Below are 57671 nucleotides of genomic sequence, written 5' to 3' on the forward strand. Positions count from 1 at the left end.
GTAGCAACACCATGTTGACCAGCTCCAGTTTCAGCAATTAAACGTGTTTTCCCCATTCTCTTGGCAATCAAAGCCTGACCAATAACGTTATTAATTTTGTGAGCACCAGTGTGGTTCAAATCTTCACGTTTGAGATAAATCTTAGCCCCACCGAGATCCTTAGTCATTTTATCTGCGTAATATAACAATGATGGACGGTTAGCGTAGTTATTTAATAAATCGTGTAACTCCTTCAAAAAATCTGGATCATCTTTATATTTGTTGTAAGCATTGGCAACATTTTTTAATTCATTCATTAACGTTTCGGGAATATATTGACCTCCGAATTCACCGTAATGACTAACATCTTTAGCTTCTTTTTGCATTTCTTTCATGGGAATTTCCTCCAGTTATAATTGATGTACTAATTTAACAATTTCAAAAATTTTTCGAGCATCCTTTTGACCATTTGTTTCCACCCCGCGAGAAATATCGACAATGTCCGGTTGGCTCAATTGTGTTGCTTGTTCAATATTTTGGATATTTAGAGCTCCGGCAATAATTAATGGCTGTGTGTGTTTAATATTTAAATTCGACCAGTCAATCAATTTACCATTGCCTTGACCGCTGTCTAACATTAAGTAATCAGCTTGCGTTTCTGCTGGAATCCCGGTTGGTTGGAAAACATTGATCACTGGTATATGTAATTTTTGTAAAGCAACCACCGTTTGTTCTGATTCTTGGCCATGTAATTGAATCATTGAAATTGCACCGCTGTTAAAAATAGCTATCATCTCAGCTAATGGTGCATTCACAAAAACACCGACGCTAGGTATTTTAGAATCCAATTCTTGACGTAATTTTAAGGCAGTTATTAAGTCTAATTGATGGCGTCCTTTCGCAAAAATAAAGCCTGCCAAATCTGGTTGAGCTTGATTGACTGCTTGAATATCAGCACTAGTCATCAACCCACATATTTTAATTTGTGTCATAATTTACACACTTTTAAATTTCGTAATTAATTTTTCTTTATCAGGTGCACGCATAAAGGTTTCACCGATTAAAACACCGTTAACTTGTGCGTCTTTCAGTCGTTTAATGTCAGCAACTGTTTTAATGCCGCTTTCAGCAATAAAGGGGATATCCTTAGGAACCAATGATCTCAAGTTGATACTATTATTTAAATCAACCGTGAAATCTTGTAAGTTCCGGTTATTAACACCAATTATTGATGCTCGTACCTTCAGAGCTCGTTGCAATTCATTCGGATTATGAACTTCGACAATTGCTGCTAAACCTAGTTGGTGAGCCAGATTCAAGTATTCATTCAGCTGATCATCACTCAATATGGCAACAATTAATAAAATTAAACTTGCTCCAGCTATCTTGGCCTGATAAATCATATAGGAATCAATTGTAAAATCTTTTCTCAACAATGGCGTTCTCGTCACTTTAGATATTTCTTGAAGATATTGCAAATCACCTTGAAAATAATCTGGTTCAGTCAAAACAGAAATGGCGTCAACTCCAGCTTTTTGATAATCTTCAGCAATCTGAAGATATGGAAAATCCTGTGCTATCAATCCTTTCGACGGTGAGGCTTTCTTGATTTCTCCAATAAAATGTAATTGTGGTTCCAAAAACTTATCAACAATTACTTGTGGATTCTTATTGGGGATTTGTTCAGCTAATTCTTGAAGTTGCTTCAACGGCATAACGGTTCGTTCTATTGTGATTCGTTTTTGCGTGGCAGAGACCAAATCATCTAAAATCAAGCTGCCACACCGTCTTCCGTCAATCTAACAAATTCATCTAATTTATTTAAAGCCGTTCCATCATCAATAACTTTTCGAGCCATTTCTAATGCTCGATTTAAACTAATCGTTGGTCTAGCCGTATGAATAGCTAAAGCTGAATTCAATAAGATAACATCCAGTTTAGCTCCACTAGCTCCATTTAAAATATCCAATGTAATTTGAGCATTTTCTGCAGGTGTTCCTCCAATAACAGCGGTTTTTTCAGCTCGATTGAGTCCAAACTGTTCCGGTGTGATTTCATATTTAGTAAATTTGCCATTGTGAACTTCCATAACGGTTGTTGGTGCGGAAATTGATGCTTCATCGAACCCATCTTGTCCGTGAATGACCATGGCATTTTCAATTCCCAGTTGATCCAAAACTTTTGCCATTGGCTCAACTAATTGTTCATCATAGACACCTAATACTTGGTTCGTTGCGTGAGCTGGATTTGCTAAAGGTCCTAAAATATTAAACAACGTTCTAATACCAAGTTCCTTTCTAACTGGAGCTACATACTTCATGGCTTTGTGATATTCCTGAGCAAATAAGAAACAAATCCCAATTTGATTTAAAATTGCTTCGCTACGTTTTGGATCAAGTTCAATCTTGACGCCTAGTGATTCCAGAACGTCCGCCGCCCCACTTTTGGAACTAGCAGCTCGATTACCATGTTTAGCAACTGGAATTCCCGTAGCAGCAACAACTAAAGCCGAAGTAGTTGAAATATTGAATGAATTAGAATGATCACCACCAGTTCCAACAATTTCCAAAACTGGTTCATTCGTCTTAAATCCTAAAGCGTGATTACGCATTGCATCAGCAGCCCCAGCAATCTCTGCAACAGTTTCTTTCTTAACACTTAAAGCTGTGAGAAAACTGGCAATTTGAACAGCTGACGTTTGACCAGTCATAATTTCATCAATCACTTGATTTGTTTCATCAAAACTTAAATCGTTACCTTCAGTTATTTTTTTAATCGCATTTTCAATCATTTTTAGTTCCTCCAAATTAAATTAATCGTTTGTTTGATTTAATTTGAAGTTTGCCATCGTTTATTTGTCATTGGTGATACCTCCTGAGAATAAAAAAAATCCGCCCATAAACGTATTAACGTTTAAGGACGGATTTACCGCGGTGCCACCTTATTTTAATAGACCGATAGTCTGAGAGTATACCAAAAAACTACTCAAATCCTATCATCCATTACTCTTAGCGAAGGACCAACATCCTCCCGACAACTTACGTATGCCTAACGTTCTCCCGTACTCAAAATTTTTCGGAGAGACCCTCGATGGTCCATTTAACTATCTGCGTTCGATTGCCATTCTCAGCACCGGCAACTCTCTGGGCGTGCACGATAATCTTGACTTCCATCTCATTGGTTTATGGACGAATTAATTTGTTGTTTACGAGATTAATGCTATTTGGAGATTTTGTCAATAGTCAAATGTGATTTATTTTAATTTTATTAGAGGAAGCCGTCTCCGGAGATGATAATATTCACCGACTAATTAATTGGATTTAGATTATTTCAACTACTCAAAAAAAGCAGTCCTGTTTCTAATTCACAGTAACTACTTTCTTTAATTTTACTTATTCAAATATTTCTTAGCCAATTCTTCTGTTGTCGCATCAAAGGCAACAAAGTATACTTTAGCATCTAAATGAAACTCTCTCACTGTATCAATCGCTACAGCAATAGCTTCTTCCAATGGATATCCATAAATACCGGTACTGAGAAATGGGATTGCTAAGGAATTAACTTCTAGCTTTTGGGCAATCTCCATTGAAGACTTATAAGCATCACTTAAAAGCTGTTTTTCTCCATGTTCACCATCGTTATAACGGGGGCCAACTGCATGTATTACATAGTCAGCATTGAGATCATACGCTTTCGTATAAACCGCTGTTCCCGTTGGTGTACCACCAAATTTCAACATGTCCCGTCCCAATTCAGGCCCAGCTTTTCGATTTAATGCTCCATCAACGCCGCCACCAGGGACTAAAGCACTGTTAGCTGCGTTAACTATCGCATCGACGTGAAATGGTAAATAGGAAATATCTCCTCTAATAACGGAAAGTTTCTCCATAATAATTACTTCTTTCATTCCAAAACGTATTTTTCAATGGCTTTGGAAACGCCATTTTGATTATTGCTCTCCGTGATTACCTTAGCACACTTTTTAACCTCGACTGGGGCATTTTGCATTGCAACTCCCAGTCCAGCCAACTTCAACATTGGTACATCATTAAAGTTATCACCTAAAGTCATTGTTTTATCTAATGATAAATTATATGTCTTGGCTAACTCTCGTAGAGCTTTTTCTTTGGAAACGTGACTATTAGTAATTTCTAAGTAATTTGGTTTGGATAAATAAAAGGAACTATCCGTCATATCAGCGTTACGTAAGTACTGTAAAACATCTGCAATTTCTTCTGGCTCACTGACTAGTAAAAGCTTATGGACTGGGACTTGATGTACGTCAATCAAATGATTGATATCCGTTACGATTGGTTGCAATTTGGTGATTTTTGATTCAATTTCAACCCACTTATCTTGTTTTTCAACATACCAATCAGCACCTGAGTATAAATTTATTGAAACATTAGGAAACTTCTGATGAACAATTTCGATAATCTGGCGAACTTCTTTGATTTCCAATTCATGGCTCAATATGCTCGTAAAGTCTTGTTTATCAAGATTTTTAACCACCAAAGCGCCGTTATAGCAGGCAATTGGATTGTCTAAAACATCAAGTTCCTTAGCAATTGGCAACATCCCTTCTGGTGATCGAGCAGAGGCTAAAACAAACGGAATATCTTTTTGACGTAACTTAGCTACAGTTTGTTTTAATCCACTATCAACAACGTTGTCATCATTTAAAATCGTTCCATCAATATCACTTAAAATCAATTTAATATCCATCATGGTTCCTCCTCAATATTTAACATTCGTAGCTGATAAAATTTGTTCAGCTGGTTTAATATCAGTCAATAAATAATCAAAGTCAGTTATATTACCAATTGAATAAGTTGATTCCTTCGTAAATTTGAAATTCTCTGCTAGCAAAACTTTCGTTTTGGCATTTTCCAATATTAATTGCTTTAAATAAGCATCTTCTTGATCTTCAAAACTAACTTTCCCATTTTTAAGTCCAGCAGCTCCAATAAATGCCACATTGAAATTAATGTGTTTCAAAATTTCTACTTCATTTAATGAATAAAAGAAACGATTCTTCGGAAAGAACTGCCCGCCTAATGCATGCAAATCTATTTTTGAATTACCACTCAACATAATGGCATTATCCAATGAATGTGTGTAAATAGTAGCTTTCGTATCGACAATTTGGGCCAGCTTCAAAACAGTTGTCGATACATCGAAGAAGTATGTACCTTGCGTTTGAATAAATTCTTGTGCCAATTCAGCAATATGTTTCTTTGCATCGCTAAACTCATCTAAACGGTCATTAAAAGAGACTATCTCATTGTTAGTTGGTAACTGCATAATTCCACCGTGAACCCGCTTAACTTTACCTGCTTGTGACAATTTGGCAAAATCACGACGAATCGTATCACGCGAAACATGAAAATGTTCAATCATCTGTTCACTGGTCAAAACATCAGCATCCCGCAACATCTTTAAAATTTCTTCTAATCGTTGTTCTTGATACATATTTCCACCTCCAATAAGTATTTTAACATATTTATAAGCTTTTGTAAGCATTAATAAGTAATTATAAGTATTGATAATTATAATCACTTTCAAACTTTCAATTCCAGCAAAATCAGTGACTCACACTCGGTCTAAATACTGCATTATGATAAAATTAATATAATTGTTTCGGGGGAAACACATTTTGTTATACTGAGGTGATTTTATGAATCAATTTTCTCCGTATATGGACATCTTGCAAAAAACTTCAATTTATTTGGGGATTGCAACAATTGTTCTATTCGGAATTTTCTTATTCTTTTGGCTTAGAGAACCTCGCCAACTAATCCATGGAATAACGTTTACAGTCTTCTTCATTGCTTTTCTCGGTGAATTAGCTGCTCTAATATTTACAACTGGTAATCCAGAATTCATTGTTATTATGGGTGTTTTGTTCGTTCTAATTGTTGGTGTCATTTTAGTAGTGATGTTCTTTATGTGGGCATTACTACTTTGGAACGCTATTGTGGTTTGGAAGCGTGAAAGTCATACATTATCGAATATGTTAACTTTATTTTTAGCAATTTTTCTAATTGCGCTTTGGTTTGCCAATTCGTTTATGGTTGGTCACTCCCGCTTTCTGCCAGATTGGTTCAATGTTTTAATCTCCGGTTTACCAGTCATCGGTTTGTACCTATTACTTTGTTCATACAATTATTTAGCTAGTTCTTTTCTATATCAATTCGTCCCTCGACGTTACAAAGCTGACTACTTGATTGTCCTAGGTGCTGGGCTAATTAACGGTGATACAGTTTCTAGACTGCTAGGAAACCGAATTGATGCCGCCATGAAGTTTGGTAACAAGCAGATTAAAAAGGGCCGTCAAGCTCCTAAAATCGTCTTCTCAGGCGGTCAAGGCCCTGATGAAAAGCTATCTGAAGCTCAAGCTATGGCTAACTATGCTATCGATCATGGCTGGGACAAAGATTTAGTTATTCTTGAGGATAAATCTCGCAATACTTTGCAAAATATGCAATTTTCCAATGCTATTATTCAAGAAGACTATGGCTCTGATAGTGCTTATATCAAGTTTTTCAGTAATAATTATCATATTTTTAGAGCTGGTCTCTATGCTAAAATGGCTGGATTGGCGGCTAATGGTGTCGGTGCGCCAACTAAGTTCTACTTCCTACCAAATGCTTTGATCCGTGAATTTGTGGCCGTCTTCTTAATGCACAAGAAGCGTCACTTAATTGTCTTAGGATTGATTGGTATTGGTATCCTAATAATGATGGGAATTACAATTTATACCGATATTATGGCAAAATAAAAAATCTTCGTATGAGAGTTCATCAAAACTTTCAACGAAGATTTTTTTATTTGTTGTGGAAAACTTTTTCCATAATGACCATTGTGTACCCTGGAACAGGAACTTCACGATCCATTGCTACAAAATTATTTTTCAATAGGAATTGTTGGCTCTGAGCATTTCCTTTCGGATAAGCTACTTCAATTCTCTTTAATCCATTTTCAGATAACGCGACACTTAATTCAGTCATTATTCTTGAACCAATTTCTTGTTTCTGAAAACCAGCATCAACCATGAAGAAACCAATCCAGGCGTCCATTTCAGCTGGATAACCGATAATCAAATCAACAATTGCAATTAATTTATTATCTGCATAGTAACCTAAATAATACTTATCAGCTAAAGTTTTATCAGCTGGTACAACTTTCATATCTTCTAAAATACTGTGACGTGTTGGTGCTGGTGGACAAAAATTAAAGAAGCTTGAATTACTTTGAACTAATTGCAAAGCATGGTCGGCATCAGTCGCCGTTAATTTTTTTACTTGATACTTTGTGGATAACTTTTTGATATCTAACATTTTGCGTCCTCTTTTCCCACAACTATCATAACAAAAAAACATCCCTCACACTGAGAGATGTTTTTTGATTCAAAACTGGAAATATAAATATTAACGTTTTGAGAATTGTGAAGCCTTACGAGCTTTCTTAAGACCTGGTTTCTTACGTTCCTTCATACGAGGGTCACGTGTTAGGAAGCCAGCTGACTTGAGTGATGGTCTGAAATCAGGATCAACATCAAGTAGTGCTCTAGCGATACCATGTCTAATTGCTCCAGCTTGTCCTGAGAAGCCTCCACCGTTAACGTTAGCAATAACGTCGTAGCTGTCTGCTGTTTCAGTGACATCTAAAGGTTGTTTCATATCAGCAATCAAATTGTCAAAAGGAATGTAATCTTTGACATCACGTTTGTTGATAGTAATTTTTCCGTTTCCGGGTACTAGGCGTACACGAGCAACTGAGTCCTTGCGACGGCCTGTTCCGGCATATGATACTTGTGCCAAATTCTTTTCCTCCTTAGATTAGTTTGTTGATATCCAACATTTCTGGATTTTGTGCTTGGTGACTGTGATCAGAACCTGCATAAACATGCAACTTCTTGATTTCTTGACGACCAAGAGTGTTCTTAGGTAACATACCACGAATTGAGTCTTCTACGAAGCGTTCTGGCTTAGTAGCTCTCTTTTCGCCGGCACTGATACTCTTCAACCCACCTGGGTGATCTGAGTGAGAATAATAAATCTTATTCTTAGCCTTTTTACCTGTTAATCTAACTTTATCTGCATTGATGACAATAACATTGTCACCTGTATCAACGTTAGGTGTGTAAGTTGGTTTGTTCTTACCTCTAAGAATAGAAGCAACAACTGATGAAAGTCTACCTAAGACAACATCTTCACCGTCAATTACATACCATTTACGTTCAACTTCACTTGCTTTTGCTAATGGTGTTGTACGCACTTTAAATTCCTCCAGTTTCTACGTCTGTTTGACACTCAATAAGTTTCCGGGGCCTATCGTGGGGCAAACAATACCAGTTACAATAATACTGTGATTTTGACTTCAAGTCAATATTTATCCACAGATTAATCGTAAAAAACTTCTTTTAAATATAGCCCACTTGCAGGTGCTGTACCACGTGCCTCTTGTCGATCCTTCACTTCAAACAATCTCAAGAAGTCATGTACATCTCTGCGCCCATTACCAATCTCTAACAGAGTAGCAACTAAAATTCTAACCATATTATATAGGAAGCCATTGCCTGTAAATTCGAAAACTAATTCGTCATTGTTCTTATTATACACACATGACGCAGAATAGATAGTGCGAATTTTATTTTCTATCACACCACCCGACGCTGCAAAACTCGTGAAATCGTGTTCACCTTCAAGATCTTTTAAAGCAATTTGAATCTTATCCACATCTAGCGCATAAGGATAATGGCCTGTGTAAAACCGTTTAAATGGGTTCGTATAATGTTCGCAATCCACACGATATTGATACGTTTTTTTCTTAACTCCAAACCGAGCATGAAAATTCTCATCTACAATCTCAGCGGATTTAACTAAAACATCTAATGGCATCAAAGAATTGATTGCCCGTAGCATATTTTCAGCAGGAATATTACCTGGATAATCAAAATGAATCACTTGACCTAACGCATGAACACCAGCATCAGTTCGACCTGATCCAAATACATCCACATGTTGTCCCTTAGTCATCTTGCTTAATGCTTTTTCCATTACACCTTGAACTGTTCTTAATTCATTTTGGCGTTGGAAACCATGAAACTTTGTCCCATCATAAGCAATGGTTAATTTGTATCTTGTCATAAATTAATAACTCCGTAAAAATAATAAAATAACTGTCACTAAGGCCATAAAGAACAACATGATATTATCACGCTTATCCCAGCTTAAGACCCGATACTTACTCCGGCCCTCACCGTCTTTATACCCACGTGATTCCATCGCAATAGCTAAATCATAGGCAATTGAAAAACTGCTGACAAAGAGTGGAATCAATATTGGCACGAATGATTTGATACGTTTGATCAAACCGCCTTCACCAAAATCAACCCCGCGAGCTCTTTGAGCATCCATGATTTTAGTCGTTTCATCAACCAATAATGGCACGAATCGCAATGCAATCGACAACATTAAAGCAACTTGAGTCACTGGAAAATTAATTTTTTTCAATGGCTTGAGAATGCTCTCGATTGAATCGGAAATTTCGATAGGCGTCGTAGTTAACGTCAATAACGTTGAAATAAAAATAATCAGCACAAATCTAATAAAAATGTACCCAGCTATGACTAAACCTTCTTTTGAAAAGGTGAAGATTCCCCAATGCCACAGTGGATGACTACTTGGCGTAAACAAAAGCTGCAGCGCGACTGTAAACAAAATCAGCCAAAAGACCGGCTTTAATCCCTTAATAAAGAAACCAAAGTTAATCTTTGATAAATACACCGCAAACAAGACGAATGCTAATAAGAACGCATATGACACGACATTATTTGCTAAAAATACAATCCCCACAAAGTAAAACGTTAATAAGAACTTACCACGCGGATCTAACTGATAAATTATCGAGTCCCCAGGCAAGTATCTCCCCAAAATTATTTTATCCATTACTTAATCACCATTTAACTGTTCCTTAATCTCAGTTCCTAATTCATTAATTGTAATCGGTAGTCGATCAAAATGAAAACCTTTTCGTGATAATTCTTTCGCAAAGGCTGCACTCTTAGGTAAAGTTAATAAATCATCTTGCAATAGTTCTTGGTTGTTGAAAACTTCTTGTGGCAATCCTTCAGCAATTAGTTTTCCACGGTGGATAACTGCCATCTCATCTGCATAGTTAGCCACATCATCCATATTATGTGTAATCAAAATGATTGTCTTGCCTTGTTCTTGAAGATTTTTAAAGAGATCCATAATTTCCTGACGGCCAACTGGATCTAGTCCAGCTGTTGGTTCATCTAAAATAATCGTCTCTGGATCACTCGCTAAAACACCGGCAATAGCTACTCGACGCATTTGACCACCAGATAAATCAAACGGTGATTGACTTAGATGTGACTCATCTAAACCTACCATTTTAATCATCTTATGTGCGGCTGCCCTTGCATCTTCTTCACTAGCCCCAAAGTTCATCGGACCAAACATAATATCTTTTTCCACAGTCTCTTCAAATAATTGACTTTCAGGGAATTGGAAAACCATACCGACTTGTTTACGCAGTGGTTTCAAGTTTTTATTGTTTGTTTCCGGAGTAATGACTCGATCACCGACAGTAATCGTACCCGAAGTTGGTTTTAAAAGCGCATTGATATGTCGAACTAAAGTTGATTTACCACTACCAGTTTGCCCAACAATAGCAGTAAACTTCTTATCTTGAATCTTAAACGAAACGTCATCCAAACCAAGATTAACCGTTGGACTATTAGGATCATATGCATGTGTTACATGTTCGAAGATAATTTCCATAATTGTTCCTTTAGCTCCTCTTCATTTAAATAACCGTCAGGCAATTTAATCGTATCCCTTAGTGTTGATACCAATTCACTCGTAAACGGCTCCTCAAGGCCAAATTTTTCCAAATCGGACCCCAAATCATAGATTTCTTCTGGTTTACCATCACGAACAATTTGACCATCATTCAAAACGACGATTCGTTGCGACAATTCAGTCTCTTCAATATCATGGGTGATTGAAATAATAGTTAAATCTTGTTGACTTCGCAATTGTTGAACTAAATTTAAAACAGTTCGACGCCCATCAGGATCCAACATACTAGTGGATTCATCCATAATGACGATTTGTGGTTTAGTAGCTAACACCCCAGCAATCGCTACACGCTGCTTTTGACCACCAGACAACGACTGTGGATCACGTTTCTTAAATTCGGACATCTTAACTAAGGCCAAGGCCTCATCAATTGCCTTAACCATCTCTTCACGAGGCATACCTTGATTTTCCAAACCAAATGCCACGTCATCCTCTACCGTTGCCCCAACAAACTGGTGATCAGGATTTTGAAAGATAATACCGATTTTAGTCCGAGCTTCCCAAATATTTTTCTCATCAATAATTTGACCATCGACTTCAATTGTCCCAGAATCAGCCTCAATCAGACCATCAATCAATTTCGTCAGCGTTGATTTCCCACTACCATTCTTACCAACGATTGATAACCACTCGTTCTTATAAATATCGAGCGAGAGATTCTTGATAGCTGAGCGCTTAGCTTCTGGATAAGTATAATTTAAGTCTTTAATTGAAATGATTTTTTCCAAAAGTGTCTCCCCTGAAGATGTGTTTAATATTCTTTAGTGATGCCGCCTCTGGGAGTAAGAAATACAGGCTGCTGTGGGGACCGGTGCGAGCCAAGGTCTCGCACCTCGATTTTGAGCTTCGCAAAGTACGCGAATCTCAAAACTCGTCCCGTGGTGTAATGGCTAAAGCCATAACGCCACCTTCACTGCTGCCTATATTTCTTACTCCCAGAGACTAGTTAATTAATTGTTTCAAGTTTATCAATAATCAAGTTTATTGTTGATTACTACAAATACCATTTTCAAATAGATGGCAATAATCATTTTTTAACCCTTAATTGTCCAATCTAGTCTCCAAAAATATTATCCCAACATGATTTAATGCTTAAACATTATCATTACTAACACCAAATATGTACAAATAATGAAAGGCCGTATACTGCCCCAAGTAACTTATATTATGATTCCAACCAATAACTAGTCGGAGGAACCGAGAAAACTTAAATGGCTGTGAAAGTGGCGTTAGAGCTTTAGCTCTTACACCACCGGGCGTGTTTGGAGCCTTATCGAACTTTGATAAGGCTTCAAACCGAGATTCGAGACCTTGGCTCGAATCGGTCCGCATAGCCATTTAAGTTTTCTCGGTTCTGGAGACGGCATACTTAACAATAACTATATAATAACAAAATTTGGGTAAAAAAAAATCATTCGATAAATTAGTGTCCCCTTTGACAGAGATCTCAGAGATAGACTTAGTCGAAAACGACCATCATCTTAACACTCACTAATTCATCAGAATGACTGATTTTTTAAAAATTAATAACACATTATTATTAAACTAATTCAATAATAACCATTGGAGCAGCATCTCCACGGCGTGGAGTAGTCTTCAAAATACGTGTGTATCCACCATTACGTTCTTTGTAACGAGGTGCGATATCACTGAATAGTTTTTGAAGAGCTGATTGAACAACAACTGCGTCATCATCTTCTGTAATGTTAGCAACTTCGTTTCTAACATAAGCAGCAGCTTGGCGACGAGCATGCAAATCTCCGCGTTTACCTAAGGTTATCATTTTTTCTGTTGTACGACTGATTTCTTTAGCACGAGTTTCAGTTGTTACAATATGTTCATTAATGATTAAATCAGTAGTTAAATCGCGTAACATTGCTTTTCTTTGTGAACTGGTACGTCCTAATTTGCGGTAGCCCATGTCTATACCTCCTGTTTGAATTTGATATTATTAGTCTTCTTGCTTCAATGATAATCCAAGATCAGCAAGCTTTTCTTTAACCTCAACAAGTGATTTACGTCCTAAGTTACGAACACGCATCATATCTGCTTCGGATTTTTCAGTAAGCTCTTGCACAGTATTAATACCGGCACGCTTCAAACAATTATATGAACGAACTGATAAATCAAGTTCTTCAATAGTCATTTCAAGTTTCTTTTCTTTTTGAGTTTCCTCTTTTTCGATCATCATGTCTGCACTCTTAGCTTCTTCAGTAAGATTTACAAAACTGTTTAGGTGTTCTGTAAGAATCTTAGCTGACAAACTAATAGCTTCGCGTGGTCCAATTGAACCATTTGTCCAGATATCGATTGTTAATTTGTCGAAGTCGTTTCTCTTACCCACACGAGTGTTTTCAACTTGATAGTTAACTTTTTCTACAGGTGTAAAAATTGAGTCAACTGGAAGAACACCAATAGGTGTTTCGTCCGTCTTATTTTGTTCTGCAGGAGTATATCCACGACCATTTTTAATTGTCATTTGCATGTGGAAGTGTCCACCCTCGGCAACAGTACAAATAAATTGTTCTGGGTCAAGGATTTCCAAGTCATCATCAGCCTTGATATCATTAGCTGTAACAGTAGCAGGACCAACAATGTCGATCTCAGCTTTTAAGCTGTCTTCAGCATAAGATTTAAGCTTTAATTTCTTAACGTTAAGCACGATTTGTGTAACGTCTTCAATTACGCCATCAATAGCTGAGAATTCATGCAATACACCATCTATTTGAATATCAGATACCGCTGTCCCTGGCAATGATGCTAATAAAACTCTACGTAATGAATTACCTAAAGTTGTACCATAACCTCTTTCAAGCGGTTCGATAATATATTTACCATAACTACTACTTTCTTCAACAGAAGTAATAGATGGCTTTTCAAATTCGATCATTCGGTTAGTTCCCCTTTCAAAACGAAATGTGTGTAGCGTAGTTCATATGGGTATACAACCATTCTATACACGACGACGCTTTGGAGGACGAGAACCATTATGAGGAACTGGTGTAACATCACGAATAGCAGTAATTTCCAAACCAGTAGCTTGTAATGAACGGATTGCAGCTTCACGACCTGAACCAGGACCCTTAACAGCTACTTCGACTGTTTTCATACCATGTTCCATTGATTCTTTAGCAGCTGCTTCTCCAGCCATTTGTGCGGCAAATGGTGTTGATTTACGACTACCCTTGAATCCAAGTGCACCAGCTGATGACCATGAAACGGCATTACCGTTAACATCAGTGATCATAACAAGTGTGTTATTGAAAGTTGAGTGGATATGTGCAACACCAGCTTCAATATGCTTCTTAGTACGGCGCTTACGACCTTTACTTTGTGCCATGATTAACCTCCTATCTTATTATTACTTCTTCTTACCTGCAATAGTAGTTTTCTTACCCTTGCGAGTTCTTGCATTGTTCTTTGTGTTTTGTCCACGAACGGGCAATCCACGACGATGTCTCATACCACGATATGAGCCAATTTCTTGTAGTCTCTTGATGTTCATGCTTACTTCACGACGTAAGTCACCTTCGACACGTACCTTATCAACTTCTGCACGAATTTTATCTTCTTGATCAGGAGTTAAGTCTCTTGTACGAATGTCTTCAGATACGCCTGCATCTTTAAGCACTTTTTGAGCTGTTGTTTCGCCGATACCGAAAATGTATGTCAAAGCGATAACAATTCTCTTATCACGAGGTAAATCTACACCTGCTATACGAGCCATAAATCACTGCACCTCCTATTTTATTATCCTTGTCTTTGTTTGTGCTTTGGATCTGCAGAGCAAATAACCATGACGCGACCGCGTCTCTTAATTACTTTACAGTGTTCGCACATAGGTTTAACGGATGGTCTTACTTTCATATTGTGGAACCTCCATTCCATTAAAAAACTTATTATCTATATCTATATGTAATTCTTCCCTTGGTTAAATCATAAGGGGATAATTCCACGGTAACCTTGTCACCGGGTAAAATTCTAATGTAGTGCATACGGATTTTACCTGATACATGAGCTAGAACTGTAGCACCATTTTCAAGTTTTACCTTAAACATTGCATTAGGCAATGTTTCTGAAATTGTGCCTTCTACTTCAATGACATCTTCTTTTGCCAAAGATATTAACCTCCATACGGGATGAAATTAATTCTGCATATACTGGCGAATTATACAATAATTTTCCGTACATGTAAACATTCAAAGCAAAAAGTCTTACAAGTTTTGTAAAACTTTCTTGACTTCGTTATAAACTTCATCTATTTCTTGTTCACCATTGATCTTGTGTAACAAGTTCAACTTGTCATAAAAATCAATTAATGGTGTATTCATTTCAATATTAACTTTCAATCTATTCTTAACAGTTTCAGGCTTGTCATCCTCACGTTGATAGAAGTCATGGCCGCCACAAACGTCACATGTGCCTTCTACCTTTGTAGGATTATAAATTTTATGATAAGTTGCTCCACAATTAGAACAAATATATCTTCCAGATAAGCGATCAACTAATGTTTCAGGCTTTACATCGATATAGATGACAGCATCAATCGGTTTGTTTACATTCTTTGCAATTGTCTGTAAAGCATTAGCCTGTTCAAGAGTTCTCGGAAATCCATCTAACATATATCCATCTTTTTGAACATCATCTTCAGCTAAGCGTTCTTCGACGATAGCTTCGGTAACATCATCCGGAACAAGTTCACCTTTATCGATGAACCCTTTAGCCTTTAGACCAACTTCTGTCTTGTTAGCCATGGCTGCTCTAAACATGTCACCAGTTGAAATATGAACAACTTTAAAATCTTCAACAATCTTTTCTGCTTGAGTACCTTTACCTGCACCAGGCAATCCCATCAATACAATATTCATTGTCACATCTCCAATTATCTAATAAATCCAACGTATTCACGTTTCATCAAAAGACCACGTAATTGACGATCCATTTCCAAAGCAACACCAACGATGATCAACAAACTCGTACCACCTAATCCGATAGATTGAGGTAAGTTGAACAAGTTAGCTGCTAACAATGGAAGTAATGAAACTAAACCTAGGAACGCAGCTCCGACAGTTGATAGTTTCATCAATACACCTGACATGAACTTGATTGTTTCATTACCAGGCCAAACGCCAGGGATATAAGCCCCTTGCTTTTGTAGGTTTTCTGCAAGCTTTTCAGGATTTACTTGAACAAATGCATAGAAGAATGTAAATAATACAATCAACAATGTATAAATAATCGAACCTGTTGTAGTTTGCATACTGAATATTTCTGTTAATACTTGATACCATTGATCTCCACTGTGATTTGCTTGGAATGCCATCAAAATAGTTTGAGGCGTAACAATAAATGAACTAGCGAAGATAACAGGAATAACACCAGCAACGTTAACCTTCAATGGTAGAAAACTTTCACTACCGCTACCAGCTGCACGTCTTGTGTATTGAATAGGAATTCGACGACTTGCTTGTTGAACAAAAGTAACAAATTGCACAACAAGCAAGATAATGACCACAAGGCCAACAAGGAATCCAATATTCTTAGCAAGATCAGCAGAACTAGCATTTGTAATATAATCACGGTAAATTTGTTGAAGCCCATTAGGGAATCTAGCAATAATACCAGCGAAGATAATTACGGAAACTCCATTACCCAAACCTTTGTCAGTAATCTGCTCACCAATCCAAGTAAGAAGCATCGTACCACCTGTAAGGATGATACCGATAGTTATGAAAGCTCTCATATTAGGAGATTTAACTAATCCCAAACCACTTAATTGGTTAAAACCGGCAGTAATACCGATTGACTGAACAAAACCTAAAACAATCGTCAAATATCTCGTTACTTGATTTAACTTTCTACGACCAACTTCACCTTGTTTACTCCACTCAACAAATTTAGGAACAATGTCCATTTGTAAAAGTTGAACAACAATTTGGGCCGTAATGAATGGTGAAACACCCATTGAGAAAATAGAATAGTTTGAAAGACCACCACCGGTAACGGTATCCAATAGGGGAACCAATCCAGTAGAACCAACTTTATCCATAGCCGCAGCATTAACTCCGGGTACGGTAATTTGAGATCCCAAACGGTATATAACAAGTAACATCAAGGTAAATAGGATCTTCTTACGAATTTCCTTTACCTTTAGAGCATCTCTGATAGTTCCAAGCATTAGATCACCTCTACAGTGCCACCAGCGGCTTCAATTGCTTTAGTAGCTGCGGCTGAACTCTTAGCAACTTTAACAGTTAACTTAGCACTAACCTCACCGTTAGCAAGCAACTTAACACCATTATATTGTTTCTTAATGATTCCGGCTTCTTTTAATGTTTCTACATTAACTTCAGCACCGTCATTAAACTTACTTAATTCACTTAGGTTTACAATAGCATATTCCTTGCGGTTGATGTTATTGAATCCACGTTTTGGCATACGACGGAACAAAGGCATTTGTCCACCTTCAAAACCAATACGTGTCTTACCACCTGATCTAGCCAATTGACCTTTTTGACCACGACCAGAAGTTTTACCTGTACCACTTGAAGTACCACGACCTAGACGCTTTCTTGAGTGTCTTGAGCCTGCACTTGGCTTAAGTTCGTTTAGTTCCATTATTGCACCTCCTAATCTTTTAAAATTTATTAATCTTTAACTTCTTCAACGCTTACTAAGTGAGCGATTTTACGTACAGCACCACGAATTGCAGCATCATCCGGCTTAACAACAGAACTTGAAACTCTTGCGAGTCCTAGTTCCTTAACTGTTTTACGTTGAGCAGGAAGGCGGTGAGCTGCACTTCTAATTAGAGTAATTTTAAGTTTAGCCATTATTACACACCTTTCTTCTAGTTAAGCAATTCTTGGGCTGAGATTCCGCGCATTTCAGAAACGCTTTCGGCAGTCTTAAGTTGTTTTAATCCTTCGATTGTTGCACGAATTACGTTAATTGGAGTGTTTCTTCCAAGTGATTTACTTGTAACATCACCAACACCTGATAATTCGATAACGGCACGAACAGCACCACCAGCAGCAATACCAGAACCTTCTTCAGCAGGCTTCAACATGATTCTACCGGCACCGAATGTACCAATAACTTCATGAGGAATTGTTGAACCAACCATAGGAACACTAATAAGGTTCTTCTTAGCATCTTCAACAGCTTTACGAATAGCTTCAGGAACTTCTTGAGCTTTACCAGTACCGAAACCTACGTGACCATTCTTGTCACCAACGATTACGATAGCAGCGAAACGTAGACGGCGTCCACCTTTAACAACCTTAGTAACACGGTTGATTGAGACAACGCGATCTTCTAATTCTAATTGAGATGGATCGATATATGTCATAAATTTGGTTTCCTCCTTCTAGAATTTTAGCCCATTTTCACGAGCTGCTTCAGCAAGACTTTGGATACGTCCGTGATATAAGTAACCACCACGATCAAAGATAACATTGCTAATTTTAGCTTCTTGTGCTCTTTGTGCAACTAATGCACCAACAGCTTCAGCTTGTTCAACTTTTGAACCGTCTTTAACTTCTTTATCAAGAGTTGAGGCACTTGCTAGCGTTACACCCTTTACGTCATCAATAATTTGAGCGTAAATGTTTTTATTCGAACGGAATACGTTTAAGCGTGGGCGCTCAGCAGTACCAGAGATTTTGGCACGGATACGCTTTTGACGTTTTTGACGTGCTTTGTTTTTGTCTGGTTTTGTAATCACAATTTTCACCTCATAGATTTATTTACTATTTACCAGTTTTACCTTCTTTACGACGTACATATTCGCCAACATAACGAATACCTTTACCTTTATAAGGTTCTGGAGAACGTACATCGCGGATTTCAGCAGCAAATTGACCAACCTTTTGCTTTGAAATACCTAGAATGTTAATTTCTGTATTTGAAGGAGATTCGATCTTGATACCTTTTGGTGCATCCATGACAACTGGATGTGAGTAACCAACTGAAAGTGTTAGTACGTCACCTTTAACTTGTGCACGGTAACCAACACCTCGTAGTTCAAGTTTCTTCTCGTAACCTTCTGTAACACCAATAATCATGTTGTTAAGGTTTGAACGCATTGTTCCGTGAAGAGCTTTATCATTATCGCTTTCACGTGTGAACTTAGCTTCTGTACCTTCGATAGTCAACTTGATCTTTGGACTGAATGCTCTTGTTAATTCACCCTTAGGGCCTTTAACAGTGATGTTTTCATCTTTTTGAGTAACTGTAACTCCTGCAGGAATTTCAATTACTTTATAACCGATACGACTCAAATTAGTGCACCTCCTTACTTTATAAGTATATTACCAAATATAAGCGATTACTTCTCCACCAACGTGTTGAGCGCGGGCTTCTTTGTCAGTAATAACACCTTTTGAAGTTGAAAGAATAGCGATACCTAATCCATTAAGAACCTTTGGCACGTTATCTGAATCAACATAACTACGTAGACCTGGTCTTGAAATACGTTTCAAGCCTGAAATAACGCGTTGTTGATCTTTACCATATTTTAAGAAAATACGAAGTACGTTTTGTTTGTTATCTTCGATAACTTCGTAATCCTTGATAAATCCTTCATTCTTAAGAATCTCTGTCATACTCTTCTTGATGTTTGAAGCAGGAATGTCTAGAGATTCATGTTTAACCATGTTTGCATTACGAATACGTGTTAGGTAATCTGCAATAGGATCTGTCATGACCATTTGATTTGCCTCCTTTTTATATTAAAAATCTTACCAGCTAGCTTTTTTCATACCAGGGATTTGACCTTCATGAGCCAATTGACGAAGGCAAAGTCGGCAAAGCTTAAATTTACGATATACGGAATGTGGACGTCCACAACGTTCGCAACGTGTATAAGCTTGTGATGAGAACTTTGCGGGTCTGTGATTACGTACGATTTGTGATTTCTTAGCCAATGAATTTACCTCCTATTATTTTGTAAATGGCATACCGATTTGAGTTAATAGTTCACGTGATTCTTCATCGGTGTTAGCAGTTGTAACAATAACGATGTCCAATCCACGAATCTTGTTAACCTTATCGTAGTCAATTTCTGGGAAAACCAATTGTTCTTTAACACCTAGTGTGTAGTTACCACGACCATCAAATGAGCGTGTTGATACACCACGGAAGTCACGAACACGTGGTAAAGCAATGTTGATTAGTTTGTCAAGGAAGTCATACATGCGGTCGCCACGAAGTGTAACCTTAGCACCGATTGACATACCTTCACGAAGTCTGAAACCAGCGATTGATTTCTTAGCTTTTGTGATCAAAGGTTTTTGACCTGAAATCAAACCTAATTCTTCAACAGCTTCGTCAAGATTCTTTGAGTTAGCAATTGCGTCACCAACACCCATGTTCAAAACGATCTTTTCAACTTTAGGTGTTTCCATGATTGATGAGTAGTTGAACTTCTTCATCATTGATGGTGTGATTTCGCTAACGTACTTTTCTTTTAATGCGTTAACCATTTAGTTTTCTCCTTTCTTATTTATCTTCTTTATCAGTTGTTTTACTTACAACTTTAACGTTAGTTACGCTAATAGGTCTTTCAACGTCAACAATTCCACCTTGGGGTTGAGCGCTGGTTGCCTTTGAATGTTTCTTTACAACGTTAACGCCTTCGACGATAACTTTGTTAGCAGCAGGGATAGCTTTTTTAACTACGCCTGTCTTGCCTTTAGCGTCACCAGCAATAACTTTGACATTGTCTCCAGTTTTTACAAACACTGTTCAGCACCTCCTGAATTTAATTGTTCTTTTTATAGCACTTCTGGTGCTAGGGATACGATCTTCATAAAATCGTTATCACGTAGTTCACGAGCAACGGGTCCGAAGATACGTGTTCCTCTAGGTGTTTTATCAGCATTAATAATAACTGCGGCGTTTTCGTCAAATCTGATGTAAGAACCATCTGTACGGTGAGCACCTGATACAGTTCTTACGATAACAGCTTTAACAACGTCACCCTTTTTAACAACGCCACCTGGTGTTGCTTGTTTAACAGTAGCAACGATAATATCACCGATATTAGCTGTCTTGCGGTTTGAACCACCAAGAACTTTAATTGTTAGAATTTCACGAGCTCCAGAATTATCTGCAACTTTTAGACGACTTTCTTGTTGAATCACGTTTTGGCCCTCCTCTCATCAGTTATAGTCTAGATTGTGACTGCTTTTTCGACGATTTCTAATAAACGGAAGCGCTTTGTCTTTGACAAAGGTCGAGTTTCCATGATACGTACAACATCGCCAACTTTTGCTTCATTGTTATCGTCTTGAACGTAATACTTCTTAGAATATCTTACACGCTTGCCATAAACTGGATGTTGTTTAGTAGTTTCAACAACTACAACGATTGTTTGATCCATCTTATCTGAAACAACACGTCCTTGATATACTTTACGACGGTTACGAGTTTCTTGTGTTTCGCTCAACTTGATGTCCCCTTCCTGTTTATTATTTTTCGTTATTCTTTTGGTTTTGAGCTGTTCTTAATCTTGCAATGTTCTTTCTTACAGCCTTTAAACGAGCTGTGTTTTCCAATTGGCCTGTGGCTTGTTGGAAACGCAAGTTGAATAGTTCTTCTTTATATTCTTTAACCTTGTCTTGCAATTGAGCAGCAGTTAGCTCTTTGATTTCATTAGCCTTCATCAGCGCCACCTACTTCCTCACGTTTTACAAACTTAGTTCTTACAGGTAGTTTGTGTGATGCAAGTCTCAAAGCTTCACGAGCAACTTCTTCAGAAACGCCACCGATTTCAAACAAAATCTTTTCGCGTTTAACTGGAGCTACCCATCCAGCTGGAGCACCTTTACCATTACCCATACGAACACCTACACCCTTAGCAGTGTATGATTTATGAGGGAAGATTTTAATCCAAACCTTACCACCACGCTTCATGTAACGAGTCATAGCAACACGAGATGCTTCGATTTGTCTGTTTGTGATCCAGCTTGAGTCAAGTGCTCTCAAACCATATTCACCAAATGTAACTTCTTTTCCACCTTTAGCTTCTCCGCGCATCTTTCCACGGAATTCACGACGGTGTTTTACACGTTTTGGTACTAGCATAGATTATTCTCCTTTCCCTTCATTTTTTGTTTCGTTGTTGTGTTGTGGTTTAGCAGGAAGAACTTCACCACGATAGATCCAAGTCTTAACACCTAGATTACCGTAAGTTGTCTTTGCTTCAACCCAAGCATAATCGATATCAGCACGCAATGTGTGCAAAGGAACAGTTCCTTCTGTATGCCATTCACGACGAGCCATATCGGCACCGTTTAAACGACCAGAAATTTGTACCTTGATACCTTTAGCACCGGCACGTCTTGTACGTTGAACTGCTTGACGTTGTGCACGTCTGAAAGCAATACGAGCTTCAAGTTGACGGGCGATACTTTCACCAACAAGTTTTGCATCTAGATCAGGTTTCTTGATTTCGATGATGTTGATGTGAATGTTTCTATTAGTTAGACTGTTTAGTTCGTTACGTAGTTTTTCAACTTCAGAACCACCCTTACCAATAACCATACCTGGTTTAGCAGTGTGAATTGAAACAGTAACGTTCTTAGCAGTACGTTCGATTTCGATTCTTGAGACAGAAGCATTTGAAAGTTTGTCTTCAATATACTTACGAATCTTAAGATCTTCATGTAAAAATGTTGAAAAGTCTTTGTTGTTTGCATACCATTTGGCATCCCAGTCACGGATTACACCGACACGGAATCCGACTGGATTAATCTTTTGACCCACTAAAGTTACCTCCTATACTATTCTTTCTCACTTACAACTACTGTAATGTGACTTGTTCTCTTGTTAATTGGTGATGCTGAACCTTTGGCTCTTGGACGGAAACGTTTTAGAGTTGGTCCTTCGTCTACGAAAGCTTCGCTAACGTAAAGGTTTTGTGCATCTAAATCAAAGTTATGTTCTGCGTTTGCAATTGCTGACTTAAGAGCTTTAGCAATAATTGGAGAGCCTGCTCTAGGTGTGAATTGCAAAATTGCAAGTGCTTCAGCAGCTTGTTTGCCTCTGATTAGATCAATAACAAGGCGAGCCTTACGAGGTGCGATACGCACGTTAGTAACTTTAGCTGTTGCAGATGTAATTTCTTGTTCTGCCATCATTTAAGTCTCCCTTCTTATTTCTTTACTGTCTTCTTGTCATCTGTTGCGTGACCATGGAATGTACGTGTAGGTACGAATTCACCTAATTTGTGTCCAACCATATCTTCTTGGATATAAACTGGAACATGCTTACGTCCATCATGAACTGCGATTGTGTATCCTACGAAACTAGGAAAAATTGTTGAACGTCTTGACCATGTTTTGATAACTGACTTCTTGTCAGAATCTGCTTGTGCTTCGATCTTCTTTAGAAGGTGTGCATCAGCGAATGGTCCTTTTTTTAAACTACGACTCATCTTATGTCCTCCTTATATTATTCTAATGAATAGTCTACTTACCTTTTCTATGACGAACGATAAGCTTTTCAGATTTGGCATGAGTTGAACGAGTTTTCTTACCAAGAGTCTTCTTACCCCATGGTGACATAGGAGATGGATGACCGATAGGAGCTTTACCTTCACCACCACCGTGTGGGTGATCGTTAGGGTTCATTACTGATCCACGAACTGTAGGTCTCATACCTAACCAGCGCTTACGACCAGCTTTACCAATCTTAATAAGTTCATGTTGTTCGTTACCAATTGAACCAATTGATGCACGGCAAGTTGAAAGAACCAAACGAACTTCACCAGAAGGCAAACGTAAGATTGAATACTTTCCATCTCTACCAAGCAATTGGATTGAAGTACCAGCTGAACGGCCGATTTGACCACCCTTACCAGGTTTCAATTCAACGTTGTGGATTGTTGTACCAACAGGAATATCTGAAAGAACTAGTGCGTTACCTGGTTTGATATCAGCATCTTTACCAGATTGAATAACTTGTCCTACTTCAAGACCCTTTGGAGCTAAGATGTATGATTTAACACCATCTGAATAGTGAATAAGTGCAATATTAGCAGTACGGTTAGGATCATATTCAATTGACTTAACTGTAGCCTTTACACCGTCTTTGATACGTTTAAAATCAATAACACGGTATTTTTGTTTGTGTCCACCACCACGGTGACGAACTGTAATATGACCGTATGAGTTACGACCAGCTGTATGGCTTTGTGATTCTAGAAGTGTCTTTTCAGGAGTTGTCTTAGTGATTTCTGAAAAGTCAGAACCTGTCATATTACGACGACCGTTTGTGGTTGGTTTATACTTGATAATCGCCATTATTGGACCTCCTTATTTATTCTTCGTCAAAAATCTTAATTTCATCTGAATCTGCTGTAAGAGTAACAATAGCCTTACGACGTTTTGCTGTAAAACCAACATAACGACCTTGGCGCTTCTTCTTACCAGAAACATTCATGATATTTACTTGTTTAACTTTAACACCGAAAACTTCTTCAACGGCTTGTCTAACTAGAACCTTGTTAGCATCTAGGGCAACATCGAAAGTATATTTCTTGTCGCTCATAGCATCCATTGAGCTTTCAGTTACAACGGGGCGAATAATTACGTCTCTTGCGCTCATTATCCAAGCACCTCCTCAATCTTAGAAAGTGCTGCTTGTGTAACAACTAACTTGTTAGCATTAATAACATCAAGTACGTTAACACCTTCTGGTGCAACAACTTTAACGTTGTTAATGTTTCTTGCTGATAGGGCAACGTTGTTGTTACCATCTTCAACAACTACAAGAGCTTTATTGTCAGCACCTACTGTATTTAGTAATTGTGCGAAAGCTTTTGTACTTGGTTTGTCGTATGAAATTGAGTCAATAACGATTACGTTACTGTCAGCAGCCTTTTGTGAAAGTACAGACTTCAATGCCAAACGGCTAACCTTCTTAGGAAGGTGATATGCATAAGATCTTGGTGTAGGGCCGAATACGACACCACCACCTACCCATTGAGGTGATCTAATTGAACCTTGACGAGCACGTCCTGTACCCTTTTGACGCCATGGTTTTCTACCACCACCACGTACTTCGGAACGGTTCTTAACATCATGAGTACCTTGTCTCATTGATGCACGTTGCATGATGACTGCATCTGTAACAACACTATCATTTGGTTCGATACCAAAGATTGCATCTTTTACTTCAACAGCACCGTTCTCAGCACCGTTATCTTTGTAAGCTGTGATTTTTGTCATAACTCATTTCCTCCTTCCTATTTTTGATTAGCTTTAACAGCTGTTTGAATTTTAACTAATGATTTGTTAGCACCGGGAACATTTCCCTTGATCATAATTGCATTACGTTCTGTATCAACTTTAACGATTTCAAGGTTTTGTGTAGTAACACGGTTGTTACCCATGACACCAGGAAGCATCTTACCCTTGAATACACGGTTAATGATGGCACCCATTGAACCAGCAACACGGTGATATCTAGAACCGTGAGTTTCTGGACCTCTAGCTTGACCAAAACGCTTGATGTTACCTTGCATTCCGTGTCCCTTTGTTGTACCTGTAACGTCGACAATATCACCAGAATTAAATGTATCAACTGTAACGTTGGCACCTAATTCGTAGTCTCCCATTTCAACATCGCGGAATTCGCGAATGTAATGTTTAGGAGTTGTATTTGCCTTTTCTGCATGACCTTTGGCAGGTTTGTTTGATAAGACTTCGCGTCTATCTTCAAAACCTAGTTGAACGGCCTCATAACCATCATTTTCAACTGTCTTAAGTTGCATAACAACGTTTGGTGTTGCTTCAACAACTGTTACGGGAACAAGTTCACCGTTGTCAGTGAAAATTTGAGTCATTCCGACTTTTTTACCAAGAATTCCTTTTCTGGCCATGTTTGCACCTCCAATAATTTATTTTTAATAATTATAATTTGATTTCAATGTCAACACCAGATGGTAGATCCAACTTCATAAGTGAATCAACCGTCTTCTTTGTTGGGTTAACAACGTCGATAAGTCTTTTATGTGTACGCATTTCGAATTGCTCTCTAGAATCCTTGTGCTTATGTGGTGAAGCTAACACTGTATATAGTGAACGTTCTGTAGGCAATGGAATTGGACCTGAAATTTGAGCTCCAGTTCTCTTTGCTGTTTCCACAATTTTGTCAGCTGATTGATCTAGAATACGATGTTCATAAGCCTTCAAACGAATGCGAATCTTTTGACTTGCCATGGGGTTACCTCCTTTTTATCTCTTTCAAGATGACCGGCTCCGTGAAAATATCCGCCAGCCCTGCCGTGGCAAAGCGGCCGGGTGTGTCGCAACCTCTCACTTCTAAACCGTCGATATTATTTTAATATCACTTTGGTACATACTTCTATATGAAATAAGCACTCTTATAATACTACACGATGAACTCCACATTTTCAAGGTAAAATCAAGCATTTTTTTAAATGTCAGTCGCTTTCTTAAAAAACGATTTTCATCTATACTCTAAAAGAAACCATGGAGGTGTGAATTGAATAATAATCTCGAATTTAGTTATAATAACAGGTTTCCAACAAATAATAAAGACAATTTTTATTTTATTTTGTTCAAGGTCCAGGTAATCCTGAATGCATTGTTTATTTTCAGCTACAGCGCTGTGACCAAGAATCTATATTTGTTTGGTCCTATCATCCTTAATTTGTTAGCTTTGTATATCAAACCTAACCCCGATAAAATTCTTGATCGGATGAATTTCATTTTTCAATTATTCTTCCAGGTTTTTATCATTGCGGAATCATACTATTATTTGATCAATGTTACGACACATTTATATAATTGGAACTTACCTAGTTCAATTGGACTGTTGCTCGTTTCAATGCTCGTTATGTACATTCCATATATGATTGTCTTCTATGGAAGGATTAGAAACAAACTACTGCAGTTAATCACGATTTTCTTTACTTTTGAAGTAATTGCTATGGGTGCATCAAGTCTAGTAACTTATGGAACAATTATTTACTTCAATCCATTTATGGGCCTATTAACTAACTCTGCATTTCTGGGTGCTTTAATGTTTCTCGTATTAACTTTAGTTATCATGCGTCGTTGGAATTACGATTGGCCTAAAATGCGTCTTTCTAAAGCAGCTAGTCTCAAAGTAATGATTCCTATATTACTTATTAGCATTTGGTTTATTATGTGGAATGCTTTTGGCGGTGGTAATAGTCTATTCAAATCATTCTTTACTTTTAATTTCTCAGGTATTGCCTTCAAACCTCAATTCGTGCTCAGTGGTCTGGAAGCTGGGATTGCAGAAGAGTTATTATTTCGATATGCTTTCCTAACCATTCTATTAGTTGCTTTTCAAAACACTCGTTACCAAATTTTCTACGTCGCTGGTATTAGTAGTCTCTGTTTTGGTTTAATTCACTTAGGTAACGTTTCAGCTGGTCAGAGCCTAGCCAATACGGTCAATCAAGCCATCTTTGCTTTTGGTATGGGATTATTAATGTGTGGGATTTATTTATACACCGATCTCTTCTATGTACCTGTTATCTTCCACACCCTACTTGATGCATTAGTCTTTAGTGTCTCAGGTGAATTAATGTCTGGTAAGGTAACTATTGCAGATAGTATTTTAACAGTGTTAGAGACAGGATTATTCGTCCTGGTTGCCATTCTTTTACTAGTTGCCGTTTATAATAGAAGAAACACGTCATTTAATTTTAAAAGTAATAGCATTAAATTCTAAAAAGCTCGCTGTCTAGATAATATTTATTAAGGGAAGCTTTCCAAAATAACTAACAAATTGAGAATAGACTCTTAATTACAAAAAAATTAGGAAGTTACGTCTATGATAAAGTATCAAGTAAATAACAAAATAAGCAAAAACGATTTGGAACAACTGTATTCCAGTGTTGGATGGTTTGCATATACTAATGAAATGACTAATTTAACGAAAGCTATTGATAATTCCTTATTAGTGATCACTGCCTGGCAGGACGAGAAATTAGTTGGTTTGATTAGAACAGTTGGCGACGGCTATACAATATTATATATTCAAGATATTTTAGTCCACCCTGATTTTCAAAATCAAAAGATAGGAACTACTCTTATGACTATGGTTCTGGCTAAGTATCCTCACATTAGGCAAAAAGTATTATTAACCGAGGACGCCCCAAACGTCAGATATTTTTATGAAAAATTCGGTTTTATCTCTTGCGATAAGGGTAATACAGTTGCTTTTTATAAAGAATCTGAAGGTTGAAAGTTAAATATGCTGTGGAGATGGTACTGTTTGGGTTGATTTTTTTTCGTCAATAATGATTAGAATATAAAGACTTAAAGTATGTTTTGCTTCTTTCAACCTTTAGTAAAGAATTTAATTAAGACTACTAAAAAAATGTACAAAAAAAAGAGAAGATCAAATGATCTTCTCTTTTTGATTGGTTTCACTCTAAAGACTAAGCTTCAGGGTTACCACCGTTCTTCTTAATAATTTCAGCTTGAATTGACTTAGGAACCTTTTCGTAGTGATCCATTGTCATTGTAAATGTACCACGACCTTGAGTTGCTGAACGAAGTGTTGTAGCGTAACCAAACATTTCTGCAAGCGGAACGAAAGCATTGATAAGTTGTGCATTACCACGTGCTTCCATACCTTCAACACGTCCACGACGAGCAGTAACTTGTCCCATAACATCTCCAAGGTATTCTTCTGGTGTAACAATTTCAACCTTCATAATAGGTTCAAGAATTACGGCACCAGCGGCCTTAGAAGCATTACGTAGTGCCATTGAAGCGGCAATCTTGAAGGCAGCTTCTGATGAATCGACTTCGTGATATGAACCATCATATAACTTAGCCTTAACATCGATCAATGGATATCCGGCAAGAACACCATTTTCCATTGATTCCTTCAAACCCTGTTCAACTGATGGAATGTATTCACGTGGAACAACACCACCGACGATAGCGTCTTCGAATTCGAAGCCTTTACCCTCTTCATTAGGTGTAAATTCAACCCATACATCACCATATTGACCTTTACCACCAGATTGACGAACGAACTTACCTTGAGCACTAGCTTGTTGAGTAAATGTTTCACGGTAAGCAACTTGAGGTTCACCAACCTTACATGCAACGTTAAATTCACGTTTCATACGGTCGACCATGATATCCAAGTGCAATTCACCCATTCCGGCGATAAGAGTTTCACCAGTTTCAGGATTTGTTTCAGCTTGGAAAGTAGGATCTTCTTCAGAAAGTTTTTGGATAGCAATATCCATCTTATCTCTATCTTCCTTTGAGTTAGGTTCGATAGAAACTTGAATAACTGGATCTGGAATATCCAATGATTCAAGAACCAATGGATCTGATGCATCAGTCAATGAATCACCAGTAGTAGTATTCTTCAAACCGATAACAGCAGCGATATCACCTGAGAATACTTCTGGAATTTCTTTACGGTGGTTAGAGTGCATTTGTAGCAAACGACCAACACGTTCACGTTTGTCTTTTGTTGAGTTCAAGACATAAGAACCTGATTCTAGTGAACCTCTATATACACGAATGTATGTTAGACGTCCAACGAATGGGTCAGTAGCAATCTTAAATGCTAGACCAGCAAATGGTTTGCTGTCGTCAGCCATAAGTTCAACTTCTGAATCATCCTTAGGGTTTGTAGCTTTATAAGGACGTACATCAAGTGGTGATGGTAGGTAATCAACAACCGCATCCATCAACATTTGAACACCCTTGTTCTTGAAGGCAGAACCTGCAAGAACTGGGAAGAATTTCAAATTGATTGTAGCCTTACGGATAGCTGCACGAATTTCATCGTTGCTGATTTCTTCACCTTCAAGGTACTTGTCCATGATATCATCATCAACATCGGCAACAGCTTCGATTAATTCAGAACGCTTCTTTTCTGCTTCAGCACGGTATTCGTCAGGAACATCCACTGTATCCCACTTTGTACCTAATTCATCTTCATCATAAAGGTCGGCTTTCATTTCGATCAAGTCGATAACACCTTCGAATTTGTCTTCGGCACCAATAGGCATTTGAACAGCATGCGCATTAGCTTGAAGTCTTTCGTGAAGTGTGTCAACTGAGTAATCGAAGTTAGCACCGATTTTATCCATTTTGTTAACAAAAACAATACGTGGAACACCGTATGTTGAAGCTTGACGCCAAACATTTTCAGTTTGTGGTTCAACACCAGATTGAGCATCAAGAACTGTAATAGCACCATCTAGCACACGTAGAGAACGTTCAACTTCGATTGTGAAGTCAACGTGTCCGGGAGTATCGATAATGTTGATACGGTTACCTTTCCATTCAGCAGTTGTAGCAGCTGATGTAATAGTAATACCACGTTCTTGTTCTTGAGCCATCCAGTCCATTTGTGAAGCACCATCATGTGTTTCACCAATTTTGTGGATTTTACCAGTATAGTACAAGATACGTTCAGTAGTTGTAGTTTTACCGGCATCAATATGGGCCATGATACCAATATTTCTGGTTTCTTCTAGTGGAAATTCACGTTTATTAGCCATGAAAAATTGTTTCTCCTCTCAAATTAACTAGTTTAAAAACTAGATCCTACCAGCGATAGTGAGCGAATGCACGGTTAGCATCGGCCATCTTATGTGTATCTTCACGTTTCTTAACAGCAGCACCAGTATTGTTAGCTGCATCCATAATTTCATTTGCAAGACGTTGGTCCATTGTATGTTCACCACGTAGACGAGCATAACTTGTAATCCAACGAAGACCTAAAGTAGTACGTCTGTCTGGACGAACTTCGATAGGAATTTGATAGTTAGAACCACCGATACGGCGAGCCTTAACTTCAAGAACAGGCATAACATTGTTCATTGCTTCTTCAAACACGTCCAATGGTTCGTTGCCTGTCTTTTCCTTAATAATATCGAATGAACGATATAGAATTGATGAAGCTGTACCTCTTTTACCATCATACATTAAGTGGTTAATCAAACGAGTTACTAGCTTTGAGTTGTACATTGGATCTGGCAAAACATCACGTTTTGGAGCTCTACCTTTACGCATAAAAAATTCCTCCGTTATTACATTATTTCTTTAATTGAATTGATGTTATTTCTTAGGTCTCTTAGCACCATATTTTGAACGACTTTGCATACGTCCATCAACACCGGCTGTATCTAAGGCACCACGAACAACGTGATAACGAACACCAGGTAAATCCTTTACACGTCCACCACGGACAAGGACAACACTATGCTCTTGTAGGTTGTGACCAATACCAGGGATATATGCTGTTACTTCAATAAGGTTTGATAATCTAACACGGGCATACTTACGTAGGGCAGAGTTAGGTTTCTTAGGTGTCATTGTTCCGACACGAGTTGCAACACCACGTTTTTGTGGGGCTGGGTTCTTTGTGGCAACTTTCTTCATACTATTGTAGCCGTAGTTCAATGCAGGTGCATCGGACTTAGAAGTTTGTGACTTACGGCCTTTGCGAACTAATTGATTAATTGTAGGCATTCAAAGTTCCTCCTAAAAATTTAAGTACACACATCCAGGTGGTTCATAATTTTGTAAAATAATAAACCACATGAGTGGCGTACGTTTTGAGCTTTATATTTAATAAACAAACTAATATTGCTGCCAATAAAAGCACGTCTACTAGAATACCATCTAAAAAATGCCCTGTCAATGCAACATTTCTAAAAAGTTATCCACAATTCCTCGTAATCTTTATCGAGGTGATTAAATTGAAATACTTTCTATACTTTACTATTTTCATACTAGGAGCTTGCATTATCTCCTTTCTAAAAGTCATTGCACATGATTATCCACAGATCAACGTCTTGCGCCGATCACATTGTGATTACTGCGGTAGGATCTTACGATGGTTCGAAATTATCCCCATTGCAGGTTATTTCATAACTAATGGTAATTGCTCAAGCTGTAAAAATCAAATCAATTTTTGGCATCCCTTATTAGAATTTATCGGTGGTCTGACGTTCTTACTTCTCATCTATTTAGGAGACTATGCTTATCTACCATTATTCTGCGGATTAGTTCTCTTAGGATTTACTGATGCTTACTACGGCTACGTTTATCCAGCAACATATATCATAATATTTCCAACTTTATTTCTAACACCCTTGCACATCTCAAACGCAATTCTAACTTACCTGATTCTTCTATTAATAAGTCGAAAATACACATTTGGTTTGGGCGACATTGAGGTTTTAGCAATACTCAGTCTTATATTAGGTTTAATGACAACTTTGTGGATTTTAACATTGGCTTGCCTATTGTGCATCATGACTTATTTATTCAATAGAAAAAGATCATTTAGATTTATCCCCTACCTTGTCATGGCTACGGGTATCGTCTATCTGATCTTGTCATTAAATAATTAATCTTATTGCTTTGGTAAAATCTTTTGAAGTTTAAGCCAGTTCAAGCACAGTTCCCACCATTTCGTATCGTACTCGTTCAAGTTGTCCGCATTGCCCGGATTTTGTGTTACATAAGTTCCTAATGACAACCCATGGGCTCCTGAACCAAACAAGTGCATTTCATAAGGAATATTCAGCATGTCCATCTTTTGTGCATAAATGATTGAGTTCATCACTGGTACCGTTGCGTCAGTCACTGTTTGCCAAATGAAAGTTGGTTTACCATGTTCAGTTAAATGTTCTTGTGCTTGCCAATAGTAAATGTCAGGAGCAATCTTCATTGCCCAATCTTCTTCTTTTGGCCAACCAATTGTCATATCAATTACTGGATAACAAAGGACATTAGCTACTGGTTCAACTAACAAGTCATCCGCGAAAACTTTGGTTCTCTGTTCAGGGTCCAACATAATTGAATTAAAGTTGGCCACCACGTGACTTCCAGCTGAAAATCCAACTAAGACAACTTTGCTCAAATCAATATTATGGACATCACTTTGTGTTTTTAGCCAATTTAAAGTCGTAGCCAATTCTTGTAATGCCAACGGATAAACCGTATGTTCATCATCAATTAACTGATAGTCCAAAACTAAAGCATGCATGCCTAGTGCGTTAAATTTGAAGGCTATCGGTTGTGCCTCTCTGTCTGTCAGAAACTTGAAAGCTCCGCCTGGGCAAATAATTGCCAACGGACGTTGTGTTGGTTCTCCAAAATCAGCAATTGGATCAACCCAATATGTATCCAAGTTGAATTTGGTATCTTGATAAGCTAACTCTTGTTTTTGCAAAATCTTAACCCCCAAATTATTTTTCTTAACTTACAGTAATGATTGTTTACTATTCCATATTATACAAAAAAAGACGACCCGAGGGTCGTCTTTTAATTATGATTAATGCTTTTCTTCTTTAGCAGCATCTTCAGCTTTCATTTGAGCTTCGATGTCAGAAATTGTGTAGGCACCATTCAATGAGTTATCTGCCATAGGACCAACTTTCTTAGGTTCCATGTGGTTGTACTTAGCCATACCTGTACCAGCAGGGATAAGTTTACCAATAATAACATTTTCCTTAAGTCCAAGAAGTGGATCATTCTTACCACGAATTGAAGCGTCAGTAAGAACTCTTGTTGTTTCCTGGAAGGAAGCGGCTGACAAGAAACTGTTTGTTTCAAGAGAAGCCTTAGTGATACCAAGAAGTACTGGGCGACCAGTAGCTGGAATACCACCATTGAACAATGTTTCACGGTTATGGTCAGTAAATTGAGCAATATCCATCAATTGACCAGGTAATACATCTGTATCACCAGGATCAAGAATACGGATCTTTCTGAGCATTTGTCTAACCATAACCTCAAAGTGCTTATCAGAAATATCAACACCCTGCATACGGTAAACTTTTTGAACTTCAGCAAGCAAGTAGTTTTCTGTATGTAGAACGTTTGTAACTTTAATCAATTCCTTAGGATCAATTGAACCTTGTGTTAACTTACCACCACGTTTAACGTGATCACCTTCGGCAACCGCAACACTTGATGTATAAGGAACACTATAAGATCTAGAATCAATGTCACCTTCGACAGTAATTTCCTTAGTGTGTTCTGCTTGATTTTCATCGATTGAAGTAACAGTACCCTCAACTTCAGAAATAATAGCAAGACCTTTAGGGTTTCTAGCTTCAACGATTTCTTGAACACGAGGAAGTCCTTGTGTAATATCGTCACCACCAGCAACACCACCGGTATGGAAGTTTCTCATTGTCAATTGTGTACCTGGTTCACCGATTGATTGAGCAGCAACAGTACCAACTGCTTCACCAATTTCAACTTCTTCACCAGTAGCAAGGTTACGACCGTAACACTTCTTACATACACCATGCTTTGTATCACATGTGAATGCTGAACGAATTGTAACGTGTGTAACACCAGCATCAACAACCTTTTGAGCAATTGTTTCATCCATCAAGACACCACGAGGTACGATTACGTCGCCAGTCTTAGGATCTTTAATAGTCTTTTGTGTATAACGACCAACAAGTCTGTCATACAATGGTTCGATCATATCTGTACCTTCCATGATTGAACTTACAACAAGTCCACGGTCAGTACCACAATCTTCTTCACGAACAATAACATCTTGCGCAACATCAACCAAACGACGAGTCAAGTAACCTGAGTTAGCTGTCTTCAAGGCTGTATCGGTCATACCTTTACGGGCACCGTGGGTTGACATGAACATTTCCATGACAGATAGGCCTTCACGGAAGTTAGAAATAACAGGGATTTCCATCATACCACCATTAGGGGCAGCCATAAGTCCACGCATACCGGCTAGTTGCGTAAAGTTTGAGATGTTACCACGGGCACCGGAATCAGACATCATTGAGATAGGGTTAGTAGGATCAAATGAATCGATCAACAATTGTTGAATTTCATCCTTTGTATCGTTCCAAACACTAATAACACGATCATGTCGTTCAGCATCTGTGATAAGTCCACGACGGAATTGCTTAGAAATTGAAGCAACTTGTTTGTGGGCTTTTTCGATGATTTCAGGTTTTTGAGTTAAGTTAGGAACATCAGTAACACCGACTGTTAAACCAGAAAGTGTACAAATTGTGTAACCTAATTCCTTCATATCATCAAGCAATGAAGATGTTCTTTGAACACGGTAAATCTTAAATACTTGAGCAATGATATCTGATAAGTAACTACTCTTCAATGGGTCGATAAGATCCATTTCATCAAGACGTTTGTTAATATCTTCACCTTTGCCAAGGAAGTATTTATCAGGAACACCGTGCATCAAGTTATCATCAGTTGGTTCATTCAAGTATGGGAAATCTTCAGGAAGAATTTCGTTAAAGATTACTTTACCAACAGAAGTAATCATGATCTTATCTCTTTGATTATCCTTGAATGGTTTGTTAGGCATTGAGTTAACAGCGATACCAATTCTTGTGTGATAGTGAATATCACCATTCAATAGGGCTGTTTGAACTTCATTAGAATCCTTGAAGATCTTACCTTCACCAGTCATATGTCTTGTTTCAATTGTTAGATAGTAGTTACCTAAAACAACATCCTGTGAAGGAGTAACGATAGGCTTACCATCTTTAGGAGCAAGAATATGGTGAGCAGCAAGCATCAACATACGAGCTTCAGCTTGAGCTTCGTCTGATAGAGGAACGTGGATAGCCATCTGATCCCCGTCAAAATCGGCATTGTAAGCTTCACAAGCAAGTGGGTGCAAACGCATTGACTTACCATCAACCAAAACAGGTTCAAAGGCTTGAATACCAAGTCTGTGAAGTGTAGGGGCACGGTTAAGTAATACTGGACGTTCTTTGATAACGTCTTCTAGTACATCCCAAATGTCATCATCTTGACGATCGATCTTTCTTCTAGCATTTTTAACGTTAGAAGCAATTTCACGTTTAACAAGTTCATGCATAACGAAAGGTTTGAACAATTCCAAAGCCATTTCACGTGGAAGTCCACATTGATAGAACTTCAATGTAGGTCCAACATCAATAACTGAACGTCCAGAATAATCAACACGTTTACCAAGTAAGTTTTGACGGAAACGTCCTTGCTTACCTTTAAGCATGTGAGAAAGTGACTTCAATGGACGGTTACCAGGTCCTGTAACAGGACGGCCACGACGACCATTATCGATCAAGGCATCAACAGCCTCTTGCAACATTCTCTTTTCGTTTTGAACGATGATGTTAGGAGCATGTAGATCCAACAATCTCTTCAAACGGTTATTACGGTTAATTACACGACGGTACAAATCGTTCAAATCAGAAGTGGCGAAACGGCCACCTTCTAGTTGAACCATTGGACGTAAATCAGGTGGGATAACAGGAATTGCTTCCATTACCATCCAAGCAGGTTTGTTACCTGATTTTTGGAAGGCACTTAAGATATCCAAACGTCTGATAGCACGTGTACGTTTTTGACCTTGAGCACTCTTCAAGGCTTCACGTAATTCTTTAACTTCTGAATCCATATCAACTTGGTTAAGTAAATCACGGATACCTTCGGCACCCATCTTAGCAACGAACTTGTTACCAAATTCTTCACGTTTCTTACGGTATTCTGTTTCAGTTAAAAGTTGTTTCTTTTCTAGATCTGTTTCACCTGGGTCGATAACTACGTATGATGCAAAGTAGATTACTTCTTCCAAGTTTCTTGGACTCATGTCCAAAACAAGTCCCATACGTGATGGGATACCCTTGAAGTACCAGATATGTGATACTGGGGCAGCCAATTCGATATGAGCCATACGTTCACGACGAACTTTTGAACGAGTAACTTCAACACCACAGCGGTCACAGACAATACCCTTATAACGGATACGTTTGTACTTACCACAGGCACATTCCCAGTCTTTAGTTGGTCCGAAAATTCTTTCATCGAATAGACCATCTTTTTCTGGTTTCAAAGTACGGTAGTTGATAGTTTCTGGTTTCTTAACTTCTCCATAAGACCAACTACGAATCTTGTCCGGAGATGCTAAACCAATTTGCATACTTTCGAATTTATTAACGTCTATCAAAAGGTAACCTCCCTAAAGTTTTGACTAGTTTTCTGATTTTGTACTAGTTGATTCAGCTGAATCTTTTGAGGCTTCAAGCTTTTTAGCTTCCTCTTCAGCACGTTTTTGTTCTTGTTGTTTAGCAAACTTAGATAGAGCGTCGATACTTACGGTATCTTCATCATCATCCATATCTCTAAGTTCGATTTCCTTCTTGTGTGAATCGAGAACTTTCATGTCTAGTCCAAGAGCTTGTAATTCTTTGACAAGAACACGGAATGATTCAGGAACACCAGGCTTAGGAATACTTTCACCCTTAACAATGGCTTCATATGTCTTAACACGTCCAACAACATCATCAGACTTGTATGTCAAGATTTCTTGAAGTGTATAAGCGGCACCATAAGCTTCAAGAGCCCAAACTTCCATTTCACCAAATCTCTGTCCACCAAATTGTGCTTTACCACCAAGTGGTTGTTGAGTAACTAGTGAGTAAGGTCCGATTGAACGAGCATGAATCTTATCATCAACCATGTGAGCTAGTTTCAAGTAGTACATGACACCAACAGCAACACGGTTCTTAAATGGTTCACCTGTACGGCCATCATAAAGGATTGACTTACCATCAGTATCCATATCGGCTTCTTTAACAATGTCCCATAATTCGTCATCTTGTACACCATCGAAAACAGGTGTTGAAACGTGGATGCCAAGTTTTCTAGCAGCCATACCCAAGTGAAGATCAAGAACTTGTCCGATATTCATACGTGATGGAACACCCATTGGGTTCAAGAGAATATCTACTGGAGTACCATCTGGCATGTAAGGCATGTCTTCTTCTGGTACAACGATTGAAACAGTACCCTTGTTACCATGACGACCAGACATCTTGTCACCAACTTGAATCTTACGTTTTTGCGCAATGTAAACACGAACTAACATGTTAACACCAGGATCAAGTTCGTCACCGGCTTCACGAGTGAAGACCTTAACGTCTTGGACAATACCGCCACCACCATGTGGTACACGAAGTGAAGTATCACGAACTTCACGAGCTTTTTCACCAAAGATAGCATGTAGCAATCTTTCTTCGGCTGATAATTCAGTAACACCCTTAGGTGTAACTTTACCAACTAAGATGTCGCCATCACGAACTTCAGCACCAATACGGATAATTCCGAATTCGTCAAGATCCTTCAATGAATCTTCACCAACGTTAGGAATTTCACGTGTGATTTCTTCAGGTCCAAGTTTTGTATCACGTGCTTCTGATTCGTATTCTTCAATATGAATTGAAGTATAAGCATCTTCACGCACTAATTTTTCTGAAAGTACAATCGCATCTTCATAGTTGTACATGTTCCATGTCATAAAGGCAATCAATGGGTTTTGACCAAGAGCTAATTCACCATTTTCCATTGCTGGACCATCGGCGATAATATCACCCTTCTTGATCTTTTCATCCTTACGAACGATAGGTCTTTGGTTGTAACTCTTACCATTATTTGAACGACGGAACTTAGTAACTTTATATTCATCAGTTGTGCCATCTTCGTCACGTTTGATAGTAACTTTCTTAGCATCAACAAATTCAACAACACCATCATGTTCAGCTAACAATGCAGCACCAGAATCGTGGGCAGCAATGTATTCCATACCAGTACCAACTAATGGAGCATGTGGATTGATCAATGGAACAGCTTGACGTTGCATGTTGGCACCCATCAAGGCACGGTTTGAATCATCATTTTCCAAGAAAGGAATACATGCAGTAGCTACAGAAACTACTTGTTTAGGAGAAACGTCCATGTAATCGACTTTTTCTGGAGTTGTTTCAATATTGTCATCCTTGTGACGAGCCAAAATACTGCTGTCTCTAAATGCACCATCGTCTTCCAAAGGTGTATTAGCTTGAGCAACAACATAGTTATCTTCTTCATCAGCAGTTAAGTAATCGATCTTGTCAGTTACTTTATGTGTATCCCATGAAACACGACGATATGGTGTTTCGATGAAACCATATTTGTTGATGATGGCATATGAAGCCAAGTTATTGATAAGTCCGATATTAGGACCTTCAGGAGTTTCGATAGGACACATACGACCGTAGTGAGTATAGTGAACATCACGAACTTCATATCCGGCACGATCACGAGTCAAACCACCAGGTCCAAGGGCTGATAGACGACGCTTGTGTTCTAGTTCTCCAAGTGGGTTTGTTTGATCCATGAATTGTGACAATTGTGATGAACCAAAGAATTCCTTAATTGAAGCAACAACAGGTCTAATATTGATCAATTGTTGAGGTGTAACAGTAGCTGAGTCTTGAATTGACATTCTTTCACGTACAACACGTTCCATACGTGATAGACCAATACGGAATTGGTTTTGTAGCAATTCACCGACAGAACGAATACGACGGTTACCCAAGTGATCAATATCATCAGTGTTACCAATACCTTCTTTAAGGTTCAAGAAGTAATTGATACCAGCTAAGATATCGGCAGGTGTGATTGTACGGTTTGTTTCTGGAATATGACCGTTACCAATCATGTTAACAACTTTTTCGTTATCATTTTCTGAGTAAACTTTGATAATTTGAACAGTGATAGGGTCTGTTAAGACACCTTCATCAGAAGGTTCTAATGTAACAGTCTTAAAGTCATCACGGTCAAGATATGGTGTCAAAGTCTTCATTGCATCACGATCAAGCAATGTATCCTTAGCTAAAACAACTTCACCAGTATCTGGATCAGCAAGTGTTTCAGCCAAAGTCTTATTCATAAGTCTTGTCTTAAGGTTTAACTTCTTATTGATCTTGTAACGACCAACGGGAGCCAAATCGTAACGACGTGGGTCAAAGAATCTAGCATATAGTAATGAACGAGAACTATCTGCAGTCTTTGGTTCGCCGGGACGGAGTCGTTCATAGATATCCTTCAAGGCTTCTTCAACACGTGAATCACTTGTATCTTTGTGAACATCTTTTTCAAGTGTTAGGTTCAAAGTATCGTTATCACCGAAAATATCAAGAATCTCTGAATCTTCACCAAATCCTAATGATCTAACAAGTTCAGAAATAGGTAATTTTCTAGTTCTATCGATTCTTACATAGCCTAGGCCTTTAGCATCTGTTTCATATTCCAACCAAGCACCACGGTTAGGGATAACAGTTGTACCAAAGTTAACACGACCATTTTTATCAGTATCTTGATTGTAATAAATACCAGGTGAACGTACTAATTGAGAAACAATAACACGTTCAGCACCGTTGATGATGAAAGTTCCTTCATCAGTCATGATAGGGAAATCACCGAAGAAAACATCTTGGGTCTTGATTTCACCAGTTTCATGATTAGTCAATTTCAAAGTTACATGAAGTGGTGCTGAGAAGTTAGCATCGTGTGCTCGAGCTTCTTCAACAGTATATTTTGGTTCTAGTAACTTGTAATCGACGTATTCCAAAGAAAGATTTCCCGCAAAATCATCAATTGGCATAATATCGTCAAACATATCCTTAAGTCCTTCATCTAAGAACCATTTATAAGAATTTGTTTGGATGTCAATCAAATTTGGCAGTGGAAGTACTTCCTTGATCTTTGCATAACTACGACGAACACGGTGTGCACCATAATTAACGTTATGATAAGTCAAATTTTTCACCTCAACATTTAATTTGTTCAAATCACAATCAAATCTCAATGTTACAATTTGATTACATTTTGCATGAAAACGGTTTTTCAACCTAATTTTAGGCAAAAAAAAACCAAAAATAGAATCAAATATCTATTTTTGTGTTTTTTATTTAGCATAACCACGGACAATAGATCGTGATATGCGATTTGAACTTTGAATCTCAAAAAAGATAATACACTTAACCACTATTCATGTCAATAGTCAAGCTCTTACTTTTGATGAGTTAGTGTTTTCTTTGCTTCAGGTTTATCAACTGTCACAGTCAACTTACCTTTCTTCGAACCAACCTTGATTGAATCGCCAGCTTTAACATTGCCCATTAAGAGTTGTTCACTGACTGGATCTTCAATCTCTCTTTGAATGGTTCTTCTCATTGGACGAGCACCATACTCTGGATTGTAGCCATCTTTAACTAGGTCATTGTAAGCTGTTGGTGAGATAACCAATTTGATTTCTCTTTCAGCAAGGCGTTTTCTCAAGTTGTTGCTCATAATCTTAGCAATTGACTTGAGTTGTTCTTTGTTCAAAGCCTTGAAGACGATTGTTTCGTCAACACGGTTCAAAAATTCAGGACGGAAGAATTTCTTCAATTCAGTATTGATTCGTTCTTGCATCTCTTTGTAATCGTCGTGAACATCACGAGCACCGAAGCCGACTGACTTATCTTCTTCAAGTGCACGAGCACCCAAGTTAGAAGTCATAATGATGATTGTATTTCTAAAATCAACTTTACGTCCCTTGGCATCAGTTAAAATACCATCATCCAATACTTGCAACAATAAGTTAAAGACATCTGGATGAGCTTTTTCAACTTCATCGAGTAAGACAACTGAATATGGTTCGTTTCTAACTTTTTCAGTTAGTTGACCACCTTCATCAAAACCGACGTAACCAGGAGCTGAACCAATCAATTTCGAAGTACTGTATTGTTCCATGTATTCAGACATATCGACACGAATCATATTGTCTTCAGAACCAAACATAACTTCCGCGATCGACTTAGCCAACTCGGTCTTACCTACACCAGTAGGTCCCAAGAACATAAACGAGCCAATTGGACGTTCTGGATCCTTCATACCACTTCTGGCACGACGGATAGCACGTGATACAGCACTGATAGCATTATCTTGTCCAATAACACGCTTGTGAAGTTCTTTTTCGAGGTTAAGTAGCTTTTCACTCTCTTTACGAGTAATTTGCTTAACTGGAACCCCTGTCCATTGAGCGATAACTTCCGCAATATCATCAGCTGTAACAACTGGTTTCTTATTAGAAGCAGTCTTCTTATCCTTTAGTTGGCTAAGTTGTTCTTGAACGTCTTGTTCTTGTTCACGAATTTGGGCAGCTTTTTCGAAATCTTGATCAAGAATGGCATTGTTTTTATCGCTCAACAATTTCATTGATTGGTCGGTCAATTCTTCCAGCTTGTTATTTTTCGAAACATTATGGATACGAACTTTAGCAGAAGCCTCATCCATCAAGTCAATTGCCTTATCTGGCAAGAAACGGTTTGTTAAATAACGTGTTGAGAAACGAACAGCAGCTTCAACAGCTTCGTCAGAAATCGTCAAACCATGGTGTTGTTCATATCTTGGACGAAGTCCTTCCAAAATCTTGATAGAATCATCAGCACTGGGTTCTTCAACATGAACCTTGGCAAAACGACGTTCAAGCGCTGTATCTTTTTCAATGTACTTTTGATATTCATTTGAGGTTGTGGCACCAATCAATTGCAATTCACCACGAGCCAAGGCTGGTTTCAAAATGTTAGAAGCATCAATAGCCCCTTCAGCTCCACCAGCACCAATCAAAGTATGTAATTCATCAATAAATAAGATGACATGCTTGTCTTGATAAATTTCTTCAATAATTTTCTTTAAACGGTCTTCAAACTCACCACGATACTTAGTTCCGGCAACTAATGAGCCCATATCAAGCATCATGATACGTTTGTTTTGCATATCGATTGGAACTTCCTTCTTCACGATAGCAATAGCTAGGCCTTCAGCGATGGCGGTTTTACCAACACCAGGTTCACCAACTAAAACAGGATTGTTCTTTGTCCGACGACTTAAAATTTGGATAGTTCTCTCAACTTCAGACTTACGGCCAATAACTGGGTCAATCTGATTGTCTTGAGCCATCTTTGTTAAGTCACGTGCTAATGAATCAAGGGTTGGTGTACCACCGTTACCTTGAGCTTGTTGTTTCTTTTGTTTAGAAGCTAAGTTGGAAGCAAAACCACGGCGGGCAGCCTTGTTAGAAATACCCATCTTGCTTAAGAGCAATGACTTAGTTTTTGCTAAACTTAATCCTAAATTAACTAAAATACGATTTGCTAAATTATCAGTGTCATCAAGAATGGCTAATAAAATATGTTCAGTACCGATACGAGTGGCTTTATATAGGTTAGAAGTCTCCTCTGCATCGCTTAAAATTAGTTGTCCCTTAGGGGAATAAGGTAGATAAATTCCCTTAGCAGTATTAGATGAGACATCGCCGTAACCAGTAAGATGTTCAATCTCCTCTTCAACATCTTGATCACTTACAGCTAGATCCCTCAAAGTAATACCGGCGATACCATCATTCTCCATAACCAAACCAAGCAAAATGTGCTCAGTTCCAACAGCATTATGATGAAATGTTTTAGCTTGCTCTTGGGCTAAAACAAGTGCATTCTTGGCGCTTTCGGTAAATACTTTGTCCATTAATGTTACCTCTACTTTTTAAGTGTCTGTTTAGAAAGTATAATTGTGTTTTCTAAAAAAGCAATTAATTTATCTTATTAGCTGAATTTATTAAATAATTGCTCTCAATTAGAATCCTAACACATTCCGGGAATTAATATACTTAATACAGATATACAAATGTGACTGTTTTTTTTAATATGCCGTCTCCAGAACCGAGAAATAGTCACTGGCTGTGCGGACCGCCTTTTGGCTCGAATCGGTCCCCATAGCGACCTAAATTTCTTGTTCCTGGAGGCGGCCCCTCACAAATTATTTTTAGAAAACGAAAAGGGCAATTAATTCTAAATTAGAATTAATTACCCTTTTCATTTATCAAATTCTCTAAAGCGGAAGACGGGATTCGAACCCGCGACCCCCACCATGGCAAGGTGATGTTCTACCACTGAACTACTTCCGCATTATGACGATGCCGACTAGAGGATTCGAACCTCCGACCCCCTGTTTACAAGACAGGTGCTCTGCCAACTGAGCTAAGTCGGCATTATGTCAACAACAATTAACATAATACATAATAATTAATCTTTTTGCAAGGTTAATTATTAATACGGGTGAAAGGACTTGAACCTTCATGTCCACTGGACACTAGAACCTAAATCTAGCGCGTCTGCCAATTCCGCCACACCCGCAAAAAACCTAATTGAATCCATTAAGCATTTTGCTTAATGGAGGATACAGGGATCGAACCTGTGACCTCCTGCTTGTAAGGCAGATGCTCTCCCAGCTGAGCTAATCCTCCATATGTTCTTGTAACAAACAACTATATTATTATACCCAAAACAAACAAAAAAAGTCAACGATAATTCGTCAACTTTTTTTTAAATAAGTCTCATTTGATTAATTAGTGCATCTATTGCCGACATAGGTTACTAAATTTTTCATCTACCTACGTTTAGAAACGATTAGTAGTACCTCATACTAACTAAATTAGCATTCCTTGGATTAGATCCATCCATTTTTTCAAGACAATCAATAATATGTCAATTAAGATATAAAAATTGTCAATCTTTATATCTTTTACCATCAATTTTAATATCTCTAAGGAGCTCAAAAGTAGGCTTAAGCTGAAAATCTAATGGTTGTGCACGTAAATGCATGTATCCGGGGGGCAGTAACCCAAGAAGAATTGTAGACTACAAAACACCAATCTTCAAAATTATTTTTCGTAAAGTCAAGTGACCATGGAGGCCAATAGAATTTATATTTGGTTCCATTACGCTTAATTAATACTGTCCATTCATATAAATATTTTAATTTTTCTTCGTTAATTTCTCGTATATTTCAAACAATTTTGAAACGGCATCGCTTTCTGTAGTCGTTTTAACATTCATTCCATATGCTGCCATGGTTGCTCTGTCGTTGTCCTGATGGGCTTTTAACAGTTCCTTTGGCATTGTTAATGGATCATAGAGATCAGCAAGTGAGCTATCTGGATACAATGCACGTGCATCAAGGATTGCTTGAGCTGTTTTTTCAATCATTTTCTTCTTCTCTTCCGTTGATGATGGCCATGGGAAGTTATTGTAGACGATTTTTGCAGAATAGCGATAATCACTCTTTAATCTACCTGCAATAGTTCTCATCCAGGCCATATGTACATTAGATTCCATAATTCCAAATTCATATAGAGTAGCATGAGGTATGAGTTGTACTGCATCAGATGCAATGACACCGGCTTTTTCAAACCCTATAGGAATATATTTTCTACTCTGAGAAGACACTCTTGGTAAAATCAAAAAATCTTCTCCTTCGGGCTGTGTCATTTGAGCAAAGCAATTAGGTACCTTGGCATATCCTCGGGTAGTCTTCGCTTTTGAATCTTCTCTAAATTCTTTCACCGCTGCTACTTTTGAATACAATATTTTACTTTTCTTAATATCACTTGGTGTTGCATGTTTTAACCATAGACACCATCTGGGTTTATTATGTAAAAATTCAACAGCACCTACGTATTTAAACAACCATTTTTTTAAATTAGGTTCTTTTTTTAATATCTCTTGATACTCATTGACATCAATTACAAATTTACCTCCATCTCTTGGTTGATTACCAAATACCATATTAGGAACATTACATATTGGATTATTCACCTTAGTAACAAGGATGTTTTCGGCATCAATTAAATATGGATTTATATTATTTACTTTCTTATAACTATCAGAACTATAAATTCTTTTTTCCTTACTATCAGAAGTAGAAAATCCTATTATCACACAGTGGACATGAGCTTTATCCTTAGCCTCACTATTCCATATAAAAGTTCTATAAGCAAAATTAATATGCAGATTATATTCATTGATCAGTACAAACCATAGGACGGGAACTTGCTGCCCTTGCGTAATAGAATTAGTCGAAACAAAGGCGACGGATATGTTGGTACCTTGGATAAATTTAGCTGCTAATTTATACCAACAAGTAACATAATCTAATACTTGTACTTCGTTTTTCTTCAATTCAGGAAACGTTTCTTGTACTTCTTTCTTTTGTTCACTATCCTGAGCCATTATTGAAGCTCCTACAAAAGGAGGATTCCCCATTACATAGTGACAAGCATTATTAGGAATAACCTCATTCCAATCCATTCTTAGAGCATTGCCTTCATGAATATGAGTATATGTTTTCAATGGCAAGAAATTCCAGTTAGCATAAACAATTTCCTTGGTTGCTTCCAGCATTTGACTTTCGGCAATCCAAAGTGCAGTCTTGGCAACACTAACAGCAAAATCGTTAATCTCAATACCATAAAAGTTCTGAATGGTAACTTTTACAACATCTACCATCTGGCCAACATCTAATTGAACTTGGTCACCATATATAAGCTTGATAACTTCATTTTCAAGCTTTCTTAAGCTCAAATATGTTTCAGTTAAGAAATTTCCAGAACCACAGGCCGGGTCAAAGAAAGTAAGATTTGCAAGCTTATCTTGGTATTCTTGTGCTCTCTTCTTAATTGTTGCTGGCTGCTTTAATTGTTTAATCTCATTTAATTCGTCTTTTAAATCATTTAAAAATAAAGGATCAATGACTTTATGGATATTTTCAACGCTGGTATAGTGCATGCCGCTTTGTCTACGAGTATCAGGGTTTAAAGTAGATTCAAAAACAGCACCAAAAATAGTTGGTGAGATTTGAGACCAGTCAAAATCATCAGAAGCATTGATTAACAATAAATCTCGTAATTCATCAGTAAATGGCGGTATTTCAATATTTTCAACCGAAAACATGCCACCATTAACATAAGGAAATTCCGAAAGTTTAGGAAAATCATCGGCCAAGTATAGGTCTCTATCCCCTACTTTGGTATCTAATACCTTGAAAAGTCTGATCAAAGCTTGACGCATGCCTCTAGCATCGAATTGTGCCAAGTAATCATGAAACATATTCTTTCGCCCAAAAATACCAGCATCTTCTGCATAAAGACAGAAAACAAGCCGCACAGAAAGTTGATTAATACTCTTTTGAGCATGGTCAGAATCTTGATTCTTATATTGACCATAGAGTTCCTTGTAAATCTTCCCTACTAATTCACCAGCTTCCAAAGATACACGCTTTTCACGCTCGATATGCTGGTTGCTCTTATCAACTAAGAATTCCAATTGATAGTAGTTAGTAGCCAAATTTTTCAACTTAATTACAGTAGGTTCAGAATTTGGATGTTCCATATCATAAATGCGGAACTCACGAAAGTTACAAGTAACAATCCAACGCGGACGCTCAGAATACGGCAAACTAGCTGAATATCTTTGTGCCTGCTGAAATGGGTTCAATAGACTGCCATCAGATTGTTTGATGGCCTTGTTTAAATCATGATTACTTCCCTTTTGCTCAATCATGGTCTTGGTTTGGTCAATATAACCATCAATAAAAGACTCATGTGACAATTGAACAGCCTTCTCAAATCTGATGAATTCAGTTGGCTGTTCAATCCCCAAAACATTTTCAAGTAGATCTATCCAAAAGCTCTGACTATTTTGCTTTTCACGCCCTCTGTCATTCGTCTCCCATCTTTTAATAAATTCCTTTGCATTTTTCCTCTGCGTTGCTATATCCATTCAAAAGCCGCCTTTAAGTATTTTGATATATTAATTTTAACACCAAAAAAAGTCGCATAACCATATCAAAAACATGATTATGCGACTTGAATTTTGTTAACTTTTTAAAATAAATCTTATTTGATCAATTGGTATTTCTATTGCCAACTACAGTTACTAAATAATACTAATCCCATCATACATACCATCTAAATTAGCATTCCATACTAACTAGCCGGAGGGCAAAAGTTATAAGACAGCTGTGACAGTTCTGTAGGGCGGATGCTCATTGTCCATACAGAACAGGACGATTTTTGAAGTTTGCAATTTCTTCAGAGTTCAAAATCGAGACTTCAGACCTTGAGTGAAGTCGGTCCCACAGCATACTTATCATCTTTTGACCGTAATCATCCTTATTCTTCGTTATTTGCGTTATCTTCTGGTCTCATTGTTGGGAACAAAATAACATCACGGATTGAAGGTGCATCAGTAAGTAACATAACCAAACGGTCAATACCGATTCCTAGTCCACCTGTTGGTGGCATACCATATTCCATGGCTTCTACGTAATCGTCATCAATATGTTCAGCTTCGTCATTACCCTTTTCACGTTCAGCAGCTTGAGCCTCAAAACGTTCCTTTTGATCGATTGGGTCGTTCAATTCAGTAAAGGCATTACCAAATTCATGGCCTAAAATGTAAACTTCAAAACGATCAGTAAAGTTAGGGTTATCCTTGCTCTTCTTAGCTAATGGTGAAACTTCAAGTGGGTATTCATAAACGAATGTTGGTTGTTTCAAAGTATCTTCAACAAATTCTTCAAAGAATTCAGCGATGATGTGACCAACACCCCAGAACTCTTCATAGTGAACACCCTTTTCATCAGCTATCTTACGAGCTTGTTCAAGATCCATATCTTGACTAAAGTCGATACCTGTTTGTTCCTTAATAGCATCAACCATCTTAATACGTTTGAAAGGCTTGCTCAAATCGACTTCTTCGCCTTGATAACTAACAATTTGTGAACCGTTAGCTTTATCAGCGGCATGTCTGAACATTCCTTCAACTTCCTTCATAACATCTGTCATATCCCAATAAGCGGCATATGTTTCCAATGATGTGTATTCAGGGTTATGTTGTGGATCCATACCTTCGTTACGGAAAGCACGACCAATTTCATAGACACGTTCAAAACCACCAACGATTAATCTCTTCAAAGGTAGCTCCAAAGCGATACGAAGATACATTGTCATATCCATCGCATTGTGATGTGTAATAAATGGACGAGCACTGGCACCACCAGCTTGAGTATTTAAGACAGGAGTTTCAACAGACATGAAACCTTCTCCATCCAAATATTCACGAACGGCTGAGATAATCTTTGTACGCTTCTTGAAACGATCAAAACTATCTTGGTTAGCAATTAAGTCCAAATATCTTTGACGATAAATTTGTTCAACATTTGTTAAACCGTGGAACTTGTCAGGTAGTGGACGGAGTGATTTAGAAAGCATTGTAATATGAGTAGCTTTAACAGTTAGTTCACCCATATCTGTCTTCATAATTTCACCGTGGATACCTAGGTGATCACCAATATCTGAACGCTTGAAAATGTGATAATTTTCTTCACCAACAACGTCTTTACGAACGTAAATTTGGATCTTACCACTTCTATCGCGGATATCAGCAAAACCAACTTTACCCTTACCACGTTTTGTCATCATACGACCAGCAATAACAACAGGTAAATCTTGTTCTTCAAGGGTTTCCTTGTCTTCATCACCGTACTTGTCGTGAATGTCTTGGGCCAAGGCTGTTCTTTCAAATCTTGAACCAAATGGATCAACGCCTTCATCATAAAGTTCTTGAAGTTTTTCACGTCTAACCCGTAGTTGGTCATTCATGACTCTTGTCTTCTTTATATCTTCTTTAGTTGGTTGCTTTTTCTTATTTTCGTTACTCAAAATTTTTCCCCCTGTCTACGAAATTTTTGATGATCTCGCTTCTCGTTGTTCGTAACTTTCAACAAATTGATCTAGTGCATCAAAAACTCCCTGCATTGAATCTTCATTCACTACTTTAGCACGAGTTCTGACTGCGTGGGGAATCCCCTTTAGATAATATGCTGCCTGTTGACGAAATTCTGGAACACCAACATGCTCACCTTTTAAGTCTACCAGACGTTGGAGTTGAAGTTTAGCTATATTAATTTTTTCTCCAACAGTTGGTTCAGGAAGCAGTTCGCCAGTTTCCAAATAATGGTTCATTTCATTCAAACGCCAAAGATTTCCGAGGACTGCTCGGCCAACCATCACAGCGTCTGCGCCAACTTCATCAATCATTGTTTTAGCATCTTGAGGCGTCACAACATCACCATTACCAATAAACGGAATCGTTAAATGTTGTGCCACTTCATGTAGAAGTTCCCAGTCGGAATGACCAGTATACATCTGTGTTTTAGTTCGACCATGCATCGCCACTGCCGCAGCACCAGCCTCTTGAGCAGCCAAAGCATTTTCGAATGCCAAAATGTGATCATTATCCCAGCCAGTACGCATTTTAACCGTAATTGGTTTATCAACTGATTCACTGACAGTTTTCACCATTTGATACAGTTTATCAGGATCACGTAACCAACTAGAACCAGCTCCAATTTTAGTAACCTTTTTCACCGGGCAACCCATATTAATATCAATAATATCGGCACCAGTATTCTCAGCTACATATTGAGCAGCATTGACCAATGACTCAGTTGTTCCACCAAAAATTTGGATACTGACCGGATGTTCTTTTGGATCAACAAACATCATACCCAAAGTTTTCAGATTACGGTATTTAATACCTTGATCACTAATCATCTCACAGACAACTAATCCCGCTCCAAATTCCTTAGCAGTAACTCGAAACGACGAATTAGTAATACCCGCCATAGGTGCAACGACAATCTGATTAGGGATTGTAACGTTACCTATTTTCCATTCCATGCTTTTTACCTCTTAATTTTTGCGCTTGAGTATGTCGCCGTTGGCCGTATACAAAAAATTCTGTAGCCAAACTCACTAATATGTGACATCTCAATAATAATGGCAATTTCATATTATTATATCAAAATCCATAATCATAACACGAGCCTCCGGGTGCGAGAAATATAGGCAGCAGTGCAGGTGGCGTTGGGGCTTTAGCCCTTACGCCACGGGACGACTTTTGAGATTTGCGTACTTTGCAAAGCTTAAAAGCGAGCTCGGAGACCTTGGCTCCGGGCGGTCCCCACAGCAGCCTATATTTCTCGCACCCGGAGGCGGCAACATTTAAATCTTACAACTCGTTATAATAACAAAGATGTTATTCACATGGCAAATATGATTAATCTTTTTGAGCAATAATTTCTTTTAACTCTGCTTCATCAAATTGATACTTATTGCCACAGAACTTGCAGACTGCTTCAGCACCATGATTTTCTTTAATCATTGCTTGAAGTTCTGCACGTGACAATGTGGCTAAAGCTTTGGAGAATCGTTCTTTAGAACAGTCACATTGGAATTGAACTGGCATATCTTGAAGGTACTTCATTTCAATGCCGTTCATAACTTTTTCCATAACTTCTTGATTACTTAAACCTTCGTTAAGTAATGTTGATAAGTTGGGGATAACTTTCAAATTAGCTTCAATCTTAGCAATATCAGCGTCAGTGGCACCAGGTAATGTTTGGATCAAGAAACCACCGGCGGCACCAACTGTTTCATTCGGGTTAACAAACACAGAAACACCGATTGCTGAAGGAATTTGTTCTGACTTAGCCATGTAATAGGCAAAATCCATTCCAATTTCACCTGATACTAATGGAACTGAACCAGTAAATGGTTCCTTCAAATGTAAATCCTTAGTAATACTCAAAGTACCTTCAGTACCAACAGCAGCTTTCACATCAATATGTCCATCTTCACGAGCTTTCAAAGCAACATGTGGATTTGAAATGTATCCTTTAACATCACCATTAGCATTAGCATCAACGACGATTGCGCCAACTGGACCATTGCCTTGAACTCTAGTTGTTAAAACTTCGTCTTCTTTTAAGGTTGAAGTAGCAACTAAAATTGAACCAATCATCGTTCTACCTAAAGCTGCACTCGAATTTCTCCAAGTATCATGGCGTTTTTGAGCTTCTTGAATTGTTTCAGTAGCATTAACAACATATGCTCTAAACTTACCGTCCTTTGAAACGGCTTTTGTTAATGTATCGGTCATATTTGTTTCCTCCGTTCAAAAAAGCGACTCTCACGAGTCGCTTTTTCTGATTGATTATCATTATTGATTATCATTATTGTTATTGTTGCTGTTTGGATCATCAGAATTATTGTCGTCAGATTTATCAGTATCAGATTTAGGTTCATCAGCTGGTTTATCTTCGTGTTCTGAAGGATATGTTGTCTCATCAACATTAGTCTCATCGGCGTTTGTTGAATCATCCTTAGTTGATTCTTCTGATTTTTGCTTAGCAGCATCTTTGGCTTCAGCAGCCTTCTTAGCTTGTTCAAATGTTGCAGCACTTTCACTTGGGAATTGTTGGTTTGCATCATTGGCAGGCATTGCACCTGTGTTATACAAGCTCAAGATTTCCTTTTCATCAAGTGTTTCGTACTTCAATAGAGCTTCAGCAATAATCTTGTGTTGTTCACGGTGTGACTCAAGAATTTCTCGAGCACGTTCGTGATCTTCATCGATAATGCGCTTAACTTCTTGATCAATAGCCTTGGCAGTATCTTGTGAATATGTAGGTTCAGCACGATAATTACCACCACTAAATGGTTGGCCATTCTTTTCAAGTTGAACAGTACCAAGACGGTCTGTCATACCATATTCAGTAACCATTGTCCGAGCAATTTGAGTTGCTTGTTCAAAGTCATTTGAGGCACCTGATGAAGGTTGACCGACGATAATTTCTTCGGCTGTACGACCACCAAGTAATCCAGTAATTTGTTCGTTCAATTCCTTCTTAGTAGCAAGGTTTTGATCATCCTTAGGAAGCATGATAGCGTAACCGCCGGCACGTCCACGAGGTACGATAGTAACCTTTCTAACAACACGAGAATCACTTAGTACCAAACCAATCAAAGCATGTCCTGCTTCGTGGTAGGCAACTGTATGACGTTCTTGTTCAGGAATAACACGGTTCTTCTTAGCTGGTCCCGCGATAACACGGTCTTCAGCTTCATCAAGGTCAGTTGGATCAATCTTTTGCTTACCACGTCTTGCAGCAACAAGTGCAGCTTCGTTAAGCAAGTTTTCAAGATCAGCACCAGCAAAACCTGGAGTTTGTTGAGCAATTGCTTTCAAATCAACATCATCTGTAAATGGTTTATTCTTAGCGTGAACTTTAAGAATAGCTTCACGACCTTTAACATCAGGACGGCCAACAAGAATCTTTCTGTCAAAACGACCTGGACGTAACAAGGCAGGATCAAGGACATCAGAACGGTTAGTAGCAGCCATAACGATGACACCTTCATTACCTGTAAATCCATCCATCTCAATCAATAATTGGTTAAGAGTTTGTTCACGTTCATCATTACCACCACCGGTACCAGAACCACGTTGACGACCAACAGCATCAATTTCATCAATAAAGATGATCGATGGAGCGTCTTTCTTGGCGTTTTCGAACAAGTCACGAACACGTGATGCACCAACACCAACAAACATTTCAACGAAGTCTGAACCAGAGATTGAATAGAAAGGAACTTTAGCTTCACCAGCAACAGCCTTAGCTAGTAAAGTTTTACCAGTCCCGGGAGGACCCTCTAGAAGAACACCAGATGGTATTCTAGCGCCCAATGAAACGAATTTTCTTGGATCTTTTAGAAATTCAACAACTTCAACAAGTTCTTGTTTTTCTTCTTCAGCACCGGCAACATCAGAAAATCTAACTTTATTTTTCTTTGGATCTTCTGGCTTAACCTTAGATTTACCAAAGTTCATGACACGGTTAGCGCCACCACCTTGGCCTCCTCGGCCCATCATTGCAAAGATTATAAAGAAGAATAATGCAAACGGAACGACGACAGTTAGAATCAATGAAATCCATTGTCCGGACTGTGACTTAGGAGCAGCAGTAGTCTTGACATCCTTAGCCATAGCGGCGTTATTAATGGTCTTTAACGTATCGTTGTTAGGCAAAACAGTTGAACTAAATGAAGTTACTTCACTAGAAGTCGTAGCTTGGTTACGGCTGAATAATGACACAGAACGTGTAGTTTCAGCCTTTTGAGCTTTCTTGTATTCACCAGTTACTTGATAAGCTCCTCCAATAGGTTCTAGTTTGAAACTCTTCACTTTGCCTTGCTTCAATTGTGTGATGAATTGGTCTTGGCTTAGTGTTTTTGATTGGTCAGAGGATTGACCACCAGCAAACCAACTTGCTGCAAGAACCAAAACAACAAAGAGCAAGATGTAAAACAGGCTATTATTAATTAACCTATTTCGATTATTTTTCATACATTTCCTCCTAATTACTTAGACGTTACATATTGTAACATTGGTGAACAGTAACACAATAATAATTGTAACTCTAACTAAATTATTTTGTACTATAGACCTCTCGTTTTAGCACCCCAACATAAGGTAGATTACGATAATGTTCATTATAATCCATTCCGTAACCAACAACGAACTCATCAGGAATTTGGACACCAACATAATCTACATCAACATGTTTGATGCGACGAGCTGGTTTATCTAAAAAGGAAACAATCTTAATGGACTTAGCATGACGAGCATCAAAAAGCTCTTTTAAGCGGTCCAAGGTATAGCCTGTATCAATAATATCTTCAACAATGACCACATCACGATCACGAATTGATGTATCTAGATCCTTGATAATTCTTACATCACCAGTTGTAACAGTATTTTCGCCACCATAACTAGAAACATCCATGAAATCATATTCCATTTCAATATCAAGTTCTTTTACAAGGTCCATCATGAACATTGCCGCTCCACGTAAAATACAGACGAACAATGGATTCTTACCACGGTATTCTTCAGTCAATTGTTTACCAAGGCGTTGGTTGGCCTGGTCAATCTCCTCTTTGGAAACTAAAACCTTTTCGATATCTGAATTCATTCTTTTACCTCAATCAAGTTAATTTTGTAGTGTTTATTCCCTTTTTTTAAATAATCACTCATCTGGTAAATTTTTTCAACCCAAACTATCTGATTATCAAATAATAAAACTAAATAATTATCACGTTCATATGCTGGTACTTTTTCATTTATAAATCGTTTACTTAATTTTTGGTGCTTGCCATCTGCTAAAAGTAGCTTATCGCCGTCACGACGGGTTCGTAATCGGATGGTTGTCGGCAATTTGTCTACAGACAAGTTAAAACTAGTATCATCTTCCGTAATCGTTAACTTTTTCGAACCAAATGTCACCGTTTGATTTAGTGGCACATTTACTTCCGTTAAATTCTGATTTTGGAATTTTTTAACGACAAATTTATCATACGTCCGGATAAACTGCCATGAATCTTCTAAATCAATTGAAGCATTTGCCTCTTCGGACTGAATAATTTCAATGATTTGATTGATTTGGCGATTGCTGATGGATATATCTAACTTCCGTTTTGTAAAAAAGTTTCCCCAAAACAATGTTTGTTGCTCAGAATCCAGTTTTAATATCGGTTTGATAAAACCGATAATTTGTTTGTCCACTTCTTCTAACTTCATAGCATGTTCAATTTCTTCAAATTGTTGCTTAGCCAAACTTACTAAAGCAGTTATTTGTTGATCAAAAAAACGAAAGTGAGCTAATAATTGACCATTTTCCTTTTGCAATTCTGGGAAAATGTTATTTCTCAATCGATTGCGTAAAGTTATGTTATCAAAATTAGTTTCATCTTGAACATGCTTTATATCATGGATATCTGAATATTCTGCCAATTCTCGTTTTGAAAAGTCCAATAAGGGACGCAAAATTTGACCTGTTGCGAATGGTCGTTGTTCTTTCAAACTAACAACTTCATAAGCATTACCTGAACGAATAAGTTTCATCAAAATATTTTCGGCCAAATCATTTCCATGATGGGCTGTTAATAATGTATCAAATTTTCCAGCAAGCATTGTCTCCTTAAAAAAGCCATAACGAAACTTGCGGGCTGCTGCTTCCATACCAATATCGGCCGCTGGTTGATTCTCCCACTTAGTTGTGAAAAATTGATAGTCATTTTTTAAACAATAGTTTTGCACAAAGTCTACTTCAGCACGACTCTCTGGTCGCAAATTATGATCTACGTTGACCACGGCAAATTGATTCTTAGGTAATACTTGAGCAACAACATTCAATAAAACCATCGAATCCACACCGCCAGAGACAGCAATCAGAACTTTTTGAGCCTGATAACGTTTCAAAACTTTCTTAACTGTACTTATAATCTTGTTATCTAGTTCCATTAGCCCTCTCCTTGAATTAAAAAAGGCTGAGACATCGTCCCAACCCCAATACAAATTTATTAGCTACGGCGTCCGCCACGGCCACCACGTTTGCCTTCAGTATTCTTTTTAATAACGCTGAGTCTCTCTTCACTTTCCTTCATGAAGCCAGACATCATATCATCGAAACTTTCTGGTTTATGTTGTTGTGGTTTTCTATCATTACGATCGTGTGAACGGTGTGAATGATACTTTGGCTTAGGCTTATCTGACGCTTGCTTAATTGAAAGTGCAATTTTATGATCTTTCTCACTAAGAACTAAAACTTTAACAGTATCGCCAATGCTTAGCACATCATGAATATCCTTAACATAACCATCAGCAACTTCACTGATGTGCACCATTCCGCTTTGTCCTTCTCCGAGGTCTACGAAAGCCCCAAAATTTGTAATTCCCGTTACTTTACCTTCTGTTTTAGCTCCTACTTCAACTGTCATCTAATTAAAAAAAATTCCTTTCCCTATTTTTGAATCGTAGTGGTCTGCACATCATCAGGTAAATTGTAGATTTGTTCACCCGGTTTGCTATACATATACTTTTCACGGATATATTTTTCAATATAGTTCGTGTCATGAAGTTGACTGACTTCAAGCTTCAAATCACGCTGCGTCGATTTTTGCTTAGTTAGCTTCTGATTGCTAATTTCTATTTGTTCCATCGTATTGGCATAAGTTCTGTGAGCATTGAAAATTTGAACGCCAAATACAACCAAGATCAGTGCGAAAATAATTCCTATCATAGCTATCCGTCTGCGATGAACCTTCTTTGCATGATCATGATGGCCAGGATTAGGAGTTGGCACTTTTTTTGGTTGTAATACAGAAACGTTAGAATTTAGTTTACGTATTTCCATACCACTACTCCCCTAGAAATGATTACTTTGAGTATAACAAGTTTAAGCCATTATTTGAATGATTAAATCGCTTATTTTAATCTATTTCTAATTTTTAATTTTCGGTTGAGAATTTTTTTTGGTTCACTGCCGTCTCCGGGTGCGAATGAATGTTGACCTGCTGTGGGGACCGATTGGAGCCAAGGTCTCCAATCTCGATTTTGAGCCTTGCACAAATCGCAAGTCTCAAAACTCGTCCCGTGGTGTAAGAGCTAAAGCTCTAACGCCACCTTCACTGCTGGTCAACATTCATTCGCACCCTCCGACTAGATTATTGCTTAGTTTCCATAGTTCATAAAAGAAAATAGAAAATAACGTTTATTCAATTTAAGTTACCTTCTTGTTAAAGAATAAAAATCAATTTAAACCAAGCTCAATAACAACTGGCTTGAATTAGCTTAATACTCCACAACACTCGATAACAGAAAACCAAACACCATCCCATTACACTAGCCGGAAGGTGCGAGCGATGAAGCCAGCAGTGGCGGTGGTGTTAGGACGGCAGGTTTTGCCGTTCTTACAGCACAGGACGAATTTTGAAATTCGCGGTTTTTGCGAAGTTCAAAATCGAGCCTGGAGACCTTGGCTCCAGGCGGTCCTCACAGCAGGCTTCATCGACTCGCACCTGGAGGCGGAACTTTTAGTTAAACCTCTTCATACATATCAACTGAATCGGTCTTCTTAGTTGTTTCCTTGATATTGAGAACACGAATTTTCATCGTCTTCTCCCCAAAGTGTAATTCTAATACATCACCGACTGAAACTTCACTAGACGATTTGGCTACTCGATCATTGATTGAGGCACGGCCATTGTCTGCGAACTCCTTAGCGACGGTTCTTCTCTTGATAATACGACTTACTTTTAAATACTTGTCTAATCTCATAATTAATCCTCTATTTTCATAAACTTCGTAATATGTTTGCCCATTGGCAATATTTCCCATTCAGCTTTCGTTAACATATGCCATTT

The 57671-nt window shown here is 38.0% G+C and carries 65 protein-coding genes and 4 tRNA genes (2 of these 69 cut by a window edge); 4 read left to right on the plus strand and 65 right to left on the minus strand.

Annotation, left to right across the window (positions count from 1 at the left end; all coding sequences use genetic code 11):
• The 7 genes from trpB to FD31_RS02625 form a co-directional block, all read right to left on the minus strand.
• A protein-coding gene (gene trpB / locus FD31_RS02595) for a tryptophan synthase subunit beta (RefSeq protein WP_057891217.1) crosses the window boundary here: on the minus strand, positions 1-374 show its 5' end (the start). Its footprint begins 835 nt before the window's first position; only the first 374 of its 1209 coding nucleotides appear in the window; its start codon is at positions 372-374; the stop codon falls past the left edge of the window.
• Between the two features lie 15 nt (positions 375-389).
• On the minus strand, positions 390-971 hold the full coding sequence (locus FD31_RS02600) for a phosphoribosylanthranilate isomerase (RefSeq protein WP_057891218.1): 582 nt from the start codon (positions 969-971) through the stop codon (positions 390-392).
• A gap of 3 nt (positions 972-974) precedes the next feature.
• Entirely contained in the window at positions 975-1754 is a 780-nt protein-coding gene (gene trpC / locus FD31_RS02605; protein WP_057891219.1) for an indole-3-glycerol phosphate synthase TrpC, read from the minus strand.
• Positions 1751-2770: an anthranilate phosphoribosyltransferase gene (gene trpD / locus FD31_RS02610; protein WP_057891220.1), complete on the minus strand. Its 1020-nt coding sequence runs from the start codon at positions 2768-2770 to the stop codon at positions 1751-1753. Before trpD ends, trpC begins: the two co-directional genes overlap by 4 nt.
• A gap of 597 nt (positions 2771-3367) precedes the next feature.
• Positions 3368-3868: a macro domain-containing protein gene (locus tag FD31_RS02615; RefSeq protein WP_057891221.1), complete on the minus strand. Its 501-nt coding sequence runs from the start codon at positions 3866-3868 to the stop codon at positions 3368-3370.
• A gap of 14 nt (positions 3869-3882) precedes the next feature.
• Positions 3883-4707 (minus strand): Cof-type HAD-IIB family hydrolase, encoded by an 825-nt coding sequence (locus FD31_RS02620; protein WP_057891222.1) that lies wholly within the window; start codon positions 4705-4707, stop codon positions 3883-3885.
• Between the two features lie 9 nt (positions 4708-4716).
• Positions 4717-5451: a DeoR/GlpR family DNA-binding transcription regulator gene (locus tag FD31_RS02625; protein WP_057891223.1), complete on the minus strand. Its 735-nt coding sequence runs from the start codon at positions 5449-5451 to the stop codon at positions 4717-4719.
• Positions 5452-5656: 205 nt separating this feature from the next.
• On the opposite strand from FD31_RS02625, the gene FD31_RS02630 reads away from it, so the two are divergent.
• Positions 5657-6760 carry a YdcF family protein gene (locus FD31_RS02630; protein ID WP_057891224.1) on the plus strand — a complete coding sequence of 368 codons (1104 nt, stop codon included), beginning with the start codon at positions 5657-5659 and terminating at the stop codon, positions 6758-6760.
• Positions 6761-6806: 46 nt separating this feature from the next.
• On the opposite strand, the gene FD31_RS02635 is transcribed toward FD31_RS02630, so the two are convergent.
• The 36 genes from FD31_RS02635 to rpsJ form a co-directional block, all read right to left on the minus strand.
• Positions 6807-7319: a GNAT family N-acetyltransferase gene (locus tag FD31_RS02635; protein WP_057891225.1), complete on the minus strand. Its 513-nt coding sequence runs from the start codon at positions 7317-7319 to the stop codon at positions 6807-6809.
• A 90-nt stretch (positions 7320-7409) separates the two neighbouring features.
• Entirely contained in the window at positions 7410-7802 is a 393-nt protein-coding gene (rpsI, locus tag FD31_RS02640; RefSeq protein ID WP_010018559.1) for a 30S ribosomal protein S9, read from the minus strand.
• Between the two features lie 13 nt (positions 7803-7815).
• Positions 7816-8259, minus strand: a complete 444-nt coding sequence (gene rplM / locus FD31_RS02645) for a 50S ribosomal protein L13 (protein WP_057891226.1) — start codon at positions 8257-8259, stop codon at positions 7816-7818.
• Between the two features lie 125 nt (positions 8260-8384).
• Positions 8385-9131 (minus strand): tRNA pseudouridine(38-40) synthase TruA, encoded by a 747-nt coding sequence (gene truA / locus FD31_RS02650; protein WP_057891227.1) that lies wholly within the window; start codon positions 9129-9131, stop codon positions 8385-8387.
• A gap of 3 nt (positions 9132-9134) precedes the next feature.
• Positions 9135-9932 carry an energy-coupling factor transporter transmembrane component T family protein gene (locus FD31_RS02655; protein WP_057891228.1) on the minus strand — a complete coding sequence of 266 codons (798 nt, stop codon included), beginning with the start codon at positions 9930-9932 and terminating at the stop codon, positions 9135-9137.
• A 3-nt stretch (positions 9933-9935) separates the two neighbouring features.
• Positions 9936-10790, minus strand: coding sequence for an energy-coupling factor ABC transporter ATP-binding protein (locus FD31_RS02660; RefSeq protein WP_057891229.1), 855 nt, complete (start codon positions 10788-10790; stop codon positions 9936-9938).
• Positions 10766-11599: an energy-coupling factor ABC transporter ATP-binding protein gene (locus FD31_RS02665; protein WP_057891230.1), complete on the minus strand. Its 834-nt coding sequence runs from the start codon at positions 11597-11599 to the stop codon at positions 10766-10768. Before FD31_RS02665 ends, FD31_RS02660 begins: the two co-directional genes overlap by 25 nt.
• Positions 11600-12411: 812 nt before the next feature.
• Complete coding sequence (gene rplQ, locus FD31_RS02675) at positions 12412-12792, minus strand: 50S ribosomal protein L17 (protein WP_057891232.1); 381 nt, start codon at positions 12790-12792, stop codon at positions 12412-12414.
• 30 nt (positions 12793-12822) lie between these two features.
• Positions 12823-13761, minus strand: coding sequence for a DNA-directed RNA polymerase subunit alpha (locus FD31_RS02680; protein ID WP_057891233.1), 939 nt, complete (start codon positions 13759-13761; stop codon positions 12823-12825).
• A gap of 63 nt (positions 13762-13824) precedes the next feature.
• Positions 13825-14211 carry a 30S ribosomal protein S11 gene (gene rpsK / locus FD31_RS02685; protein WP_041501351.1) on the minus strand — a complete coding sequence of 129 codons (387 nt, stop codon included), beginning with the start codon at positions 14209-14211 and terminating at the stop codon, positions 13825-13827.
• A 21-nt stretch (positions 14212-14232) separates the two neighbouring features.
• A complete protein-coding gene (gene rpsM / locus FD31_RS02690) occupies positions 14233-14598 on the minus strand; it encodes a 30S ribosomal protein S13 (RefSeq protein ID WP_057891234.1) in 366 nt (121 codons plus the stop codon).
• A 23-nt stretch (positions 14599-14621) separates the two neighbouring features.
• Positions 14622-14738, minus strand: a complete 117-nt coding sequence (gene rpmJ, locus FD31_RS02695) for a 50S ribosomal protein L36 (RefSeq protein ID WP_010018546.1) — start codon at positions 14736-14738, stop codon at positions 14622-14624.
• A gap of 32 nt (positions 14739-14770) precedes the next feature.
• Complete coding sequence (gene infA / locus FD31_RS02700) at positions 14771-14989, minus strand: translation initiation factor IF-1 (RefSeq protein WP_010018544.1); 219 nt, start codon at positions 14987-14989, stop codon at positions 14771-14773.
• Positions 14990-15085: 96 nt separating this feature from the next.
• Entirely contained in the window at positions 15086-15739 is a 654-nt protein-coding gene (locus FD31_RS02705) for an adenylate kinase (protein ID WP_057891235.1), read from the minus strand.
• A gap of 14 nt (positions 15740-15753) precedes the next feature.
• Positions 15754-17049: a preprotein translocase subunit SecY gene (secY, locus tag FD31_RS02710; RefSeq protein WP_057891236.1), complete on the minus strand. Its 1296-nt coding sequence runs from the start codon at positions 17047-17049 to the stop codon at positions 15754-15756.
• Positions 17049-17489, minus strand: coding sequence for a 50S ribosomal protein L15 (rplO, locus tag FD31_RS02715; RefSeq protein ID WP_057891237.1), 441 nt, complete (start codon positions 17487-17489; stop codon positions 17049-17051). The genes secY and rplO overlap by 1 nt, the downstream gene beginning before the upstream one ends.
• Before the next feature lie 29 nt (positions 17490-17518).
• Entirely contained in the window at positions 17519-17704 is a 186-nt protein-coding gene (gene rpmD / locus FD31_RS02720; protein WP_057891238.1) for a 50S ribosomal protein L30, read from the minus strand.
• 17 nt (positions 17705-17721) lie between these two features.
• Positions 17722-18222 carry a 30S ribosomal protein S5 gene (rpsE, locus tag FD31_RS02725; RefSeq protein ID WP_057891239.1) on the minus strand — a complete coding sequence of 167 codons (501 nt, stop codon included), beginning with the start codon at positions 18220-18222 and terminating at the stop codon, positions 17722-17724.
• An 18-nt stretch (positions 18223-18240) separates the two neighbouring features.
• Positions 18241-18606, minus strand: coding sequence for a 50S ribosomal protein L18 (gene rplR, locus FD31_RS02730; RefSeq protein ID WP_057891240.1), 366 nt, complete (start codon positions 18604-18606; stop codon positions 18241-18243).
• Positions 18607-18622: 16 nt separating this feature from the next.
• On the minus strand, positions 18623-19153 hold the full coding sequence (rplF, locus tag FD31_RS02735) for a 50S ribosomal protein L6 (protein WP_057891241.1): 531 nt from the start codon (positions 19151-19153) through the stop codon (positions 18623-18625).
• Positions 19154-19183: 30 nt separating this feature from the next.
• Positions 19184-19582: a 30S ribosomal protein S8 gene (rpsH, locus tag FD31_RS02740; RefSeq protein ID WP_057866672.1), complete on the minus strand. Its 399-nt coding sequence runs from the start codon at positions 19580-19582 to the stop codon at positions 19184-19186.
• Positions 19583-19612: 30 nt separating this feature from the next.
• Positions 19613-19798, minus strand: a complete 186-nt coding sequence (locus FD31_RS02745) for a type Z 30S ribosomal protein S14 (RefSeq protein ID WP_010018530.1) — start codon at positions 19796-19798, stop codon at positions 19613-19615.
• A gap of 15 nt (positions 19799-19813) precedes the next feature.
• On the minus strand, positions 19814-20356 hold the full coding sequence (gene rplE / locus FD31_RS02750; RefSeq protein WP_057891242.1) for a 50S ribosomal protein L5: 543 nt from the start codon (positions 20354-20356) through the stop codon (positions 19814-19816).
• A gap of 16 nt (positions 20357-20372) precedes the next feature.
• A complete protein-coding gene (gene rplX, locus FD31_RS02755) occupies positions 20373-20615 on the minus strand; it encodes a 50S ribosomal protein L24 (RefSeq protein ID WP_057891243.1) in 243 nt (80 codons plus the stop codon).
• Positions 20616-20647: 32 nt separating this feature from the next.
• Complete coding sequence (rplN, locus tag FD31_RS02760; RefSeq protein WP_025084417.1) at positions 20648-21016, minus strand: 50S ribosomal protein L14; 369 nt, start codon at positions 21014-21016, stop codon at positions 20648-20650.
• A 29-nt stretch (positions 21017-21045) separates the two neighbouring features.
• Entirely contained in the window at positions 21046-21321 is a 276-nt protein-coding gene (rpsQ, locus tag FD31_RS02765) for a 30S ribosomal protein S17 (RefSeq protein ID WP_083483571.1), read from the minus strand.
• A 22-nt stretch (positions 21322-21343) separates the two neighbouring features.
• Positions 21344-21538 (minus strand): 50S ribosomal protein L29, encoded by a 195-nt coding sequence (rpmC, locus tag FD31_RS02770; protein WP_057891245.1) that lies wholly within the window; start codon positions 21536-21538, stop codon positions 21344-21346.
• Positions 21528-21959: a 50S ribosomal protein L16 gene (gene rplP / locus FD31_RS02775; protein ID WP_057891246.1), complete on the minus strand. Its 432-nt coding sequence runs from the start codon at positions 21957-21959 to the stop codon at positions 21528-21530. Before rplP ends, rpmC begins: the two co-directional genes overlap by 11 nt.
• Before the next feature lie 3 nt (positions 21960-21962).
• Complete coding sequence (gene rpsC, locus FD31_RS02780) at positions 21963-22640, minus strand: 30S ribosomal protein S3 (protein WP_057891247.1); 678 nt, start codon at positions 22638-22640, stop codon at positions 21963-21965.
• 17 nt (positions 22641-22657) lie between these two features.
• Complete coding sequence (gene rplV / locus FD31_RS02785) at positions 22658-23011, minus strand: 50S ribosomal protein L22 (protein ID WP_057866732.1); 354 nt, start codon at positions 23009-23011, stop codon at positions 22658-22660.
• Between the two features lie 17 nt (positions 23012-23028).
• On the minus strand, positions 23029-23310 hold the full coding sequence (gene rpsS / locus FD31_RS02790; protein WP_057891248.1) for a 30S ribosomal protein S19: 282 nt from the start codon (positions 23308-23310) through the stop codon (positions 23029-23031).
• Between the two features lie 34 nt (positions 23311-23344).
• A complete protein-coding gene (gene rplB / locus FD31_RS02795; RefSeq protein WP_057891249.1) occupies positions 23345-24178 on the minus strand; it encodes a 50S ribosomal protein L2 in 834 nt (277 codons plus the stop codon).
• A 16-nt stretch (positions 24179-24194) separates the two neighbouring features.
• Entirely contained in the window at positions 24195-24482 is a 288-nt protein-coding gene (gene rplW, locus FD31_RS02800) for a 50S ribosomal protein L23 (RefSeq protein WP_041501332.1), read from the minus strand.
• Positions 24482-25105 carry a 50S ribosomal protein L4 gene (gene rplD / locus FD31_RS02805; RefSeq protein WP_057891250.1) on the minus strand — a complete coding sequence of 208 codons (624 nt, stop codon included), beginning with the start codon at positions 25103-25105 and terminating at the stop codon, positions 24482-24484. The genes rplW and rplD overlap by 1 nt, the downstream gene beginning before the upstream one ends.
• Positions 25106-25122: 17 nt before the next feature.
• Positions 25123-25758, minus strand: coding sequence for a 50S ribosomal protein L3 (rplC, locus tag FD31_RS02810; protein WP_057891251.1), 636 nt, complete (start codon positions 25756-25758; stop codon positions 25123-25125).
• A gap of 31 nt (positions 25759-25789) precedes the next feature.
• Complete coding sequence (gene rpsJ / locus FD31_RS02815; RefSeq protein ID WP_010018513.1) at positions 25790-26098, minus strand: 30S ribosomal protein S10; 309 nt, start codon at positions 26096-26098, stop codon at positions 25790-25792.
• Positions 26099-26384: 286 nt separating this feature from the next.
• Between rpsJ and FD31_RS02820 the strand changes: the two genes are divergently transcribed.
• A complete protein-coding gene (locus FD31_RS02820) occupies positions 26385-27605 on the plus strand; it encodes a CPBP family intramembrane glutamic endopeptidase (protein ID WP_057891252.1) in 1221 nt (406 codons plus the stop codon).
• 102 nt (positions 27606-27707) lie between these two features.
• Positions 27708-28121 carry a GNAT family N-acetyltransferase gene (locus FD31_RS02825; RefSeq protein WP_057891253.1) on the plus strand — a complete coding sequence of 138 codons (414 nt, stop codon included), beginning with the start codon at positions 27708-27710 and terminating at the stop codon, positions 28119-28121.
• Between the two features lie 196 nt (positions 28122-28317).
• On the opposite strand, the gene fusA is transcribed toward FD31_RS02825, so the two are convergent.
• The 3 genes from fusA to rpsL are packed head-to-tail and all read right to left on the minus strand — an operon-like array spanning position 28318 to position 31387.
• Positions 28318-30414: an elongation factor G gene (fusA, locus tag FD31_RS02830; protein WP_057891254.1), complete on the minus strand. Its 2097-nt coding sequence runs from the start codon at positions 30412-30414 to the stop codon at positions 28318-28320.
• A gap of 46 nt (positions 30415-30460) precedes the next feature.
• Positions 30461-30928: a 30S ribosomal protein S7 gene (gene rpsG, locus FD31_RS02835; RefSeq protein ID WP_041501326.1), complete on the minus strand. Its 468-nt coding sequence runs from the start codon at positions 30926-30928 to the stop codon at positions 30461-30463.
• A 45-nt stretch (positions 30929-30973) separates the two neighbouring features.
• Entirely contained in the window at positions 30974-31387 is a 414-nt protein-coding gene (gene rpsL / locus FD31_RS02840; protein WP_041501325.1) for a 30S ribosomal protein S12, read from the minus strand.
• A 221-nt stretch (positions 31388-31608) separates the two neighbouring features.
• Between rpsL and FD31_RS14550 the strand changes: the two genes are divergently transcribed.
• Positions 31609-32274: a prepilin peptidase gene (locus tag FD31_RS14550; protein ID WP_371862665.1), complete on the plus strand. Its 666-nt coding sequence runs from the start codon at positions 31609-31611 to the stop codon at positions 32272-32274.
• 2 nt (positions 32275-32276) lie between these two features.
• Here the strand turns inward: FD31_RS14550 and FD31_RS02845 are convergent, their stop codons facing one another.
• The 19 genes from FD31_RS02845 to FD31_RS02935 form a co-directional block, all read right to left on the minus strand.
• Entirely contained in the window at positions 32277-33098 is an 822-nt protein-coding gene (locus tag FD31_RS02845) for an alpha/beta hydrolase (protein ID WP_057891255.1), read from the minus strand.
• 102 nt (positions 33099-33200) lie between these two features.
• Positions 33201-36869 carry a DNA-directed RNA polymerase subunit beta' gene (gene rpoC, locus FD31_RS02850; RefSeq protein ID WP_057891256.1) on the minus strand — a complete coding sequence of 1223 codons (3669 nt, stop codon included), beginning with the start codon at positions 36867-36869 and terminating at the stop codon, positions 33201-33203.
• Positions 36870-36893: 24 nt separating this feature from the next.
• Positions 36894-40502, minus strand: a complete 3609-nt coding sequence (gene rpoB / locus FD31_RS02855) for a DNA-directed RNA polymerase subunit beta (RefSeq protein ID WP_057891257.1) — start codon at positions 40500-40502, stop codon at positions 36894-36896.
• A 251-nt stretch (positions 40503-40753) separates the two neighbouring features.
• Positions 40754-43252 (minus strand): ATP-dependent Clp protease ATP-binding subunit, encoded by a 2499-nt coding sequence (locus FD31_RS02860; RefSeq protein WP_057891258.1) that lies wholly within the window; start codon positions 43250-43252, stop codon positions 40754-40756.
• 367 nt (positions 43253-43619) lie between these two features.
• Positions 43620-43691, minus strand: a tRNA-Gly gene (locus FD31_RS02865).
• A gap of 10 nt (positions 43692-43701) precedes the next feature.
• A tRNA-Thr gene (locus FD31_RS02870) sits at positions 43702-43774 on the minus strand.
• A gap of 63 nt (positions 43775-43837) precedes the next feature.
• Positions 43838-43920, minus strand: a tRNA-Leu gene (locus FD31_RS02875).
• A 37-nt stretch (positions 43921-43957) separates the two neighbouring features.
• A tRNA-Val gene (locus FD31_RS02880) sits at positions 43958-44030 on the minus strand.
• Positions 44031-44541: 511 nt separating this feature from the next.
• Positions 44542-47343, minus strand: coding sequence for a DNA methyltransferase (locus tag FD31_RS02885; RefSeq protein WP_057891259.1), 2802 nt, complete (start codon positions 47341-47343; stop codon positions 44542-44544).
• Positions 47344-47735: 392 nt separating this feature from the next.
• Entirely contained in the window at positions 47736-49226 is a 1491-nt protein-coding gene (gene lysS / locus FD31_RS02890) for a lysine--tRNA ligase (protein WP_057891274.1), read from the minus strand.
• Between the two features lie 75 nt (positions 49227-49301).
• Complete coding sequence (gene dusB / locus FD31_RS02895) at positions 49302-50306, minus strand: tRNA dihydrouridine synthase DusB (RefSeq protein ID WP_057891260.1); 1005 nt, start codon at positions 50304-50306, stop codon at positions 49302-49304.
• A 379-nt stretch (positions 50307-50685) separates the two neighbouring features.
• Positions 50686-51567 carry an Hsp33 family molecular chaperone HslO gene (hslO, locus tag FD31_RS02900; RefSeq protein ID WP_057891261.1) on the minus strand — a complete coding sequence of 294 codons (882 nt, stop codon included), beginning with the start codon at positions 51565-51567 and terminating at the stop codon, positions 50686-50688.
• 60 nt (positions 51568-51627) lie between these two features.
• The gene (gene ftsH / locus FD31_RS02905) at positions 51628-53814 is read right to left on the minus strand and encodes an ATP-dependent zinc metalloprotease FtsH (protein ID WP_057891262.1); all 2187 of its coding nucleotides are present in this window, start codon (positions 53812-53814) and stop codon (positions 51628-51630) included.
• 82 nt (positions 53815-53896) lie between these two features.
• Complete coding sequence (gene hpt, locus FD31_RS02910; protein ID WP_057891263.1) at positions 53897-54442, minus strand: hypoxanthine phosphoribosyltransferase; 546 nt, start codon at positions 54440-54442, stop codon at positions 53897-53899.
• Entirely contained in the window at positions 54439-55770 is a 1332-nt protein-coding gene (gene tilS / locus FD31_RS02915; RefSeq protein WP_057891264.1) for a tRNA lysidine(34) synthetase TilS, read from the minus strand. The genes hpt and tilS overlap by 4 nt, the downstream gene beginning before the upstream one ends.
• A 59-nt stretch (positions 55771-55829) precedes the next feature.
• A complete protein-coding gene (locus tag FD31_RS02920; protein WP_057891265.1) occupies positions 55830-56246 on the minus strand; it encodes a S1 domain-containing RNA-binding protein in 417 nt (138 codons plus the stop codon).
• Positions 56247-56269: 23 nt separating this feature from the next.
• Positions 56270-56662: an FtsB family cell division protein gene (locus FD31_RS02925; RefSeq protein WP_057891266.1), complete on the minus strand. Its 393-nt coding sequence runs from the start codon at positions 56660-56662 to the stop codon at positions 56270-56272.
• A gap of 683 nt (positions 56663-57345) precedes the next feature.
• Complete coding sequence (locus FD31_RS02930; RefSeq protein WP_057891267.1) at positions 57346-57585, minus strand: RNA-binding S4 domain-containing protein; 240 nt, start codon at positions 57583-57585, stop codon at positions 57346-57348.
• A gap of 2 nt (positions 57586-57587) precedes the next feature.
• On the minus strand, positions 57588-57671 hold the end of the coding sequence (locus FD31_RS02935) for a putative polysaccharide biosynthesis protein (protein WP_057891268.1). It continues 1482 nt past the right edge of the window; only the last 84 of its 1566 coding nucleotides appear in the window; its start codon lies off the right edge, out of view; it ends in the stop codon at positions 57588-57590.

It is taken from the genome of Companilactobacillus nantensis DSM 16982 (assembly GCF_001435815.1).
GTDB lineage: Bacteria > Bacillota > Bacilli > Lactobacillales > Lactobacillaceae > Companilactobacillus > Companilactobacillus nantensis.

Bases quoted from the DNA above. Each gene is read 5' to 3' on its own strand.
- FD31_RS02600 (WP_057891218.1), bottom strand. From the start codon at position 971: ATGACACAAATTAAAATATGTGGGTTGATGACTAGTGCTGATATTCAA.
- trpD (WP_057891220.1), bottom strand. From the start codon at position 2,770: ATGATTGAAAATGCGATTAAAAAAATAACTGAAGGTAACGATTTAAGT.
- FD31_RS02615 (WP_057891221.1), bottom strand. From the start codon at position 3,868: ATGGAGAAACTTTCCGTTATTAGAGGAGATATTTCCTATTTACCATTT.
- FD31_RS02620 (WP_057891222.1), bottom strand. From the start codon at position 4,707: ATGATGGATATTAAATTGATTTTAAGTGATATTGATGGAACGATTTTA.
- FD31_RS02625 (WP_057891223.1), bottom strand. From the start codon at position 5,451: ATGTATCAAGAACAACGATTAGAAGAAATTTTAAAGATGTTGCGGGAT.
- FD31_RS02630 (WP_057891224.1), top strand. From the start codon at position 5,657: ATGAATCAATTTTCTCCGTATATGGACATCTTGCAAAAAACTTCAATT.
- FD31_RS02635 (WP_057891225.1), bottom strand. From the start codon at position 7,319: ATGTTAGATATCAAAAAGTTATCCACAAAGTATCAAGTAAAAAAATTA.
- truA (WP_057891227.1), bottom strand. From the start codon at position 9,131: ATGACAAGATACAAATTAACCATTGCTTATGATGGGACAAAGTTTCAT.
- FD31_RS02655 (WP_057891228.1), bottom strand. From the start codon at position 9,932: ATGGATAAAATAATTTTGGGGAGATACTTGCCTGGGGACTCGATAATT.
- FD31_RS02660 (WP_057891229.1), bottom strand. From the start codon at position 10,790: ATGGAAATTATCTTCGAACATGTAACACATGCATATGATCCTAATAGT.
- rplQ (WP_057891232.1), bottom strand. From the start codon at position 12,792: ATGGGCTACCGCAAATTAGGACGTACCAGTTCACAAAGAAAAGCAATG.
- FD31_RS02680 (WP_057891233.1), bottom strand. From the start codon at position 13,761: ATGATCGAATTTGAAAAGCCATCTATTACTTCTGTTGAAGAAAGTAGT.
- rpsK (WP_041501351.1), bottom strand. From the start codon at position 14,211: ATGGCACAAAGTAAAGGTCGTAAGCGCCGTACTAAGAAGCATATTGAA.
- rpsM (WP_057891234.1), bottom strand. From the start codon at position 14,598: ATGGCTCGTATAGCAGGTGTAGATTTACCTCGTGATAAGAGAATTGTT.
- rpmJ (WP_010018546.1), bottom strand. From the start codon at position 14,738: ATGAAAGTAAGACCATCCGTTAAACCTATGTGCGAACACTGTAAAGTA.
- FD31_RS02705 (WP_057891235.1), bottom strand. From the start codon at position 15,739: ATGAATATTGTATTGATGGGATTGCCTGGTGCAGGTAAAGGTACTCAA.
- secY (WP_057891236.1), bottom strand. From the start codon at position 17,049: ATGCTTGGAACTATCAGAGATGCTCTAAAGGTAAAGGAAATTCGTAAG.
- rplO (WP_057891237.1), bottom strand. From the start codon at position 17,489: ATGGAACTAAACGAACTTAAGCCAAGTGCAGGCTCAAGACACTCAAGA.
- rpmD (WP_057891238.1), bottom strand. From the start codon at position 17,704: ATGGCTAAACTTAAAATTACTCTAATTAGAAGTGCAGCTCACCGCCTT.
- rpsE (WP_057891239.1), bottom strand. From the start codon at position 18,222: ATGACATATATCGATCCATCTCAATTAGAATTAGAAGATCGCGTTGTC.
- rpsH (WP_057866672.1), bottom strand. From the start codon at position 19,582: ATGGTCATGACAGATCCTATTGCAGATTACCTAACACGTATTCGTAAT.
- rplE (WP_057891242.1), bottom strand. From the start codon at position 20,356: ATGGTTAACGCATTAAAAGAAAAGTACGTTAGCGAAATCACACCATCA.
- rpmC (WP_057891245.1), bottom strand. From the start codon at position 21,538: ATGAAGGCTAATGAAATCAAAGAGCTAACTGCTGCTCAATTGCAAGAC.
- rplP (WP_057891246.1), bottom strand. From the start codon at position 21,959: ATGCTAGTACCAAAACGTGTAAAACACCGTCGTGAATTCCGTGGAAAG.
- rplV (WP_057866732.1), bottom strand. From the start codon at position 23,011: ATGGCAGAACAAGAAATTACATCTGCAACAGCTAAAGTTACTAACGTG.
- rpsS (WP_057891248.1), bottom strand. From the start codon at position 23,310: ATGAGTCGTAGTTTAAAAAAAGGACCATTCGCTGATGCACACCTTCTA.
- rplB (WP_057891249.1), bottom strand. From the start codon at position 24,178: ATGGCGATTATCAAGTATAAACCAACCACAAACGGTCGTCGTAATATG.
- rplW (WP_041501332.1), bottom strand. From the start codon at position 24,482: ATGAGCGCAAGAGACGTAATTATTCGCCCCGTTGTAACTGAAAGCTCA.
- rplD (WP_057891250.1), bottom strand. From the start codon at position 25,105: ATGACAAAAATCACAGCTTACAAAGATAACGGTGCTGAGAACGGTGCT.
- rplC (WP_057891251.1), bottom strand. From the start codon at position 25,758: ATGGCCAGAAAAGGAATTCTTGGTAAAAAAGTCGGAATGACTCAAATT.
- rpsJ (WP_010018513.1), bottom strand. From the start codon at position 26,098: ATGGCAAGTCAAAAGATTCGCATTCGTTTGAAGGCTTATGAACATCGT.
- FD31_RS02825 (WP_057891253.1), top strand. From the start codon at position 27,708: ATGATAAAGTATCAAGTAAATAACAAAATAAGCAAAAACGATTTGGAA.
- fusA (WP_057891254.1), bottom strand. From the start codon at position 30,414: ATGGCTAATAAACGTGAATTTCCACTAGAAGAAACCAGAAATATTGGT.
- rpsG (WP_041501326.1), bottom strand. From the start codon at position 30,928: ATGCGTAAAGGTAGAGCTCCAAAACGTGATGTTTTGCCAGATCCAATG.
- rpsL (WP_041501325.1), bottom strand. From the start codon at position 31,387: ATGCCTACAATTAATCAATTAGTTCGCAAAGGCCGTAAGTCACAAACT.
- FD31_RS02860 (WP_057891258.1), bottom strand. From the start codon at position 43,252: ATGGACAAAGTATTTACCGAAAGCGCCAAGAATGCACTTGTTTTAGCC.
- FD31_RS02885 (WP_057891259.1), bottom strand. From the start codon at position 47,343: ATGGATATAGCAACGCAGAGGAAAAATGCAAAGGAATTTATTAAAAGA.
- lysS (WP_057891274.1), bottom strand. From the start codon at position 49,226: ATGAATGACCAACTACGGGTTAGACGTGAAAAACTTCAAGAACTTTAT.
- dusB (WP_057891260.1), bottom strand. From the start codon at position 50,306: ATGGAATGGAAAATAGGTAACGTTACAATCCCTAATCAGATTGTCGTT.
- hslO (WP_057891261.1), bottom strand. From the start codon at position 51,567: ATGACCGATACATTAACAAAAGCCGTTTCAAAGGACGGTAAGTTTAGA.
- ftsH (WP_057891262.1), bottom strand. From the start codon at position 53,814: ATGAAAAATAATCGAAATAGGTTAATTAATAATAGCCTGTTTTACATC.
- hpt (WP_057891263.1), bottom strand. From the start codon at position 54,442: ATGAATTCAGATATCGAAAAGGTTTTAGTTTCCAAAGAGGAGATTGAC.
- tilS (WP_057891264.1), bottom strand. From the start codon at position 55,770: ATGGAACTAGATAACAAGATTATAAGTACAGTTAAGAAAGTTTTGAAA.
- FD31_RS02920 (WP_057891265.1), bottom strand. From the start codon at position 56,246: ATGACAGTTGAAGTAGGAGCTAAAACAGAAGGTAAAGTAACGGGAATT.
- FD31_RS02925 (WP_057891266.1), bottom strand. From the start codon at position 56,662: ATGGAAATACGTAAACTAAATTCTAACGTTTCTGTATTACAACCAAAA.
- FD31_RS02930 (WP_057891267.1), bottom strand. From the start codon at position 57,585: ATGAGATTAGACAAGTATTTAAAAGTAAGTCGTATTATCAAGAGAAGA.